Here is a 57671-nt window from a genome sequence, read left to right as displayed (position 1 = left end):
TTGCCGATAATTCAAGTGGCGAGATAGTAAGCCTATAAATTTTTTGAAACCTGCTAGGTTTATAACCACCATTACCTGCTTCTTCAGCGTCGCCTTAAACTGCCCCCTGGGCGTGGTAATGTTGAACCCAGTTGGCTTATCGCCGTTCATTTTTACTCCCTTGCAAGGCATCCAGTTTTTGTCGCGATTCGGGGTTTTCCTTCAGCGACAGGGCTTTTTTTAGCTGAACGATGGCATTGGTCGTGTCTTTCTTCGCAATAAAGTAATCGCCGTAGGAATCATACACATTATAGCTGTCGGGATAATTAGCCACGTTGAGCTTAAAAAATCGTTCGGCTGTTTTGAAATGCTTGCCCGCTAACGCCTGATAACCAAGGCTATTTATTCTATTTTCATCAGGACTCACTTTATAGCCCAATTGCTTCGACACAGTAGCAAAATGCTTTTCGTATTTATCGGCCAGCGCAGTCGTTGTATCGGTGAAGTCTTTTTGGGTTAGTTTCAGATTGTAGTCTTTGAAAATAAAATGCAGGGCATCGTACTCGGTAATGAGTGGAACCGAGCCGTGGGTATCGTTCTCGTAGTATTTGCTTTGGTAGTGCAGGCCGTTTTGATTATTCGCTTTCAGATGACGGTCCAGGTCGAAAATAGAGCGAATATGAAGAGTACTGGCACTTGTATCTTTGGGCAACTTCGAGAGCGTCATGCCTTCATTCATCGTGTTGGCAATACCCACATACAACGGAATTCCGGCGTACTTTTTATTGGTTAACTCTTTCTTTGTTTCAGCCAGAAATCGTCGTTTATCGTACCACATGCTTGGGTCAATCGCAACATACGCATTAAATAGATTCGTGTGCTTCGTGAGCGCCTGCATAACTGTCAAACCACCAAACGAATGGCCGATGAGCATTTTGTATGGTTGCGTCGGGTACAACGAGTCAATGTGTGGCATCAGTTCTTTTTCGATAAACGACAGAAACTTTTCACCCCCGCCCGAATTTTTCGAGAAATTACGATCCATAAAAGGCAGGTCGCTCTCTACGCGTGTTGGCGTCAGATCCCGTGTTCGGTCGGTGTTTGGAATAGCAACCACGATCATTTCGGGGCAGACCGTATTGCCATTCACCGAACTCAGTTGTTCAATCATGCCCACTACCGACGAAAAATGGCCATCACCATCTAACAGGTAAACAACCGGATAGCGCTTTTTGCTATACAAACCATCAGGTCCACTATCAGGAATATGCACCCAGATCTTCCGTTTCTCGTTCAGTATTTTCGACTGAACACTATCTATTTTGCCAATAACAATTCGATTGTCAGGTTGTGCCTGAGCAACTAATGGAAACGCAGCAAGAACAAGGAGCAAGGCAAGGTGTTTCATGAGTTGGCGAAAAAGAGAATGGCAGTTATAAAAGTAACGAAAACCAACACATTTCCTAATTGATCACTGTGGCTACCATTGGTGTGGTTTCGTGTTCTTAAAACCTCTCAGTGTCAGCTATTCATCTCTGGCATAGTCTAATCAGCCCGGTAAGGGCGTCCTGTCAATAGGTATGTCGCTAACTAAAAGCCCCAAGCGCCGTAGGTGCGACCTAATTATTGATATATCGGTCGCACCTACGGCGCTTGGGGTTATGTCGAATCTTCTGTTTTCTATTAACAGGCCACTCCTATCGGAGTTTCGAACATGCGCAAAAGATAAATATATACTGTAGCTATTAGTAGCTGACACCACGGAGATAAACCCGTCCTACTTCTTCTGTTGCGACAGGAAGGTGATCAGCGAGGCAAATTCTTCGTACGACAGCGCATTGGCCAGACCGTCGGGCATCATGGACGTTTCCATCTCTTTGCGTGATAAAATATCACTGGCTTTGATGGTATATACTTCGCCGACAATGTTCCGCAGAACGACTCTGCTTGCCGACTCCTCGGTAATGAAACCGGTGTAGCTCTTGTTGCCTTTGGCCGTAACGAACACCGTAGCGAAACCCTGCGAGATAGACGCGTTGGGTTTCAGAATCGACTCGGCAATCTGCTCACGGTTCATGATCGATCCAATCTGTCCCATAAACGGACCTTTCATGGTTTCGCCTTTCGTGATGCTATGACAGGCAATACAACCCTGTTGGGTGAAGAGCGCTTTTCCTTTTACGGGATCGCCGGGAATTTTGGCCATCGCTAACATGATATCCTCGATAGACGATTTACCAATCTGGCCTTTCTGGTTTCTGATTTTCTCCAGATCAACTTTGGGTTCTTCTTTGGTCGCAACAACTTCCTCAACCCCAAATTCAGGAATATCCATTCGAAGGCGGCTGTTCAGATCAATAAAAAACGGCTTTCCGCTGGCATCGGCTTTCGCCCATTCTGATTTCAATAGTTTTTCGATGGCTGGCGAGGATTCCCAGGTAACGCCTTTATAGTAAGGCCCGTGCGTGTCAGGGCGCGTTCCCCACCACCAGGAGCCGTCGTAATCAGCTTCTTTTTTGTACAGACGTGCCAACGTAACCAATATCTGTTTTTTCAAGGTGGCATCAGTAGTACGCTGATAGGCGGCAATCAAGCCGTCTACTGCTTTCGGGTTGTGCATGTAGCGCAATGCCCAGAGTGCAAGGGTAGAATTTCCCGTTCCGATGGCGCTTAGGCAGGCATCTACAGCGTTCAATTTCACCAAGGTTCGAACAGCAATATGGGCAGGTACAAGAGCCGAATTAGGTGTGGCATGTGGACCTTCTGTCCCTTTAGCGGGTTCAACAAATGAAGCCGGAACTGCAACTTGTAACAGCGCAGGTGCCGCTTCTACCTTACCAAGCCGCCCTAAACCAATCATAGCTGCTAGCCGAACACGATCTGATGGGTCTTTCAACGCCTGCATGAATGGTTCAACCGGAACTGATTTGATGTATGGCATTCGGTCGCTGAGCGCGCGTAAGGCGTATTCTCTGAATTCAGGATCTTCGGTCAGTTTAACTAGGTTAGTAATTCCCGCTTCGCCCACAGCCTGCGCATAGGTGTACATCGCAGCGATTCGGGCATATAACGGAGCACTTTTGTCAGCGGCTAGTTTCCAGACCGCTTTAGTAATTTTATCGGCAGGGCGAGCCAGCAATTCCTGCTGAGCATACTGACGGGCTGCAGCACTCCCCGATTTCAGGTAGTTCGTCAGTTCTTTTACCGACGCCTTTTTGAGTGAAGGAAACGCTTTATAGGTCCAATCGGCCGGAACAGCCCGCATCACATATCCTTTAGATGGACTACCCGAATAGCCCGCGCCATCCCAGGCAGCCAGATACATACGTCCTGACGCATCGAATGTCGACATCCGTAATCTGAGGCAACTTGATAAACTCCTCTTCCTTTTGGGTGTAGCTTGGCCCATCGGGCGTAACCCGGTGAATGTACAACTGACTACGCCCCCAGTCGGCCATCATGGGCACATGGTTGTATTTGTCTGGCCAACTGGCGTCATCCATAAACAACGATCCCGTACCCGAACCGCCACCTACATCGACCAGCGCGGGAATAATTTCGTCGGTAAAGTGCTTAAACAAAACGGGATAGCCGTACTCACCCGATTGAATCTGATGGCTAAACCGAATGTTCCAGCCACCCCCATCGTTGGTGTTATCCCGCGTGAAAATATTCATGTACGGATCAATGGCGACGTCGTAAATGTTGCGCATCCCGTGCGAGAAAATCTCCATTTCGGTACCATCGGGCCGTACCCGAACAATGCCACCACCAAGCATCGTCAATTTTTTACCACTGCGATCAACGGCATCGTGGAAACCAAAATCACCAACGGCAATGTAAATCCACCCGTCAATACCCATCCGAATACCGTTCGTTGCGTGGTCCGTTCCCCGGCTCTGTAGGAAGTTAGGGTTACTTAGGTTTTGAACGAGTGGTTTAGAAGGTCCATCGGCAACACCGTCCTGATTGGCGTCTTCGAATACAACCAGATCCATATTGCTGGCTTTGCCGGTTTCTTTCGAGAACGTCGTGTGCAGAACAAAAACCTGATCACGAAGAGCGATAATACCGCGAGGGTTATCGACCATAGCAAATTTGGTATGCTGATCTACCTTCCCGTCGTTATCCTTGTCAACGAGCTTGATAACGTAGCCCTTACCAGGTTCTTTCCCCAGCGATCCAATCATATCAACACCCACGAAAACCTCGCCGGTTGGAGCAACTGCCAGACAGGCAGGACTTGGGGTAAGATCGGGGCCTGCGAAGTTAGTAAGTCGAATATCGGCAGGGCCATCTGCCAGTAATCTGGGTCGGCGAGTTGCTTGGGGTTCAGAATTACCTAATTTTTCAACAAAGCCAATCAGGGCCAGCACAACATAAACCAGACTCAATGAAATTCTCAACATTAGTGCTATTCGTTTGGGGGCGGAAACAAATCCTATTTATACAGTTTTAACTTCTTTCATCAGGAAAGCAACTAAAGTGAGTAATTTAACTAGTACTTTGGCAAAATAGATCATATCGACCCTCTCGACATCTTACCCACTGATTATCAACACAATAGACCCAAAATAGAACTTCAACTCAGATCTCTGGGGCATAGCCGCTGACGAGGCATCAACGTTCTCACGAAATGTGTCATCGAAAAGGTTTACCCAGTAGAATAAGGGAGCCCAGCCAGTAAAGAGCAAGCCGACATGCCATACCTAGTTGTCGAAATCAAATTTTGAGTGCTATAGCGGGGTACGTGTCAGTCCAGTACACTATAAATCGGTTTTTTTGCCATTTCGCAGGGCTGACTATCCGCATAAGCAGCTCTGCGTAAAATCCGTCATTTGATCGCCATCAATATGTCTCACAAACTCAGTTGATAGATGATGTCATGTCCTAAAATAGGTTTACACCCTTAACTGAGCTGTAAAATGAACAAACGACAAAAAGCAGTACGAGAATACTTGCTGGGTGGGTGTACCTACCTGCAACTGGAGAAAAAGTATGGTATCAGTAAAGCCACGATAAATCGGTGTGTGCTCAAGTGTATTCCTCTGAAATAGCTTGACACTAACCGTGTAAAGTTATGATCGAGAACAAATTGGTGTATTACCCTAGTTTTACTTGACAGATTTTACACTCATTTTAAGCGACAACCTTCGTTTCCTCAGGCTGTACTTTTTCCGACTGGGGGCGCTTTCGAACTCGCCATTTTTTTGTTAACTCACCCTGCATCTGATGGGCTTGTTGAGGGGTGTAATAATTGCAACTACGGTGCGGTCGCAACCGATTGTAGTTATCAATGGCTCGTCGGATTGCCTCCTGAGCGGCTTCGTAATTGACAAAGCTCCGATTCAGCAGCATCTCCTCTTTAATCGTTCGATTCATCCGCTCGGCTAAAGCATTCTCATAAGGGTCGCCCTGCTCAGTCATACTAATGGCAATCTTGGCTTTGCATAATAGACCGGTATACTCACGACAGCAATATTGAACGCCCCGATCCGAGTGATGGATGAGATCATTACTAACTTTATTGGCATTCAAGGCCATTTTTAGAGCAGCCAACGGCCCCTCCATTTCTAAGGAACGATGGAGCTTCCAGCCCACAATCTTTCGAGAGTAGGCATCCGTAATCAAACTCAGATAAGCGAACCCATAATGGAGCGGCACACAAGTAATATCGCTGACCCACAATCGATTCGGCGCCACTATTTTTTTCCCCTTTGTCAGATTTGGATATTTTCGGAAGGGATGATCGGACCAAGTAGTTCTTGCCCGCCGTGTTTTTCTCCTGACCAGTAATGCGTTCTTTTTCAGGAACTTATTAAATTTATCTCGCCCAATTTTAATCCCATGCTGCTGACGAAAGTCCGCCAATTGATGATGCAATATTTCAGTACCAACCGACGGCAAGTTCACTCGTAACCGACGGACTTCAGCCAGCAATATCGCTCCTTGAAGATCTCCCTTATCCTTTCGTTTCTGTCGCTCCGGCGCCCCGGTCATCATACCAAGCCTGGCGGCTCTTCCCAAACAGCCCGCAGAGCGTCTGCATACTCACCAATGGATGGTGCAGATGCAGATAACTCACTGTTTGGAACCGCACGGGCGGCCCCGCAGACTTTTTTCGAATTGGCAAGTTGAACTGCTGCTCGGCCAGCTCAATAACAGTCGTTAAGGCCTGATTCTTTAACCGCTCTTGTTTCAAAGCCGCTTCGGTATCAGCTAGTTTTTGTTTGAGCGCTTGGACTTCATCAGTGATGGGCTTTTTCATGACAAAACAGGGAAAGCGGGCGGGCTTAAACCGCACGGGCGGCCCCGCACCACACAAGTTGATAGCGTTGGTAGGTTCGATTCCATTGATTGAGTAAGGTACGTGAAATGCCAAATTCGGTCAAGACCTGCTGTTCAGTGACCATCTGTAAGCGTAGGCGCTCAATAATTCGCCGTCGAAATAAGGCGGTTTTGTACTTTTGCTGGCTTCGAGCCAATTTGTTCTCGATCATAACTTTACACGGTTAGTGTCAAGCTATTTCAGAGGAATACAGTTAACACTGAACCGGATTCGTTATGTACGAATCCTTGATTCGAGTTTTCTACCGTTTCTATGTCGCTACTCGTTACAAGCATAGGTAACTACGTGTAATGGACTCTTCAGCGCAGTCTACTCAGTAGGCATACGACAGACTTACGTTCCAGACAAAGTCGTCACTTGGGATAGTCGACTGAATTTTTTGATTGATAAGCGATGAGATAGCCAGCGGGAAGCGGTTACGGGTCACCATAAAAGCCGATGCAACGTAGTAGCCTTTTAGCGCATCGATGGTCACCAGATACAGTTGGGGAGCAATTCGTAATTCTACGTCTTTTAGTAACGGAATTTGAGAGAAATTGCCGGTAAGCGATATGAAATTGGTGACTTTGGGTGCGCCAGAAAATCCTCTTGAGTGGAGGTAGTAAATGCCCAGGCTGGCTTTCTTCGACAGGTGATACGTTGGCGTTAATTCACCGACAAAATACCGAACAGCCGTCAGGGCTTCACCCGTGGGACCACCTGGGGGTAGTATCGTATTGGTAAATACCACCGAGGGGTGAACCCCCACGTTCATGCTAAATTTTGGCGTTTCTATCGCTTTGTAGCGTACCCAAAAAATAAAAAACCAGGGCTTGGCATTTTCCAGTGCGAACGTTAGCTGCGGCTCGAAGCTGAAGCGGCCCCGGCGGGCGGTCATATCAAAGATGGCGGCTGGTCGGCCCAGGTTGAACGTTGGGATCAGGGATATGCCATTGTTGGTTACGGTTACTGCTCCGGTAAACGTTTTCTGTTGCTGCTGCAAACTATCGGTTTGTTGCGCAACAGACAGACCGGGAAACCAGCTAAGAAAGCCAAGAAATAAGATAAGTAGTAGTTGTTTTTTCATCGGGTAAACAGATCGGATCGGGCGGGAAAACGGGCGGGCAAACCGCAGCCCGTTGCATCCGGCTCCTGGCTTGCCTTCCCTTTCGTAAAGGGTTTTTAGTTTTTGACGATGTACTGTTTAAGAAAGGCTTCTACCAGATCGAACGTTTCTTTCGTCCAGAATTCCGCGCTTCCATGATCAGCCCCTTTTAGTTGATAAAACTGATACCGGTAGTTATACTTTTCGAGGGCATCAGCTAGCAGCACACTTTGCTGGAAGGGCACTAACCGGTCTTTAGAGCCATGAATAATGAGGATGGGTGGTCCATTTTTGGCGTCTTTGATGTACTTGATTGGATTCGTTGCAGCGGCTAATTCTTTATTTTCCAGCACATTCTTCCCACCCAACAACTGGCCTTCGGGACTCTTGGGACTTATATGATCAAAAATAGACGGCTCTACATTCATCTGGGTGATATCCGTTGGACCGTAGAAATCGACGACGGCATTCACCGTTATGGGATACTTGTCCAGATCCTTGGTATCCAGTTCCGGGTTGTTTTGCGTTAAGCCAGCCAGTAGTGCCGTATGACCACCGGATGAGTCTCCCCAGATAAATAGATTGTCCACATCGACATGATATGCGGCTGCCTGCTGTCTCATAAAACGGATCGCTGTTTTGGCGTCCTGAAGTTGGGCGGGAAACTTGGCGACCGATGAGGGGCGATACTCCACCATGGCGATGACATACCCCCGCCGGGCAAATTCGGCTAGTTGCGGCAAATTCGCATAGACATTTTGCTTCATCCAGGCAGAGCCTTGGACGTAAACGATACAGGGCATTTTACCGTTGGCCCCTGTGGGTTCAATAATCTGCAAGGTCAGATCCAGCCCATCGCGGGTAGTATATTTTATGTTCGGTCGATAGGTTACCAGGGGACTATCCTTACCAATCGAGACGACTTTCATGTTTTTTGACGAAGCCTTCGATTCCGGGAAATCGGCATAGGTATAGGGTTTGGGCGGAATCGTCGGGCTTATTTGCGCCAAGCCCCGAATCGTCAACAGGCAGGCGAATAGGGAAAAAACAGACGTTTTCATGGTCTTACTCGAAACAGATTTACTATAGATTTCATCGAACACGGCTTGTAACTGAGATGCTTTATGTTGCTCCTGAATGCGTAATAGGGTTATACAGAAATGAATACGGTAACCCGTTACCGGTGGAAAATAAATGGAATCCTCCTCCCGGCTGAACACCCTAAAGTAGTTTACCCGGCTCCTGGCATTCGTTTATCCCTGGGTAATGACCATCAATACCCGTCTGGAGAATGGACCAGACAGGCCGTTTGCGGACCAGGAAATCGTTCCGAGGGCTACAGGTGTTTGACAACCTTTGCCGGAACCCCGGCCACCACCGTATTCGGCGGGACATCCCGGCTGACGACCGCCCCGGCCGCTACGACAGCGTTCTCGCCGATGGTTATGCCGGGCAACACAGTAGCTCCCGCTCCAATCCAGGCGTTGCGCTTGACCACGATGGGACGTGGTATCAGCGTTTGACGGTCACTGGGATCAAGCGGATGGTTTTCCGATGTCAGATTGACGCGGGGGCCAATCTGTACGTCATCTTCAATCGTAATACCGCCAATATCCAGAAAAGAACAGGCGTGGTTGATAAAGATGTTTTTGCCCAGCTTGAGAAACTGGCCGAAGTTGGTGTAAAACGGTGGGAAAATCGTCGTTGACTCGTCGATCTCATTCCCAATGATGGCACTCAACTGCTTTCTTACCTGATCTACGTCGGTGGCGGTGGCATTCATCTGGACGCATAACCGGATGGTGCGGGAAACGACTTCACCAAATTCGCCGTAATCTGGATCATCCTTTCGCAAAAATTCCCCCGCTCGTAGCCGCTCAAAAAGGTCTGAGCTGGCTGGTCGTTGTTTCTCAGTCGTTTCACTCATCTTTTCCACAAATCCTATATATCAGTTAGTTTTTGAAAGCTGGCTTATCGCCCTTGGTTCCGGGTTTTTCCATGCCGAGGCTTTCGTTAACATGCAGCCTTGGGTTCTCAATAAGTTTTACCACCAGGTCAGCAACGCTTTTTCTGGCTATTTCTGTCCCAGTGACCGGTTCGCCTTTTTGAGTTAGGGTATAATCAATCTCATCGGTATCGGTGTACCAAGTCGGTCGAAGGATTGTATACACCAGGTCTGATGCTTCAATGAGACGAGCCGCTTTTTTGTAGCGCTCCAAAATCGGGCCGATCATCCGCTGGTTCCACCGGCCAAAAGCGCCGGGCACTTCGTCATAGATACCAAGGGCTGCGATGAAGACCAAGCGCTTAACACCCGCAGCCTGCATGGCCATCACCGTCTGCTCAGCGATAAGATCTTCCTGCCCGTTGATGTTGACGTAAACCAGGTCCTGTCCCTGCATGGCTGTACGGGGCTTCTGCGAATCCAGAATATCGCCTTCAATGAGGTTCATCCGGCTTGTATTGAGGTCGTTCAGGCGGGTGGTGTCACGCAGATACAGCGTGAGACGAATCGAATCGGTATTGACGAGTCGGTCAATCACGTGCCGGGCCACGTGTCCACCGGCACCAAGAATTAATACGTGAGTCATGCTACTTTTGCTTAGATAATGCTTAAGCCGCCATCCACTGAGATGGGCTGGCCGATGACATAGCTGGAGGCTGGGCTAAACAGCCAGAGTACGGCGTCAGCAACTTCGGAGGCTTTCCCCAACCGTTTGGCAGGTGCCCCTTCCGTGGTTGCCTCCCTGGACAGATCGCCATCGGCAAACATTTTATCAACCATCGGGGTCTCGATAGTACCCGGGCAAACGGCATTGATCCGGATGCCTTTGGGGGCGTATTCGATAGCCGCACTTTTGGTAAGGCCCAGTACACCGTGCTTGGCAGCAATGTAAGCCGAACGGCCAGCTCCCCCAACCAGTCCCCCAATCGAGGAGTTGTTGACAATCGCCCCGCTGCCCTGTTTTTGCATGTGCTGGAGCTCGTACTTCATGCACAGCCACACCCCCTTCAGGTTTATAGACACAACTTTGTCAAAATCTTCCTCCGACATCTCCGCCGTGTTGGTATTGGGGAGCATGATACCGGCGTTGTTAAAGGCAGCATCCAGTTTGCCGTATACAGTCACCGTGCGGTCAATGGCCGCTTTCACCTCGTCGGCAGACGTGACGTTGCACTTTAGCGCCATGGCTTCTCCGCCGTTGGCCGTAATTTTGTCCACTACCACCTGAGCCGCTTTTTCATTCATGTCGGTCACGACGATTTTGGCTCCTCTTTCGGCGGCCAGCAGGGCAACGGCTTCTCCCATACCCATGGCACCACCGGTTACAAATACGACTTGTTCGTTCATGTTTTCTTTTAGTAGGGGGCTACTGGTTTTCAGTAGGACCGGTCTTCATCGAACCGCATGCCAGTTAGCGGTTCGATGAAGCGGAGGCCGTCCTCCAGTACCCTGGCCTTTGGCTATTTCTGAGTGCCCTATGCGAGCTTCTGCATGACTTTATCGGGGGTGATGGGCAGGTCTCGTATGCGCTCTCCGGTGGCATTGAAGACCGCATTAGCGACAGCTCCGGCAAACCCGATCAGGGCAATTTCACCCATACCTTTCGCCCCCATCGGGTTGATGATCGGATCAGGCTTATCAATCGTGATGGTCTCAATAGCCGGTACATCGGCATGAACCGCTACGTGATAATCCGCCAGATTGTTATTGACAAACCGCCCGTACCGGTGATCGATGACAGCTTCTTCCGTCAGGGCCATGCCGATGCCACCCGCTACCCCGCCGATCATCTGGCTGGCCGCTGTCTTGGGACTCACGATCCGGCCCGAATCGGCCACGCTAACGGCTTTGGCTACTCGCACCACACCCGTTAGGGGGTTGACCCGTACCTGCACGAAATGCACCGAGAAGGAATACATCGAGTACTTCTGTTGCTCGGGTCCGCCTTTCGAATCTTTCGTTTTATCAATAACTGTCAGGTTGTTGGCCTGCATCAACTGGCTTACGGCTACTTTTTTAGCAGGGTCATTCTCTACCGAAAGTACGCCATCCGCCAGCGTCAGTTCCTCCGCCTGCCGACCCGATAGGGGGCCGCCTTCTTTCGTCGCCAGTTCGACCAGGGCCTGTTTAATCGCGGTGCAGGCATCGAACACCGCCGAGCCTACCGCCGAGACAATCGCCGAGCCACCCTGAGTAGGCGCTTTGGGTAGCGATGTATCGCCGTATTCTACTTTAATCTTCTCAAACGGAATGCCCAGCACGTTATGGGCGACCATCGTCAGGGCCGTTCCCGTCCCTGGCCCGATGTCGGTCACCGCACTTTGCACTGTCAGCGAGCCGTCGGCTTTTAGTAGAGCGCGGGCACTGGCTTCCCACCGGAACGCACTAAACACGCCCGTACTCATGCCATAGCCGATCAGCCATTCCCCCTCGTGAAGACTACCCGGCTCATTTTTACGGCCATTCCAGCCAATCGCTTCCGCTCCCCGCTGATACGCTTCCTTCAGGTGCTTGCTCGAATACGGGCGGTTATGCTCGGGGTCGGTTTCGGAGTAATTACGTAAGCGAAATTCAATGGGGTCCAGGTTGAGCTTATGAGCCATCTCATCCATGGCAGATTCCAGCGCAAAAGCGCCCGTTGCTTCACCCGGCCCGCGCATCCAGATGGGTACGCTCCGGTCGAGCCGAACCAGCCGGTATCGGGTACTGACGTTCGGACAGGCGTACATGAATTTGGTCATGTTGACGGTTGCTTCGGTAAAGTCCTCATAGCTGGCGGTTTCCGCCGTAGCCGCGTGGGCAATACTCACCAGCTTACCGTCTTTGTCCGCCCCCATCTGAATCGTCTGGACGGTGTAGGGTCGGTGGCCCACCAGCGTAAACATCTGGCTACGGTTCACGACCAGTTTCAGCGGTCGGCCAATTTTTTTGGCGATGGCGACGACCGCTGTTTCCTGGGGCCAGGTCCTTAGCCCCATACCGAAACCGCCCCCCATAAATTCGGTATGCACATGGACATTCTTGGGATCGATTTTAAACGCTTGCGCCATCGCCTGCTGGGTAGCGTTCACCCCCTGCGTTTTGGCGTAGATCATTAGCGTATCTGCACCCGTCCAATGCGCCAGAATACCGTGAAGTTCCATCGGGTTATGCACCTGAATGGGGATCGTATAATTGGCTTCCAGTGTTACGGGGGCCGTCTGAAAGGCATCGGCTTTTCCCCGCGAGTAATTACCTCCCTCAGCCCCTTTGGGAGCGACGCTTTCGGCGACGTGTTTTTGTAAATCGGTCCGGGCAGTTTGTTTGTTATACGTCGCTTTGATCAGCGAAGCCGCGTAGGTAGCCCGTTCAAACGTGTCGGCTACGACGATGGCAATGGGCTGTCCGTCGAAGAGAATCTTGGGGCTGCTCAGGATACGGTACGTTTCCTCGGTTTTTGGCTTAGGCGCAGGGCCGTCGGCTTCACCGCCCACGGGCGCATCCCAACCCGGAATGGGCGGCATGTTCTGGTGGGTAAACACGCCCAGCACGCCGGGCGAAGCCTGGGCTTTTTTGGTATCCAGGCTGGTGATGGTGCCCCGGCCGATCTCGCTGCCCACCAGGACGCAATAGGCCATACCCGGCAAGTCGAAATCAGCGAAGTAGTTGGCCCCGCCGGTCACTTTCAGTCGTCCATCAATCCGATCAATGGGCGGGTTCTTCGTGTCTTTGCTCATGATCAGGCGGTTTTCGTGGCGGTCCTCAACGCGTCAACAATTGAGTTGGGAGCCAGCGTTAGTTTAAAATCGTTCTCGCCGTAGCCTTTGGCCCCTTTCATCGCCAGCGCAGCCGCCTGTTTGAAGTTGGCTTCCGTCGCCGGTTTGCCCTTCAGAAACTGCTCAGCCGCCGTCAGCCGCCAGGGTTTGTGCGCGACGCCACCCATCGCCAGCCGGACGTCCTGTATCGTGTTTCCCTGCATTTTTACACCCGCACCGACCGATACCAGCGCGAAGGCGTAGGAAGCCCGGTCGCGAACTTTGAGGTAGTGTGAATTCTCGGCAAACCCGTTCATTGGCAAATCCACCGACATAATCAGTTCGCCGGGTTGCAGCGTATTGTCTTTCTGGGGCATGTCGCCGGGCAGGCGGTGGAACTCGCTAAATGGAATTTTACGATCGCCTTTCGGTCCCGAAATGTTCACGGTTGCATCCAGTGCTACCAGTGCAATGCACATATCACTGGGATGTACGGCAATACACTTGGCCGAACCGCCAAAAATGGCGTGCATGCGATTATGACCACCCAGCGCTCCGCAACCCGTTGGCCCGTTGACCTGCCCTTTGTCGGGTCGGAATGCCGCACCACCCGCCTGCACCGGGCTTCGCTTGTTACAGGGCATCGAGTTGTCATAGAAATACGAGCAACGCGTGCGCTGCATCATGTTCCCACCCACCGTGGCCATGTTGCGCAGTTGGGCCGAAGCCCCCGCGTTAAGCGCCATCGAGAGGAGGGGAAACTGCTTTTTGACTAGCTCATTATCGGCAACGGCTGAATTTTTAGCCAGGGCACCAATGCGCAGACCACTACTCGTTTGCTCAATCGTTGCCAGGGGCAGCTTGTTAATATCAACCAGCCGCTGGGGAATAATGACTTCGCGCTTCATCAGATCGATGAGGTTGGTGCCGCCCGCCAGAAAGTACGTGCCCGACTCTTTGATGATCGCCGAAATGGCCGCTTTGGGGTCGGTAACCCGGGTAAACTGAAACGGATTCATACCTTAGCTCCTCCTTTTTTACGGCCATGATGGCCTCGACAATGTTGGCGTACGCCCCGCACCGGCAGATGTTGCCACTCATGTACTCGCGGATCTCGTCGGGCGAGCCCGCGTGACCTTCCCGGATGCAGGCCACCGCCGACATGATCTGTCCGGGGGTACAGTAGCCGCACTGAAAGCCGTCGTGTTTAATAAAGGCTTCCTGCATCGGGTGAAGCCGGCCCGTCGGTCCATCTTGGGCTAAGCCTTCAATGGTGGTTACCTGACACCCGTCGGTGGTCATGGCCAGGGTTAAACACGAATTAACCCGCTGTCCGTCAATATGGACTGTACAGGCTCCGCATTGGCCGTGGTCACAACCTTTCTTGGTGCCCGTCAGGTGCAGCTGTTCCCGTAGCAAATCCAGCAGCGTGACCCGGGGTTCGATGCTGAGTTGCTGGGCCTTCCCGTTAACGGTCAGCCGAAGCGGCATCTGCTCAATGGCCAGCGCCATTTTCTCATGGAGATCACTGTCCACTGCTTTTACCGCAGCGGGAGGGGTCAGTGCCCAAGCTGCCAGAGCGGAAGACTGCTTTAAGAAATACCGTCGGGATGAGTCAGAACTGCCTGGCTCATTCTCAAAATGTTTGTTAGATTCCATAAGGCAAGGGTTGATTCCATGATTGACTAGCGGCTTTTGCGTTCCTGTACAGATAGATCGGATTGGTCCCGAATCAGGCGTCAGAGTTATCCGGCTGATTCTACTTCTATTGAACAGGGGAAGGCGTTCACTTGTTGGATTCCGTGACCAAGTTGGCTTTTTCGTTCGGCTTCGGAGCTAAATATTGCGAAAAGAAAGCGGTGAGCTTATCGAAGGGAATCATATCGGTTCGGTCGTACAGATCGATGTGCCGGGCGTTGGGAACGATATAAAGCTCTTTAGGCTCAGCTGCCTGCTGGTAAGCCTCTTCACTAAAATAGCGGGAATGGGCTTTTTCCCCTATGATCAATAAAATCGGTCGGGGCGAAATGGTTTCAATATAGTTCAGCAAGGGAAAGTTCATAAAGTCCATATCGCTGGTTTTGGTAAAAGCCCCAATCGAATTCGGATGAAAGCCCCGTTTCATAGCATAGTATTCAAAGAATTCACTGGCGATGGGGTCCATTCCGGCGGGGATGGTAGTCACCGGTTTACTTGGGAAGGAAGCCGTTAATTCAGGCTGTCCCGTGTCCACGTCTTTCCAACGCTGCCGGGCCAGCTCGTTAAGCGACTTAGTACGCTCTTCGGCCGTCATAGCATTCATCCACCCGTTGCGCTTTACCCCGCTGATATCGTACATGCTGGTGGTAGCCACCGCTTTAATGCGGTGATCAACCTGGGCGGCTTTAAGGGCAAAACCACCACTACCGCAGAGGCCAATAGCCCCAATCTGGTTTCGATCCACAAAGGGACGGGTGCCTAAGAAATCCACACCAGCACTGAAATCCTCAGCGAACACATCCGGTGATGAAACGTGCCGGGGTGCTCCGCCACTTTCCCCGTTATAGGATTCATCAAAGGCCAGTGCGACAAATCCGCGTTCGGCCATGTTTTGCGCGTATATACCCGCTCCTTGCTCTTTTACCCCACCATAAGGCGTACCGACGACCAGGGCCGGATACTTTTTAGACGCATCCATATTTTTGGGCGTGTATAGATGGGCGGCAAGGGGGATACCATACCGATTTTTGTACTGAACATTTTGCTTGGTAACCTTGTCACTTAGCGTAAAGGTCAAATACTCTTTCAGCTGAGATTTCGGTTCGTTTTGGCCTAGTAACCCCTGACTATAAGCCTGTCCTATCATCAGCAGAAAGGCGGCTAGGGCTATAGTTAACTGGTTCATATGGTTTCTGATTTGATTCATGGTTAAGTTTATTCCAGAGCAAAGCTGACCGTTACGTTTCCTGATCCCAGGGCAGCCGCCAGTCCTGACGGGTTATCGATGCGGCCAAGCTTGGTATAGCTGTACGAGGTCCGAAATGACTCATAGAAGAGCACCAGCGTGTTAGCCCCGTACAGCGTTAGATCCCCTGCCTGTATCGTACCGGGATTGGTCGCATTTGTAGGTAAGCTATTGGATAGATCGGCAAACTTTTCGTTCCCATTCAGTTCTTTCATAGAAAGGGTTAATGGCAAGCGGGTTTTGAAAGCGGTTACGGTTGGGTTGCTCAGCAGCGTCGCGGTAAAGGTGCTGGAGCCAACCCGAATCCGTAGCCGGTTGGAAGAACTATCGGTCACTGGATTCAGATCGGGGCTGACGGGGTTGGGCATACTGGGTTGATCGGCGGGGATTGGGCTGTCTGTTTTGCAAGCCATACTGCCCATGATAAATACCAGGAAAGGCAGCAGGAATAGCTGGGTCCGTTTCATACGTGTTGAGTTTGATTTACTTCATGGACAGGCGATTAGTGCTAACTTCGCTAATCACACCGCAAAATTACCCGGTAGCCTTAGTCCGGCTTTTATACATTTTACGGTTTTACTTACCACTTTTACTGATACCATCGTGAGGCATGGTTTCGGGCTGTAGATTTGACTAAAAATCGGCTGGCAGGAGTACCAGCAACGGCTGACCGTCGTACTCCGCCCCGAACCGTACGCTATGATAGTCTACGACACGATCAAAAAATATGCGGATGCGTTCAACAACAAAACCCAGCACCCGCTCATTAGCCTGGTTGATTTTAATCAATCAATCCCACTCCCACGAGCGAAGTTTACGATCAGTTTTTATGCCATTATTCTCAAAGAAACCCGCTGTGGTGATTTGCGGTATGGGAACCAGTATTATGATTATGCCGACGGAACGATGGTCTTTTTTGGGCCAGGCCAGGTGATTACCAATGAACCTGAGGGCGAGATGCATCAGCCCTATGGCAAGGCCCTCATCGTTCATCCCGATTTGATCAAAGGCACCAGCCTGGGTAGACAGATTCACGAGTATTCGTTTTTCAGTTACCAATCTCACGAGGCCCTGCATTTATCGGAGAAAGAGCGAGCGGTTGTAACGACCTGTTTTGGCAACATTGCGACTGAAGTGGGCCATACGATTGATCGCCACAGTAAAGAGCTGATTGTGGCCAACCTGGAATTGCTTCTAAAGTATTGTTCCCGCTTTTATGACCGCCAATTCATTACCCGTGAGCATATCAATCATGGTATCCTTGAGCAGTTTGAACAGAAACTGACGGAGTATTTGGTGGGCGAAAAGCTCCGTACCGAGGGGATTCCAACGGTTTCCTACTTTGCTCAGGCGTTACACCTGTCGCCCAATTACTTTGGTGACTTAATCAAGAAGGAAACCGGCAAGACGGCCCTGGAATTTATCCAGCTTAAGCTGATCGATCTGGCCAAGGAACGAATTTTTGATACGGGCAAATCCATCAGTGAAATTGCGTATGAACTAGGGTTCAAGTACCCTCAGCATTTTACTCGTTTCTTCAAACAACAGGTTGGCACCACACCCATTGCCTATCGAAGTGGATTGAATTAGCACGTTTGGAAATGTTCACATCGGTTCCAACATCAAATCGATCCAGTAGGCGTTGGATTAAATCCATTAGCTACCAGGTGCTGTTCAACCAATCGAGGGGAAGAGCACAATACAAACGACTAAACACATGAAAAACCTAGGGGCACGGACAGGCTTTCTCATTACGCTGGGCCTGGTAAGTCTTTGCCTGGCTCCCTGCCAGGCGCAAACGCAGGGAAGCGGGACAAAATCGACAACGGCGAGCGCTATTTTTCCCAACGGGGAAAAGGGGTCCGCCCAAACCTTTACCGGTACGGTATGGGTTCAGAATCTGGTAGCAACCGATTCCATTTATCAATTGGCTAGTGGCAGCGTTACGTTCGAGCCGGGGGCTCGCAGCTTTTGGCATTCACATCCGAGTGGGCAGATTCTACTGGTAACGGATGGGGTTGGCTACCACCAGTTAAAAGGCGAGCCCCGGCAGACCATTCGGAAGGGGGACGTAGTGAAGTGTCCGCCGAAAATTCCTCATTGGCACGGCGCTTCCGCGGACAGCCCCATGACCCACATTCATATTGTACCCAATACCGAAAAAGGGATTGTTAACTGGCTTCAGGCCGTCACGGATGCTGAATACCATGGGGCGAGGTAGCTATTCAAAGCCGTGACCGGTACACGAACTCACGTTTACTGTAAAATAAGAAAAGAGAATGATTTTAGACGAAACCTATACGCTATCGAATGGCGTAGAGATCCCCAAACTAGGTCTGGGAACCTGGTTTATTAGTAATAGCGATGTTGTACAGGCGGTCAAGGATGCGGTACAAATCGGTTACCGCCATATTGATACGGCTCAGGCCTACCAGAATGAAAGCGGAGTTGGCGAAGGCATTCGGGCCTGTGGGGTAAACCGGGAAGCACTGTTTGTGACCACCAAGCTGGCTGCTGAAGTAAAGTCGTATCAGGAAGCCGTGGCGTCCATTGATGGCTCGCTTCACCGGTTAGGGCTTGAGTATATTGATCTAATGATCATTCATAGTCCCAAACCCTGGGCAAAATTCAGTGGGAATGATCCTTATTTTGACGGAAATCAGCAGGCTTGGCGAGCGCTTGAAGAAGCCTATAGGACGGGGAAACTTCGTGCCATTGGCCTGTCAAACTTCGAACAGGCAGACATTGCCAACATCCTGGGCTCATGCTCGGTGAAACCAATGGTCAATCAGATTCTGGCGCATATCAGCAATACCCCTACCGAATTGATTCATTATTCGCAGGAAAACGGCATGCTGGTGGAAGCTTATTCCCCCATTGGCCACGGTGAGTTGTTGAAAAACAAGTCCATAACGGCTACCGCCCAAAACTATGATGTTTCGGTAGCCCAATTAAGTATCCGGTATTGCCTACAGCTTGGTCTATTGCCATTACCGAAGACGGCCAAGCCGGAGCATATGAAAACTAATGCAGCCGTGGAGTTTGTTATCTCGGAAGCGGATATGGCTACCTTAACGACAATGGAACAAATTGAGCATTATGGCGAGGCAAGCCACTTTCCTGTATTCGGCGGAAAATAAGCCTGAAAACCAATCATGCCTATCCCCCTGTTGTGGTCAATCACCAGCTTGTTAGGCACAATTAGCCTTTAGTAGACGAACTAGTTAAACCGTTATGAACATCACAAGAATAGGATCGCAACCCTCGGATAAAGGGCCAGAAGACTGGTTTACGGGATCGGTACGTATCGATCCGTTGTTTGCCGCCAACGAGGCAAGACGTGGGGCAGCCGCCAGCGTTACCTTTGAACCCGGGGCTCGAACCGCCTGGCATACCCATCCGCTCGGTCAGACGCTCATCGTGACGGCTGGTTGTGGTTGGGTACAGCGGGAAGGTGGCCCTGTCGAAGAAATCCATCCGGGCGATGTGGTTTGGTTTGAACCGGACGAGAAGCACTGGCATGGCGCTACGGCAACCACGGGGATGACGCATATCGCCATCCAGGAAAATCTAAATGGGAAACAGGTGGAGTGGCTGGAAAAGGTGACGGATCACCAGTATCAGCCTATTAACTAGAGGAGTTGACAGGAGCCATTACCAAGAAGGTAGTTGCTCCTTTTTAGTAGAAAACCAATCAAGCGAATCTGTCTCAAAATACGCTCCCTCGTGAGACGAAAGGGGCCTCATCTATATGTTCACTCAGCCAAGAGCACGAAGTGATTAGTAACTTTGCGAATGAGCTCGTCCGTTATGCCGGTTACAACCGTGGAGCAGCAGGCTTAGTGGGCTTGTCCCAGGCATTAGCCCCTTGCGCATGCAGCTTCCGTTTGTATACTTTATCACCACAGGCTGCATAGAGGATATCGAAGTTAGCCCCACCAAAACAGATGCTGGATACTTTTCCATTAGGAGTCGGTAGAATTGCATTAACCCGACCCGCCTGATCGCATAGTTGAACGCCCATTCTAGTCGCCACATATAATCGCCCGTCACGATCCGTTCTGAGGCCTTCTGCTCCTGCATCGTCGGCGGTATCAGGCGAATGCAGCCAGTAGTATTTCTGTTTATTAGCCAGCGTTCCGTCGGGCTTAATTGAAAAGCTATATACCCAATGTGAGCGCTTATCGGCTACATAGAGCAGCGTTTGATCAGGCGAAAGCGCGACCCCGCTGGCAGAAATAAGGCCCGCGTCGACCTTAACCTTTTTGCCATCGGGTCGAATGAGCCACACGATACTCTGCTCACTAGCTGCTGTAGACGGACTGGTAGCATACCCATTTCCATTGCTGGCAACTACACTCGTATTCACCTTGCCATCAAACCGACTTAGTTTGTCATCCAGACCTACTTTCCATTGTTTTCCCCCCGACCCCTCTCCAAAAAATACCTCTCCTTTGGCATTGGCACTTAGCCCTTCTGCAAACTTGTATCCTTCTCCAACGAGCTGCCAGCCTTCAGTAGGCAGCAAAATATCGGTAAGCATCTGATTTTTCGAAGTTCCCGTTTTGACTGGCTCGGGCCAACCTTTCCATAGATAGCGCATGGCATCAGGAAAAATCGCGGTTCCATGTTTACCATTATGGCCTCCTTCGCCCCAGACATGCTGCACCTCATAGCCCGAAAACGTCAAGGCTCGTTCCAGGGTTTGGTTGGCCATCCACCAGTCTCCTCCGTAGATGTTAAGGTCGTTGGCACCGTCCTGTAGAAAAATGCGAAGCGGCTTAGGTTCAAACTTCCGGATGAGTGTATGGTCGCGATCGGCCCCGCGTAAACCGACATAGGTGCCAATAGTGCTGAACACCCGGCTAAAGGCTTCAGGACGCTCCCAAGCAGCTGTAAATGCACAAACTGCCCCGCTACTTGATCCACCAATGGCGCGATCATTGCCATTGTGAGAAAGGTGTATGGCTCGCCCGTCCGACGTTTTTCTGGTCTCTACATCGGGCAGAAGTTCTTCCAGCAAAAAACGGGCATAATTATCACCCAATCCATCATACTCAAAACTACGATTGAACCGATCAAGGGCCGTATCGGGGTTATCCGCCTTGACGCGTCCATGCATGACAAATACGCCAATCGTAACGGGCATTTCTTTTTTATGAATCAAATTATCAAAAACTGCCGGAGCCTGCCACTGAATTCCATCCTGATTTATATAAACACAAGCGGATTGAGAAGGCTGATATTGGGCAGGTATGTAAACCCAATACTCACGCCATGTTCCAGGGAAAATTTTGGACGTTTCAAACGTAAATTTGAGGACTTCGCCCTTAGGAACCCCATCCTGTGGCTGAGCATCAGGGTGAACTGGGTAAGAATCGGATGTTTGGGCTAAAAGCAACAACGGGAAAAAGGACAAGAAAACTAAACAAAGGGTTTTCATGTAAGTGAGTTTAGGGGTTAAAGACCACCAAAAGGATTCATTTACAGAGATTTACTGAAAAATAAGTCTAAGCGACTTCAACCAATTATCCAGTAAAAACGATCACTCATCCAGCATGTAAAGAATTCGTTAACTATTGATAATCAGCGACATATCAATGAGGACTACACGTTAGAACAGTATACCAGACAATTCCGATGGCAAATCATTCCGTGTTATGGAACATGCCAAGCGCTATATAAGCCTCTATGCCGAGATCGAATAATACAACTCTATTTATCCATTTGATAGCTCAATCGGCACCGACTTACCAAAGCCTTCTCGTAGCGCAACACGGGCCGCATGGTACCCACACATGCCATGAACGCCCCCACCTGGAGGAGTGGCCGATGAGCAGATAAACATACCGGGTTCTGAGGTTTGGTAAGGCGATAGCGCAATGGTCGGGCGGGTATACAATTGGCCAATATCGATGATTCCTCCGTTAATGTCGCCCCCAACGTAATTCGGATTCCAGGCTTCTATCTGTGCCGTGTTCATGGTATGACGAGCCAGAATTCGGTCGCGAAAACCCGGTGCGAACCGCTCAACCTGCTTTTCAATGGCGTCGGTACGGTCGAGGGTTGAGCCATTGGGTACGTGGCAATATGCCCAGGCGGTTTGCTTATCCGCCGGAGCACGAGTCGGATCGAACAGACTCTGTTGAGCCAACAGAACAAAAGGTCGGTCAGGATGCTGCCCATTATAGGTACGTTGTTCAGCGTCGACAATTTCTTCGAGCGTACCACCCAAATGAATCGTTCCGGCCCGATGGCAATCAGGCGCCGTGAACGGAATAGGGCCATCCAGTGCCCAATCTATTTTGAAGATACCCGGTCCGTAGCGGTAATGTTCGAGCTGTTTTCGGTAAATCTGATTCGTCAGCCCATTCGAAAATCGATCCCCGACAACAGACAAAAGTTGCTTCGGTGTAAGATCGAAGAGCACAACCCGCGATTTAGGCAGATCATTCAGGGAACGAACGGGCCGATCAACCTCAATGCTCCCCCCTATCGATTTAAAATACGAAGCCAGCGCATTGGCAATTGACTGGGCACCACCTTTGGGCATGGGCCAACCGTGAAGGTGCCCCGCCGTCATCAGCACCAGCGCAATGGCTGCCGTAGTCAGATTTGTCAGTGGCTGAATCGAATGAGCCGCCATGCCCGCCCACAATCCTCTTGCCTCTGTCGTTTGAAATCGATTCGCGACAACAGTTGATGGAAGCAACGCATCCAGACCAAACTGAGCCAGATCGAGCGGGTGTTTAGGAAAACGTAGTGGCCCCAGCACATCGGCAGCCATTGTAGGCCAATGCCGCACAACAGAATCGAACAGTTTATGATAGGCTCGTTCGTCAACCCCAAGGGTTTGGGCGGTTTCGGCTACTGAGCCAACCAAGGTGGCTGCATTGCCCGTATCAAACGGATGAGCGGCTGCAACAGGTGGGTAAATAAACTCCAGCCCGTGTTCGGCTAAGGGCAAACTCTGGAATAAAGGCGAACCAGCCGCCAATGGATGAATTGCAGAGCCAATGTCATGCACAAAACCAGGAAGCGTCAGTTCAGCAGAGCGCGCACCTCCGCCAATTGTTGGTCTGGCTTCCAGGACAATTACGGATAGACCAGCTCGCGCCAGCACAATGGCCGCACTTAAACCATTTGGCCCAGAACCTACAACGACTGCATCGTAATCACGCTTCTCCATCAAGTTTACTCCTGTTTATCCCTGTCGATTTGCGGCACTGCACCAAAGATACCGAAACCAACCATGCGCTGTATTGAGTCGAGATTTCAGTTAGCAGTAAACCAGCAATTTATCCTTAAATCAGTGTGGTTACAACGAATGAACTGGGTCTGCCTGCACGCTTACCATTCCCCGAACAGATCGTAATCGGTCGTGTATGGTCGTAAGCCATTGCTGGTGCCGCACCCGGATAATAAGCCAGCCGCGGGCTTGTACGCCATCAGCCTCAAAATCCAGTCGGGCAATTTGGCAGGCATCGTCCTGCGGGATGGCGTTGGTAACGTCGTTAACAAAATTCAGTCGGTCGAACCCAGCGACTCGGTAGCTTATCTGGTGCCAGTTCATAGTGTTGGCTGACCTACTTTCTAAAGAGATCACCTGCTTTTCGATTTTTAATTCGACAATTGGAAACTTTTTATAAATCCCCTATATTTATAGACAAAGGTGGCTATCAATTTTTCTTTTCACAAGAAATGATACAAAAATCTGAAAAACAGACTTTTACCTAATACTCTATCGAGATATACCAGTATACGTTGCAGCCTATAAGATTTACATTTTCCTTTACGTCAAGGGACACAATCCATTAACTACCCACAAAAATGATTTCAAAAAAAGCGAAGTACGCCATCAAGGCGCTGAAAGTGCTAGCCCAGGAATTTGGGAATGGGCCTGTGTTGATTGCCACTGTTTCGGCTCAGGAAAACATCCCAAAAAAATTTCTGGAAAGCATTCTGCTCGAATTACGGAATCATGGTATGCTACAAAGTCAGAAAGGGAAAGGTGGTGGCTATAGTTTGAGAATCGAGCCCGAACGAATCAATCTGGCTCAGGTAATTCGGGTAATTGATGGCCCAATTGCGCCAACACCCTGTGTCTCACTCAACTTCTACGTCCGATGCGATGACTGCGACGATGAAGAAACGTGTGAAATCCGGCCCATCATGGTCCGTGTGCGCGACGCGAATCTGGCCGTCTACGAAAAAACAACCCTCCGAATGCTCATCGAAGGGGCTGTTCCTGTTAGTTTATAAATGAACTAAGCAGCCTGAACTACGCTTGCCTGGTTACAAGCGTAAAAATGAACCGTATAGTATAGTTATGAAAAAACGAATTGGTAATTCAGATATGTTGGTAGCCCCTTTGAATTTGGGCGGGAATGTGTTCGGCTGGACGTTGGACGAAAAGGAATCGTTTGCGATTCTGGATGAGTTTGTAGCGAATGGTTTCAATTTTATCGATACAGCCGATGTGTATTCCGCCTGGAAGCCTGGTAATCAGGGTGGCGAATCAGAAACTATTTTGGGCAAATGGATGCAGCTTCGGAAAAATCGAGATAAGATCGTGCTCGCCACCAAGGTTGGCTGGGATTTCGGAGACGGTCGAAAAGGCATCAATGCTACTTATATCCACTCTGCCATTCAGGATTCATTACGCCGGTTGCAGACGGATTATGTGGATCTGTATTATACCCATATCGATGACGAAGTAACGCCAGTGGCAGAAACCCTGGGTGCCTACGCTGAATTGATTCAGGCGGGTAAGGTCCGCTACATAGCGGCTTCCAATGTAACGGCACCTCGTTTGATCGAATCGCTGGAACTGGCTCAACAATCGGGACTTCCCCAATACCAGGCGCTTCAACCACACTACAATCTTCTGGAACGACAATCGTACGAAGAAGTCTTAGCCCCTATTGCTAAACAATATAATTTGTCGGTGATGCCTTATTGGGCATTAGCCGCTGGTTTCCTGACGGGTAAATACCGATCTGAAGCTGATTTAGGAAAGAGTGTGCGCGGAGGTGGAGCCAAAAAGTATCTGAACGATAAAGGCCTTGGCGTGTTAAACGCGCTTGATCAGGTTGCTGCTAAACACGACTCGCAACCCGGCACGGTTGCTCTGGCCTGGCTACTGGCGCAGGATCAGGTTCTGGCGCCCGTTGCCAGCGCGACATCCAGTGCGCAATTGAAAGGCTTATTTGATGCAACTCAATTGGTACTGGATGCTGATGATCTGCAACGTTTGGATAGCACGAGTAAGTAAGTGAATAGTTTTTGTCATTTCGACGATAGGAGAAATCTCAAAATTCCTCATTAGGCAAGCTTGAGATTTCTCCTATCGTCGAAATGACAAAAACTATCTAGTGTTTTCTATAAATGGAGAGTCAAAACAGATTCAGCCCTAAATCTCGTAATAACCTATAATTCAACCCCATATCACCACCTACATCAGTTAGATATCCGTATCCCCTACTCACTTTTCAAAACGTCTACCGGATTACTCTTAGCCGCCTTCATCGTCTGTGAGCCGATCAGTAGGAAGGCGATTAGCAAGACGACCAACAAGCCAGCTAGCAGCTCGACGACATGCACTGGTGTGTGATACGGGAAACGGGTAAGCACCATGTTTTCGAAGAAAAGGTACGTTATGGGCAGTGCTATAAGGGCCGATATTGACAGTTGTACGAGAAAACCACGGCTCAATAAGTAAATAAGGCTACCAGAACTTGCACCCATCACTTTACGAATACTGATTTCTTTCAGCCGGGTTTCGGTCGTGAACGCCACCATCCCGAACAAGCCCATCGATGCGATCGAAATGGCGAGGAAAGCCAGAAAGCCAATGATCTTGATCATGGTCGAAAATTCGCTGTAAGCTTCTTCAATGGCTTCGTCATAAAATTCAGCCTGAAAAGGATGTACACGATCGATTTTCTTCCAGGCCGACTCAATCTTGGCTCGGGTTGCCAGCATGTCTTTGCTTTGTATTTTGGCATTGATAACGGCTCGATCTTCGGGCGTCCAGAACATGAAGGCTACCGGTCCAATGAGGTTGTCGACTTTGCCATAGTGGAAGTCTTTCATGACCCCAATAATGGTCATCTTGCGTGTTCCATGAAAGCTACTAAAGGTGATCTCCTGCCCAATGGCTTTCTCGGGGTCATTGTTCGCAATGTTAAATCGCTTCAAGATTTGCTGGTTGACGATCACCTCTCTGGCGGCTGCGGTCGTTGTAGGTCGCGCCCTGAAATTTCCTCCGGCAATGAGTTTATAGCCATGCAACGGCAGGTAGTTCTCGTCGACGTGGTTGGTCATCACCAAAACAGAGTCGCGTGAATCAGTATATTTCATATAGCCACCCCAGGCGTTTCCAACACTAGTCACGATCAACGACCGGGATAAGGACGTTACTTCGGGCATTTCGCTCAGTTCTTTCAAAAACGCATCAGGCTTGTTGCCCTGCATATTGATGTTCAGTATGTTTTCGGTATTGAATCCCAGATCGAAGGCCAATATGTTTTTATACTGCACATAGCCGATGGCGGTTGTTGTAATAAAGATCAGCGTGAGCGTGTATTGAACCACTACCAGAGCCCGCCGAAGTGTTAGGTGTTTGAATACTTTTACAGAGGATACATTCCGGAGCGCATTGATCGCACTGACTTTTGAAAAGAACAGGGCAGGCATGAAGCCAGCAATAACCCCTACGGTAATTGAAAAGATGATAAAGGTGATGACCATAGTGGGCGTAAGTTCGAGTTTCACCGTGTGTTGCATTTCCGGGGCCAGATTTATCAGTTGCGGCCGCAAAACAAGAAATAGCACGAATGAAAGAAATAGGGCTGCCAGAGAGATCATGATGGCCTCGGCCAGAAACTGTTGCCACACCTGACTCTTCCCGGCCCCGATCGCCTTACGAATACCGACTTCCTTAAAGCGTCGCATGGCGCGTGCCATCGACAGATTGGTATAATTAAAACAGGCCGACAGAATCACCACGAGTGCCAGCCCGCCCAGTATCCACAGCACAATTGGCGGCATATGAGGGCCCATAGACCCAGGCCCGCCTTCGGAGCGACGGAGATTCTCGCCAACCACGATCTTGTTTAACGGCAGCAGTTCGAGCTGGATTTTCGTGTTTTGGTCAGCTCGGTTTTCCTGCTCAGCAATGGCGTCGAGCTGCGTTTGGATTGAGGCTTTGTCGGCGTTCTCTGGCAGCAGGAGGTACACCGAGTTCGACGACATGCTGGTCCATTTTTCGAAGTTGTGGTTGTTTCGGTTGAGTTGCTCGGCCGTCGACAGTGAGACTAACGCTTCGAAGTTGATGTGCGAAAAGAAAGGAACGTCTTTCATGACGCCAGTCACCTGATAGTCAAGCGTATCGAACCGAATTGCCTTACCCAGTGCCGATTGGGTACCGAATAGCTTTTTCGCTGCCGTCTCTGTCAGAACAATCGAGTAAGGGTCTTTCAGCGCTGTTTCAGGATTGCCTTCCAACATCGGAAAGGTAAAGACTCTGAATACAGACGGATCAGCCCAAAAGCCTTTGACCGGGAGGATATTATCGCCAACCGTCGCGTCCTGCGAAAAGTCGTTACGTAGAATCGCCACCTGGTCAATGCCAGTGACCTTCGCCCGAATAAGCTTTCCGGTCTTTAAGGATGTGGTAGCAAACTTGCCGCCCTGTTCCCGATTTTCGGTCAGTACGCTGGTGATGCGGTAGATTCGCTCCCCATTCTGGTGAAACCTGTCGTACGAACGCAGGTCGAGTACGAACGCGATGAGCAGTAACCCGACGGACATACTGATGGCAAGACCAACAATATTGATGAACGAGAACAGCTTGTTATGCAGTAAGTTGCGTCGTGCTGTTTTGATGTAGCTTCCGATCATGATCCAGTTGATTAACCTACTGCAAGTATACCTGGCAACTATAAATCGAATGAAAAAATGGGTTGAATTGAGCTAAAAATGGGATGAAAAATGGACAATATTTCCAGGCAGTAAAACAATATGGCCTACTTTTCGACTCTTAGCATTCCTGTAAAGCCTAGACTTTTTTTATCATCCCGACGAAAGGAGGGATCTTAAAGCATCCCTGCCAGAGAACTAAAAGACCTTAAGATCCCTCCTTTCGTCGGGATGACAAAAAACCATATAACTCACATTATCTTCTAGTTTTCATTAATTAACGTACTGCCTGTAACGAATCTCTGGAAGCCAAGTTTCCAGCTTTGAAAGCTGTCCTGTATCGTACAGAATATGTCCGTTAATGGACAAGTCTTTCTGCTCTGTTTTAGCCCAAAAGCCTCTAGATTCAATCAGAATGACCTTTTAGGGAGTTGGCAATTTATTTGCTATACAAATGTGGAGCATATAAGTCTATGCCAGAATTTACGCCATCATATAGTTATGAAAGGCACGCAACTCGGTGAATTTGAGGAATTGATTCTGCTAACCATTGCCCTGCTTTACGATGACGCCTACAGCGTGGCCGTTGTGGAAGAACTCGCCCAGCGATTAGAGCGGCCAATGAGTCTAGGGGCCGTCCATCGAACCATGCAGCGGCTGGAAGAAAAAGGACTCGTACAGTCCCGTTTCGGCGAGTCAACAGCTGAGCGGGGAGGTCGGCGCAAACGGCTCTTTACCGTCACCACAGCAGGCGAGCAGATTTTGCAGGAAGCACGTAAAGTCCGTAACGACTTGTGGGCGGGCATTTCTAAAGCCGCTTTTGGAGGAGGTGTCGTATGAACGAAGAACAGTCAACCCCAAAGCGTGATGCAATTCCTCGTCCTCCCCGCTGGGCGCAATACTTGATGGAGCGTATTACGGCTTCACATCTATACGAAGAACTCGCGGGCGATCTGGATGAGCTGTTTCACAAACGAGGTCGGCGTTACGGATACACTAAAGCCCGGCTCCTGTATGTGTGGGATTTTCTGTTGTTGCTGCATCCCCGACTCTGGCGACGAGAGCCCACCCCCTATTTCAAACCTCGACACACCCGATATAATGACATTTCCAAAACCTTTTTTTTTCACCCTACTATGATCCGTAATTATTTAAAAATCGCCTTTCGTAATCTGCTCAAAAACAAGTCGTATTCGGCCATCAACATTGGCGGATTAGCTGTAGGTATGGCTGTGGCAATGCTCATTGGTATCTGGATAACGGATGAGGTGTCGGCCAATAAGCACCACAAAAATTACGAAACCCTTTATCAGGTCAAAATGCACCAGACCTTCGATGGTCGTCGGGGCACGCAGGATGCACTACCCTTTCCAATGGGCGACGAATTGAAGGCTAAATACCCTGATTTTAAAGCAGTAGCCATGTGCGATTGGGGGAGCAATCGATCGCTGGTTGTTGGTAATCAGAAGTTTTTAAAGGATGGTCATTTCATTGGACAAGATGCCATCGATATGTTTTCGCTGAACATCCTCAATGGTGATAAGCAACCCTTAAAAGAGCCTTATTCAATTGTACTGACGGATGAAACGGCTCATGCCATTTTTGGGAATCAGGACCCGATTGGCAAAATGCTCAAGCTCGACAATACAGTCGACTTAAAAGTGACGGCTGTAGTGACCAAGCAACCCAAAAATGCCACCCTCCAATTTGATTATTTACTGCCCTGGCATCTACAGGAAAAAATGTATGACTGGATCGCCAAATTCCATAAAACGAACTGGGGTAATAACTCCTGGGCAACATACGTCCAACTCAAAGATGGCATCAGTCCCGAGCAAACCAATGCTAAAATAAAAAATGTGGTCTTGTCTCATTTATCGGATAATGCCAATACGGTAAAACTCATCAAGCCCGAAGTCTTCATTCATCCGATGGCCAAATGGCGGCTTTATTCTGACTTTGAGGAAGGAAAAAATACGGGGGGCTTCATTAAATACGTTCGACTCTTTGGCATTTTCGGCTTGTTTATTCTAGTGATTGCCTGCATCAATTTTATGAACCTCAGCACGGCCCGTTCCGAAAAACGAGCCAAAGAAGTAGGCGTTCGGAAAGCCGTTGGATCGGGTCGGGAGCAGTTGATTGGACAGTTTTTGAGTGAGTCTATTCTGATTGCTACTATGGCCTTAGTACTGGCGCTGGTTATCGTCCTGATTTCGCTGCCTTACTTTAATACACTCACCGAAAAAACGATGGCCATCCAGTTCGATAGTCCTATTTTCTGGGTGGTTACGCTGGTGTTTACCTTATTCACGGGTCTGCTGGCGGGCAGTTATCCGGCGCTCTATTTGTCGTCGTTCAATCCCGTCAAGATCTTGAAAGGGGGCGTTCATGTCGGGAAAAGTGCCTCCTTACCCCGTAAAGTGCTGGTGGTTGTTCAATTCACCTTTTCCATTGTGCTGATGATTGGTACCATTATCATTTATCAGCAAATACAACACGGTAAGAACCGACCAATTGGCTTTAACAATAGTGGCCTTATTTCGGTGAATTCTTCCAAAGACTTAATTGAGCATTTTGACGCACTTCGTAATGAACTGCTGGCTACCGGAGCGGTAACATCTATTTGCAAATCCAATTCACCACCAACACAAATCTGGAGCAACAACAATGGCTGGGAATGGAAAGGGTCAACGCCCGAAGAGAAATCGGTCGTTTTCAGTACGATTGCCACCAATTTCGATTACATCAACACAATTGGCATTAAACTCAAGGAAGGGCGTGATTTTTCGCGGGATTTCACGACCGATTCTTCTGGCGTCATTTTAAATGAAGCAGCCGTTAAACGGATGAGTTTAAAGCATCCGGTAGGTGAAATACTCAAATGGAATGGGAAAGCCCGAAAGGTAGTGGGTGTTATCCCGGATATCATGATGGAATCGCCTTACCGGGCTATCTCACCGCTGACAATTGTTTTTGAGAAGGATTGGGTAAGTTTTGTTTGTGTACGTATAAACCCAAGCGTAGCGTCTTCAGTCGCTATTAAAAAAATTGCCCCGATTTTCGATAAGTACAATCCAGGGTTTCCATTCGATTATAAATTTTCGGATACCGAATACGCCAAGAAATTCAGCTACGAAGAACTTATTGGTAACCTGTCGGCCATTATTTCGCTGCTAGCGGTCTTTATCTCGTGTCTGGGTTTATTTGGGTTAGCCTCCTTCATGGCCGAGCAACGCACCAAGGAAATTGGTATCCGTAAAGTACTGGGAGCCAGCGTTGCCAATGTCTGGCGATTACTCTCGAAAGACTTTGTTCAGCTCGTTATTATTTCCTGTTTAGTGGCCTCTCCCATTGCCTGGTATGCCATGAGTCAGTGGCTCAAAGACTACACCTACAAAATTGATATTCAGTTTGGTGTGTTTTTGATGGTCCTTATTATGGCCCTGGCAATTACCTTATTAACGGTTAGTTATCAGGCCATCAAAGCCGCTTTGTTAAATCCCGTAAAGAGCCTGAAAAGCGAATAATGTTGTAACGCGGACGGTTCGGAAACCCGCAATTCTTGGCAGATAAGATAGGCGCGGGTTTCCACCCACGTTACAATAAACCCTCGTACTATGCCCCAAAACCCACCCCGCTGGGTGCAACGCCTACTGGCGCGCATCACGGCCCCGCATCTGTACGAAGAACTCGCGGGCGATCTGGATGAGCTGTTTCATAAGCGAGCTCATCGTTATGGCTATGCCAAAGCCCGGCTCCTGTATGTGTGGGATTTCCTGTTGTTGCTGCATCCCCGGCTTTGGCGACAAGAATCCAAGACGGCCTTCTCACCCCGTCACAGTCGATATAATGATGTTTCTAACCCCTCATTTTTTCAACTTGCCATGATCCGTAATTATTTAAAAATTGCTTTTCGCAATCTGTTCAAAAACAAGTCGTATTCGGCCATCAACATTGGCGGATTGGCTGTGGGCATGGCTGTAGCGATGCTGATTGGCATCTGGATCGATGATGAAGCATCGGCCAACCAGCACCACAAAAATTACACGACCTTGTATCAGGTCAAGATGAATCAAACCTTCGATGGTCGTCGGGGCACGCAGGACGCTATACCGTTTCCGCTCGGCGATGAATTAAGGGCAAAATACCCCGACTTTAAGGCGGTAGCGATGTATGAGCGTTCAGATAATAAGCGTTCGCTGATCGTTGGCAATCAGAAGTTCCTCAAACACGGGATTTACATCGGCGAAGATGCCATTGATATGTTTTCGCTGAACATTCTCAATGGCGATAAAAAACCCTTAAAAGAGCCTTATTCGATTGTACTGACAGATGAAACCGCCCATACTCTTTTTGGGAATCAGGACCCCATTGGCAAGGTTGTAAAAATCGATAATTCGGTCGATTTAAAGGTGACTGCCGTGATCGCCAAACAACCCACTAATGCCACACTTCAGTTTGAGTATTTGCTGCCCTGGCAGTTGCAGGAGGCCAGGTATGATTGGGTGCGGGAACATGCAAAAACGGATTGGCGAAATAACGACTGGGGTGTTTTCGCCCAACTCAAAGAGGGTATTGACCCAGCCCAAACCAACGCCAAAATAAAGGATGTGGTGCTGGCTCACCAGAACACGGACCCTAATGCAAAGAGTCTGGTCAAGCCCGAGATTTTCCTGCACCCGATGGCCAAATGGCGGCTTTATTCTGACTTTGAAGAAGGAAAAAATACGGGTGGCTTCATCAAATATGTTCGACTGTTTGGCATTTTCGGCTTGTTTATTCTGGTGATTGCCTGCATCAATTTTATGAACCTCAGCACGGCCCGTTCCGAAAAACGAGCCAAAGAAGTGGGTGTTCGGAAAGCCGTTGGGTCGGGTAGAGAGCAGTTGATTGGGCAGTTTTTGAGTGAGTCTATCCTGATTGCGCTCCTGGCCCTCGTACTGGCGCTAGGCATTGTCCTAGTTTCGCTGCCTTACTTCAACACGCTGACTGTCAAAACAATGCATATCCAGTTCGATAGCCCTATTTTCTGGGTGGTTACACTGGCGTTTACCTTATTTACCGGCTTACTGGCAGGCAGTTATCCGGCGATTTATTTGTCGTCGTTCAATCCCGTCAGAATTCTGAAAGGCGGTATCCATGTCGGAAAAAGTGCTTCGCTGCCCCGTAAAATCCTGGTGGTTGTGCAGTTTACCTTTTCGGTTGTGCTGATGATTGGCACCATTATCATTTATCAGCAGATACAGCATGGCAAAAACCGGCCGCTTGGTTTTACCAAACAGGGCCTCATTTCGGTCAATTCTTCGAAAGACTTACTCGACCATTTTGAAGCGCTTCGGGCCGAGCTATTGGCTACGGGAGCAGTAGCCTCTATTTGTAAGACAAACTCACCGCCCACGCAATGGTGGAGCAGCAACGGCGGCTGGGATTGGAAAGGATCAACGCCCGAAGATAAATCGGTCATTTTCACGACCATTGCCACGAGTTATGACTACACAAAAACGATGGGAATTAAACTCAAGCAGGGTCGGGATTTTTCGAGAGACTTCACTACGGATTCCACCGGCGTCATTTTAAATGAAGCGGCTGTTAAACGCATGGGCTTAAAACATCCGGTAGGCGAACTCGTAAAATGGGCGGGTAAAACCTGGACGGTGGTTGGGGTCATTCCCGATATTGTTCTGGAATGGTCACCCTACCGTTCCGTAGCGCCAATGACGATTATTTTTGCAAAGGATTGGGTCAATTTTATCGACATGCGCATCAATCCGAACATGTCTCCTTCGGTGGCTATTCAGAAAATCAAGCCCATTTTTGATAAATACAATCCTGCTTATCCGTTTGATTATACGTTTTCGGATACTGAATACGCCAAGAAATTCTATTACGAAGAACTCGTTGGTAATCTGTCGGCCATTGTTTCGCTATTGGCTATTTTTATCTCGTGTCTGGGTCTATTCGGTCTGGCCTCGTTTATGGCCGAGCAACGCACCAAAGAGATTGGTATCCGGAAGGTGTTGGGAGCCAGCGTCACCAGCGTTTGGGGATTACTATCCAAAGATTTCATTCAGTTGGTCCTGATTTCCTGTCTGGTTGCTTCGCCCATTGCCTGGTATGCAATGAATCAGTGGCTGGAAAGCTATACCTACAAAATAAATATCGGGGCTGGGGTATTCCTGATGGTCCTTGCGACGGCGCTGGTCATTACGCTATTAACAGTTAGTTATCAAGCCATTAAAGCCGGTTCGCTCAATCCTGTAAAGAGCTTGAAAAGCGAGTAAACGTAGGTTTAAACACAGAGCCACGGCGAACACAGAGGAAATTATATATCTGTGTTCGCCGTGGCTCTGTGTTTAAACCTACACTCAATTATGCATGCTGCCGAGCGTGTTCACCTTCGCGAATTTCCTCAATCATCTTCCGATTGAAGGCCGGAATATCGTCAGGTCTACGGCTGGTTACTAAGCCCTGATCGGTTACCACTTCTTCATCAACCCAGTTTGCTCCGGCATTTTTCAAGTCGGTTTGAATCGACGGGTACGACGTAAGTTTTCGCCCCTTCACCACACCCGCTTCGATGAGCATAATTGGCGCGTGACAAATGGCGGCTACGGGTTTATGGGCTTCAAAGAAATGACGCACAAACTGCACCGCCTTCGGATCTGTCCGTAGTTTATCAGGATTCATCACGCCACCGGGCAGAAGCAGTGCATCATACTGGTTAGGGTCGGCTCCAGCGATGGGTAGATCAACCGGAAAGGTATCGCCCCAATCGGTTTCGTCCCACCCTTTTACTTCGCCCCCTTTTGGCGCAATCAGGTGCGTTGTAGCACCGGCATCCTGTAATGCTTTACGAGGTTCGGTCATTTCGACCTGTTCAAATCCATCGGTTAGCAGAATCGCCACTTTCTTACCCTGCAATCGTTGCTGCGTTTCCATAATACGTTGAGAATTTAGTTACCCTAGTATAACTATGGAAAAAGAAGAAGGTTAACAAAGCAGCTCTTAAAGTATGTTATCTAACCACGGAGGCACAGAGATTATGGAACAGTAAAAGAATACTCTCACCGGGTTTTAACCCGGCGAGAATGAAATTTACTGCCAACCTTTGTTGGGCGTAGTCCATACTACACTCAACGTTAGAGACAGCGAACAAAAAAAGCGATTCACGAAGAATTATCTTCTCCATGAATCGCTTTCCCATAATCGCTACTGTAGGCTTATCGTATCTTGGTGATGACCAAAGGCACACACACGTTTGGCGGACAAGGGCAGGAGGTTGATGCCAGTTGTACGGTCACATCCGTGTAGCAACCCGAACCGCTGTACACGCGAATGGTATAATCCTGAGCCGTTGCCGGATTTGCCAGATTGTTCGCGATTATCCCGTTGGCCGGAATCACCTGAGCGGGTCCCGACAACGAAGTGGTAAAAGTTGCTCCCGCCGAGAATTGATATGTATGACTCGCCGAGAAACCACTTAACACAATCTGCCCATTGTTTTGTGCGGTACTGCCTAAACAGGTAGCAGCTACTGTATTCGCCTGAAAACTGGGCTTAATACAGCAATTTGACGGTTGTACCGTTACTTGCTGTTCGGCATAACAGGTCGGATCAGCCGGATTGAATACCCGAACCGTATAGGTTTTCGGTAATACGCTGTCGTCTAAATTGGCAATAATTACCTGCGAGTTGCCGCTCAGCAACGTGGCAGCAGCAGGCACTTTGGTTCCGGCAGAAAAGTCCGTTCCCTCTACGTACTGATACGTGCTACCAGCCGCATAGTTCGACAACGTGACATTACCTTTCACCGAAGCCCCGGTTCCATTGGTACTACAAACCGGAGACGTAGGCGTTACCACAAAATTCGAGTAAGCCGTAAAGGAAACGCTAACGGGTTTAACAGTCGTACAGAAACTGTCTGCTGACGCCGATTTGATGTAATACGTAGTCGGCAACGATACTGGGTTCGTAACCGGGATGGTAGCGGCTGCGTCGGCATAATAACCGATACTGCCTCCCGTATTCGAAATGACTGCATTCGCCAGATCGAACGTGGCGGTTCCGTCGACTGTCTGACAGGTGGTGTTCAGCGCTTTGACCGTTAGCGTGGGGTTCACCGTCGTTACCTGCACGATCATCTCATCTCCGAACGTACAACCGGTATTGGCGTCATAATAGCTCAACTGATACGTAGTTGTCCCGCTAGGACAAACGACAGGCTGCGATGAGCTAAGGTTCGAAATCTGCCCTACTTTGGTTGCATCGTAAGGTAATGTGGTCCAACTATAACTGAAGCCAGGTAGTGGAGACGCCCCAATCTGAACACAGTTTCCTAAACAAACAGACTGATCGTCGCCAGCCAGATTAAGCTTTTGCTTGCCAATTTTCACCGTTATCGACGCCCAGGTTGTACAGCCACTTCCGTAGGTTACCGTAGCCGTGTAGGTATAGGTTCCAGTAACGGCTGCTGCAATATCCAGCGTTGGCTGGCTGGCCGATGTAGAACTCAGGTAAGCTAGCGCACTAGATGGGCTGGCGGTCCACGCTACTGTACTTCCGGCAGGTGGGTTACTTAAAGGCAATACGGTTGATGCCCCATCGCCTTCGCAGAAGTTGAGTGAACCGGGCAGCGTGGCCACATAGGTGGCTGCTGGCACAGGAAATACAAACGTTTTTACGCAACCCGTTGCATGCGTTGCAGTCAATGTATAAGAGGTGGGTGTTTCGGGATAAACCTGCACCGTAGACAGGTTGCCTGCCGATGCCACAATACCCGTAAAGGGCGCCCACGAATAACTCCATCCGCCATCGGGCGAGTTGTTTACCCCAATGGTAATCGGTCCATTACACGGAGCGGGAATTGGATCATTGGCAAAATTGACGGTCGGTGGTGTAGCGGAGTTAACGTTTATCGTCGTCGTAGCCGAACAGGTACCCTGCCCAACTGTTACGTTATACGGTCCCGTTGCCGATACGCTGATTTGCGCTGTCGTTTCTCCAGTCGACCATCGATAGGTCATATTGGGGTCAGGCACGGGACCTATGGTTACCGAGCCTCCTCCCCCATCGCACAAACTTCCGGGCGCGTGAATAGTCAGCGCCGGGGCCGTGAAGGATGTATACTGAACCGTATCGGCATACGCACAGTTGGCTGCCGTATTTCCGTTAGTAGCATTCCGAATCAAAAGTACGGGACTATCGGCATTCGCAGGAATTGTGACGGACGATGTAGCGCTACCCGGCGAGGTAAACACAATACCCGGCGTTGGCGAAGTCCACGCATAGGTATAACCTGCTTTTGCCGCAGAGCCAACGGTGTAGGTACCACCCGATGTTACACAAAAGGTTCCATCCAATCCTGCATTGTTGTCGACCGGTGTAACCTGAATATTCACCGTATCCCGAATCGAACAGCCGGTCGACGCATCCGTTACTTTTACGTAGAGCGTTTTATCGGTAGTCAACGCGACTGTGGTCGGATTGGCAATGGTAGAATCAGAGACCAGTGTTCCGGCAGACCAGTTGTAGGTATAGCCCGGAATGGCGTTTTGCTGAATCTGCACCGTCCCACCTTTACAAGCGGCTAACGGCGATGTGTAGTTTGTAACGGGTAACGAGGATTGCCCCGGAAATACTTTCACGAAAATCTGGCATGTATCCGGCACGCCCTCTAATACCAGCGAAAGCGTATAGGTGACGGCAACCAGCCCCGATGGATTGGCAATAACTTTAGCTGGGTGGGGTACTCCTTCTACCAAAGGCAATCCGGTGTTCGGGTCTGATAATCCGGCCACTGGCGACCAGGTATAGGTCCCGTTGCTGGCAGCTGTAATGGGCCCAATGGTAGTAGTTTTTCCGCCACATTGCCCATCGGCTCCCCCTTGCTGATCTAATTTACAGAAGTCAGTACCACCGGGGCCGCAGCCTACGATGTATCTGATTTCGGCAGTATCGGCCCGTGCGCAGGATGGATTTATCGCGTTCTGACTAGTCCGAATATATAAAATCGTATACGGTCCATCGGCCAGTCCGCCATTGGGTATGCTGGTACCGGTCATACGCATCGATACCTGCGAAGCCGTCGTACTACTCAGGTATGTAAGGGCTTGTTCGGGCGAGGGTACCCCCTGTGTTGCCGACACGCTGGTAATGACAGCGCGCCAGTTGTAACTGATTCCGCTTTCGTCGGGAGTCCCGAAACTAGTCTTCGCCACAAAACCTGAGGTGGGACAAAAGACATAGGGTTCTTTCTGATTAAATACGTTGTTTGGTGTTTTATAGACCGTAACCTGCTGGGTTGTAGTCTGCACGCAACCCGATATACCATTTGATGCCTGAACGGTAAATGGTAGTATGTTTACCCCTTGTGGCGCATAGGTAGCTGTAAACACGGGTCGTACAACGGTAGGCTGACTAATACCAATGCCCGGAAACCAGCCATAACTAACACCAGCCTGTTCGGTAAGTCCCTGCCCTAACCGGGCGCTATCTCCCTGGCATAACGTCAGGCTGGGCAAGGCAGGTAAAGGCGTTACACTCTGGCCTGTCACGGTTACGGTATCAACTCGGCAACCGTTAAAATCCAGGTAGAAATCTTTCGACGCTCCATTAGCTGGCAAGTCCGATAAGGTAGGATTAACGCCATTGGGCGTATCTAAGCCCGTTGATGGCGTCCAGGTAAATGTGTTTGTCGACACGTTGGCATAAGCTGGGGGCACCGAAACAGGCCCAAGTTTTACCGTCGGGTTGCCACAGGTAAAGACCGTTCTCGAAGGCACTATTACCTTAAACTGAACCGTTTTCAGGGTATCGTAACTCGTACATCCCCGGCTATCCGTCACGCTTAACCGATAAGTCCCCTCGGTGGTCAGGTTTAGCGAAATTGGTGTTGCCGCTGTTGCCACGGTGCCCGAAAGTATAGGGGTTCCTCCCGCTAACGGAACCAGCGTATAGGTATAAGCCCCCCGCTCTCCATCGCCCCCAGGGGTAATGGTAGCGGTTATGGCTAACGTCGTGCCCGCACAAAATCCGTATGGCTTACTGGCCAAATCAGTCGAATGGACTTTACTGGTCGATAGGATGTATTCTACCGTATTACTGTAGTTAACCACATCGCAACTACCCACGACCGAACAAACCGCATCGAAAGGCGACTGACGGACCGCTCGTCGAAAAAACACCGATCCTGCCACAGTTAGGCCATTAGGTGTATAATCTTTAGACGTTGCACTGGCAATATCTATCCAGGGACCAGACGCGGAACCGCTGCGTTGCCACTGATAATAAATTGATGCAGGGGCTGGATTCGCATCGGAAGCACCTCTAACGTTTGGTGTTTTGTATATTGGTTTAGACCCTATTATGGGAAACAAACCGGCTCCTTCGCAATAGTTAGTAATTGTTGCCGCAATTGTGTTGGTATTCTCTACGTACTTCGCATAGTTAAAAGCGGTGAGGTAAACCGTCATCCCGACAGAGTTCGGCACCACGTTATAGCCTGTTAAGGTAGTCGTGCCATCACTAGCCAGACCAGCCGGCGTAACCGGATAATTCACACTAGAGCCTGCCGTAGACAGAATCGTTGCCCGACAACCCTTTAATTCGACATCATAGTTTCCGGTAGTGCTCCCATTCTCCCCCGAATTCAAATAGGTAGCATAGAGTACTTTACTAAAATCGCAGTCAATAATCTGGTAAGTAGCGTTGCTCGAGCCAAATATAGAATACAGGGCACCAGCCGTTGGACTAATACTGGAAGCCGCATTTGCTTTTCCACTGATGTGCACTCTTCCCTGCTCATCGAGTTCCATATCCGATGCTTCTACGCTCCCATTTCCTACCACGGCACTCCGGATTACGGATGTAAGGGTTGAGTTGAATTCGGTTAAGGTTAGCTGCCCTTGCGTCCAGGCCATATTTGGCGATGAACCGACCTGTACAAATTCTGCGGGCGTTGTGATAACGCCCATGACCACGATATTTCCGTTGGGGCGTTTGCGAATGCCCATGACCTGCGTACCCGGCAAGGCCGTTGATTGTAACAATTGCCCCGAAGCGCCATAATGGGCGATGTAACCCACCTGATTTGCCAGCGAAACATTCGCATAAGCGGCTCCTGCTGTTATTGGCAATATGGCTCCGTTGCCATTCCGGTACGTTGCGTAAAAGCTACCATCCGCATCTGGAACAATATCGGTCACGTATTGAACCGGAACCGAAGCGCTTGTCGAATAATAAGATGCGTAACGAAGGGTGCCATCAGCATTAAAAATGGCCATATAGGGATCATCGTTACCCCCTTTTGGCGCTGATTGGTAGGCATTCGATGTAGTCGGTAATACGCCCGAGCCACTGTTCTGTAGCATTAGAATCATCGATCCATCCGGCGTAATAATCAGATTTTGAAAATAAGGAGCTTCATTCCATAATCGAACACGTACGTTAGACGAACCACCAACAGCCCCCAGATAGGAGCCATAGTTAATTGTTTTCCCATCAGCCGATAGTTTCATCAAAATGGCCAGATTACCTCCTGCCGTATTAGGACGACTTGTTTGAAAACCATTGGGGGTGATCAGGGCAGAGGCCGAAGCTCCTCCATTACTTACGCACAAGAGGACGATTTCGCCCGTTGGCGAAAAATCAAAAGCAAGGGGAGTGAAGCTACTATTCTCACCATTGAATAGGCGTACCCATTGCAAGATATTGCCATCCGGCGAATACTTGGATAACACCGCATTGTAGCCATCGTTAGACCCCGACAAAGGGGGACCAAACTCTTTGATATCGGCAACAGAATAACCAGAAGCATTATTTCGGCCTTCGGTTAACACATAAATAGAACCATCCGAACCAATTTTCTGTACCGCTCCCTGATTTGAGGATCTATTCGCGATTGCCATGCTCCACTGTAGCGATTGAGCCTGCGAAATGCCACTCCCAAGGCAAAGCAGACCGAAAATCCCTACTGCTACAGCTCTACAGATTAGCCGAATTTGTATAAATCTACCTAAAAAACTCGTGTAATTTTTTCTTATACAATAGAGATAATAGAGAATTGAATCAGTAAAATTAATCATAGAGGTGGGAGATAAATAGATATAAAAGCGCAAAACAGAAATAGCCTTTGTGCTCCTCAACTGAACACAAAGGCTATGCCAAATGGCCAAACGGCCATATAAGCGCATGACTAATCTATTACTCTATGTCAATTGGTTTATCCCGATTTCTAATCCGTATACTTAGTATTTTAGTTTTCTACTGCTATTACTCACTAACAAATTACGTACCAATTGTTAATTAGCCCCCAATTTGTTACTAAGTCATAATTGTTATTCACATGAAATGTACAAAATCAAATATTCGGGAGTATTTAGCGACCTAGCGCTGCTACCCATTCTGTATTGAACGCACCTTACTAAACCGTTTTTTGTTAGGTTTGTACTATGGATTCTAAATCATGCGAGAAAGCAACGGGCGCTATTGCCGACAAATACCGGCTCTCGATTTTATTGGAATTAGCCCAACGAGAAAGCATGACTCCGTCTGAGATTCAGGAGTTAACGGGCTTGTCGCAGCCTTGTGTATCGCACCATGTTCGCCTGCTGACAGAAAGCGAGTTGGTTGCTGCAACCAAAGAAGGGCGTAATGTTCATCTACGTTTGAACAAAGACACAACCCGGCAATTATCCGATTTCCTGGCGAAGCTGACCTAAGCTTTTCGTTAAAATCATATTCGTATTGGATTGCTAGGTTGTACCCACGGACTTCAGCCCGTGTATGTCTGACTTGAACACGGGCTGAAATCCGTGGGTACAACATAATCAGGTGATTTGCGCAAAATCAGGTGTATTGGTTAACTTTGGATACGAGGTATCCTACTCATAAAACCAAACAACAATCTGAAATGAAAAAGCGCTTTACACTTTTATTTCTCCTGGCTCTTCTGGCGAATTTAAGCCATGCCCAAACAACCTCCATCTCTAAGATGGTAGGCCCCGAAAAAGGTTCGTTGATGATTGTGGGAGGAGGTGCTATGGGCACCGACTTATGGACGCGATTCGTCGAACTGGCGGGCGGCCCAGCTGCTGCCAATATTGTAATTATTCCAACCGCAGGCGAAGATTCGTCGGCTAACAGTGCTCCTCGTGAAAAAGAAAAATTGATCAGTTTAGGTGTCCAAAACATTACAATCCTCCATACCCGCGATCCGAAAGTAGCAAACCAGGAATCCTTTGTTGCTCCCTTGAAGAAAGCGACGGGTATCTGGTTCGTCGGTGGCCGTCACTGGCGGCTGACTGATTCGTATCTCAATACGTTGGCGCACAAAGAATTTAATGCGGTACTCAGTCGGGGTGGGGTTATTGGAGGTACTTCAGCAGGGGCTACGATTCAGGGATCGTTTATGGTTCGTGGCGATACCAAAGGGAATTCAATAATGGTAGGCGATCACACACAAGGGCTGGATTTCATTCATAACGTCACCATCGATCAGCATTTCCTGCGACGAAACCGTCAGTTTGATCTCATCGACGTTATTAAAGCTCGTCCGGAATTACTCGGTATTGCGATTGATGAAGGGACGGCCATTGTTGTGCAGCAAAATACCTTCGAGGTACTGGGCGTCTCTTATGTGGGCATTTACGAAGCGAATCAAATTGCAAATAGCACCAAATATCCGTCTGGTCAGAACAGTACGGGTGGACCTTTTTATTTTTTAGGCAAAGGGCAAAAATTTGATTTGCAAACCCGAAAAGTCATCGACACTCGGCCAGCACGGCCAAACGAACCAGCAAAATAGAACGCAGATGACGCGGATCAAGCTGATTTTCGCAGACATAAATCCGTTAAAATCAGCTTGATCCGCGTCATCTGCGTTCTATTTATTTAAACCAGTACGGCTTTGAGGATTTGATCCATGATGAGCCGTCCATCCATATTGCCAAGAGCTGGATCGGCAGCACGCTCGGGGTGAGGCATCATGCCAAATACATTTTTGCCACTGTTGGTCACACCGGCAATATTTTCCAGACTGCCATTTGGGTTGGCAGCATCAGTAATGGCTCCGGTTTCGTCACAATACCGGAACAGCACCTGGCCATTATCGTTCAGTGATTTTAGCGTATCGGCATCAGCGAAATAACGTCCTTCACCATGCGCCATCGGAATTTTATAAGCGGGGCGATCAAGACCGGCCGTCAACAACGCGTCGGGCGATTGGGGAGTCAGGTAAATATTTTTGCAGACGTATTGCTGGTTCGCATTACGAAGTAGTACACCCGGTACCAATCGGGCTTCGGCCAGCACCTGAAATCCGTTGCAAATGCCCATCAGGTAGCCGCCACGATTGGCATGAGCAATTACTTCATTCATAATGGGCGAAAACCGGGCCACAGCCCCTGTACGAAGGTAGTCACCGTAAGAAAACCCACCTGGTAGGATGATAAAATCACAGCCTTGCAGATCGTGATCTTTATGCCAGAGTTTAATGACCTTCTGGTCCATCAATTCCAGCGTATCCACAGCATCCTGATCGCAGTTAGAGCCGGGAAAAACAACAACGCCAAATTTCATAGAAACTTAAAGTGCGAAAGTGTGAAAGAGCGTAAGGGCAAATTGTGTGGCATCAGCTTTTCGCTCTTCCACTCATTCGCTCTTTCACTCTTTGAATACGCAAAGATACTGACTTTACTTCACTTCAACGGACTTTCCAGCACTCGAAACAGCTTTACCGCGCTCAAATGATAGGTCAATTCGTCCCAGATTGATGCCTGCAAACCCAACCTGATTAATCCAGACAGGCTGCCCATCTAGATTATTGATGGCTACGGGCGCATCCAGGAATGTATGCGTATGTCCACCAATGATCAGATCGATGTTTTTGGTTTTGGCCGCCAGTACATTGTCCGAAACCGTAGGCTCATTGTTATATTTAAACCCTAAGTGCGACAGGCAAATTACGTAGTCGCATTTTTTGTCATTCCGCAACTGAGCAGCGGTATCGCCACCTAACTCAATGGGATCGAGGTATTTGGTTTCTTTATAGGCCTCCTTCGGGATCAAACCTGCCGGCTGAATTCCCAAACCGAACACCCCTATCCGAACGCCATCTTTCTCGAAGATTTTGTACGGCATGGTTCGCCCGTCCATAACCGTGTTTTTGAAGTCGTAATTGGCAATCAGCAAAGGGAACGTAGCCTTCCCGAATTGGGTGACCATGTTGTCAATGCCGCCATCAAAATCGTGATTACCAATGGTTCCGGCATCGTAGCCAAGCTGGTTCATGGCCAGAATTTCGGGCTCACCTTTGTAGAGATTGAAATAAGGCGTTCCCTGAAAAATATCGCCCGCATCGAACAGCAACACATTTGCCTGCTCCTGCCGGATTTTTTTGATCAGTGTAGCTCGTCGGGCAACACCACCTTTACCCGCATTCCGACTTCCATCCATTGGGAATGGGTCCAGCCGACTATGCACATCGTTGGTATGCAGAATCGTCAGCGAGGTTGTTTTATTGGCCCGCCCTGTAGTAGCAAGCACGTCTGGCACCACAGAGCCGACAACGGCAGCCGTGCCCAATAGTTTCAGAAACTGGCGTCTATTCGATGCTAATGCGTCCATCAGAAACGGGATTAATAGGTTGACCGCTTTTGCCCTGTTGTCGGAAATAATCGATCAGGGAATCACGAATTAAGTAATTCATATTTTCGCGTTTGACGGCGTTTTTCAGAAAATTAGCATTGTCGCCCCCATCGGCTATATAGTCGCTCATAGCCACTGTATAGGTCTCATTCGGCTGTAGCGTCCGTCCATTGGTAAAGGTTACGGACTGCACTTTTTTATTCTGAATTTTAACCCGCAAGCCACCAACAACCAGTCCGTGGGAATTGGCAAAATGATTGAGTAACTGCAACAACATATCGCCCTTAACGGTCAGAATAACCAGCTGATTATCAAACGGCATAACGCCAAAAACCGAACCGATAGTGATGTTGCCCTGAGGTAAATTATCGCGAATACCGCCATAATTCAGGTGCGAGCAATCAATAGGTTTGCCATATCGTTGCGATGCTTGCTGGAGCAACGCGTCGGTCAATAAATCGTTGAGTGGACCATCGGGTAAGGCTTTTTCAACAGGCTTGGTTGAACTGGTCAGTACCTCGTTCATGGCCTTATCGAGTTTCTCCCGATAAGGTACCAGGAAACTAGCCACAGCCGGATCGGACGACGCAGCCAGCGAGTCTACTCCAATGCGGTTAGCCGTTCGTTGAGACAGGTGATAGCCCGAGTGGCAGGCCGACAAGCCAGCTAAGGCCAGCAGTAGAAGGTATTTTTTCATACGTATTCGCAAGTTCGGAAACTCTTGGCAAACCTGCGTTAACAAATCGTTAGAATGCATTCGTAGAAGTTGATGAACTGATCTTATATGACCTTACCCGGTACCATAATCACGGTATGCTCTGGTTTGTAGTGTACTTTACGCATTCGCCCAAAGCCGCCCAAGCCAATTTGAATGTTAAAAATCCCCCCCGTAAACGGCTTCTGGTCTAACAGTGGACTGTAGGATACTTTCGTTCGGATAAACCAGAAGCTATGTTCGGAGAGATCCGGCTTAGGTGTGTTATCGCCCAGTTTAACATCGAACACAAGTCCGAGCGTTGGTGAATGAGTTAGCAACGACAATCCCTTGTAGCGTTCATCTTTCTTATCGCGGGGCGATAGGTCGAACAAAAGATAGCCAACATATGGAATTAACCGACTGCGCGGCCCTTCGTAAATAACCCGCCCCAAACCAAGTTCGAACAGCATCGGGCTTATGGGCATATCCTTTTCCCATTGTTGGTTATTGTGCCAGAACCCCGACCGTAATGTTCCGTTGTACAAAGTAGGATGCAGCATGATCATTGTTCGCTGTAGGGCAATATCAATCCCAAAAACAGCCCCTACCGACTTATTAAGCGTCTGTGCCAGCGAACCCGTTGTTAAAACTCCCCCACCCCCAAAAAATACACCATACCCCAATTTTGACATACTAAACGTAGTAACGAGATCGGGCGTATCATAAAGTCGTAGAGCCACCTGCTTCTCCCATCGTTCCAGCGCTTGTAAATCATCGCCCCCGCCGGTTTCTGCGCGAAACCGATTGACCTCGGCCCCTAATTCGGAGTTAGTCAGGTATTCAATTTGTCGGGCTTGCTCCTTAAACCGACGATCGGCGCCCAGCGCAATTAATTTGGCCTTCATCTGACGCGTATGCACTTCCACCAGATCGAAGAGTATCTGATTATAGACCAGGGTTCGCTCGTTTCTGGCGGTTTCAGATACCCACGACAGATTCCGGAACATCAAACAAAATGACTCAATATCTGGCTGACTCCATATCGATGTTGGCCGTACTTCGTAACCAATCTGATAATAAAATTCAGAGCCGCCTAAGCCTGGTTGCGTAGGTGAATGAAAGTCAGAAAGCTGCAAACGTCTAGTTGCACTCCAGTGTAGTGTGTCGATGGTTACCTGTGCTGAACCGAGCAGAGGAGACAGTAACAAGAGCAGAAGCAAACGTTTCATGGCAAGAGTAGCAGTTCCGTCTATCAATACTAGCAAATCTACTATAAAAAAGCGCGACCTCGTTTCCGAAGTCGCGCCAGTTATGTATGATGTATGATGTATGACGACTAATTATACATCATATATCGTACATCATACATCTCTTAGTACCGATACATTTCCGATTTGAACGGACCTGCAACTGGTACTCCAATATAATCGGCTTGTGCCTGCTCCAGTGGTTCCAGTTTAGCGCCTACGTGAGCCAGGTGCAACGCAGCTACTTTCTCGTCAAGGATTTTTGGCAGAACGTACACTTTGTTCTCGTATTTGTCTGAGTTAGCCCACAACTCCAATTGCGCCAACGTCTGGTTCGAGAACGAACAAGACATCACGAACGAAGGGTGACCCATAGCACAACCGAGGTTCACTAAACGGCCTTCGGCCAATACGATGATCTCTTTGCCGTCAACCTCGTACATATCAACCTGTGGTTTGATCTGGCTCTTGGTTTGGCCGTAGTTTTCGTTCAACCACGCCATGTCGATTTCATTGTCGAAGTGGCCAATGTTACAAACAACAGCCTTATCGCGCATCGCTTTGAAATGGCGGCCTTTAATGATGTTAACGTTACCAGTCGCCGTTACGAAAATCTGTGCGCGGGGAACAGCTTCGTCCATTGGAATAACTTCATAACCATCCATAGCCGCTTGCAGCGCACAGATTGGATCGATTTCGGTTACCAGAACCCGGCAACCAGCGCCACGCAGCGACTCAGCCGACCCTTTACCTACATCTCCATAACCAGCAACAACGGCTACTTTACCAGCCAGCATCAAGTCGGTAGCACGACGGATCGCATCAACCAACGACTCACGGCAACCGTATTTGTTATCGAATTTCGACTTCGTTACCGAATCATTTACGTTGATCGAAGGCAAGTGCAACGTGCCATTTTTCATCCGCTCGTACAAACGGTGAACACCCGTTGTGGTTTCTTCCGACAAGCCTTTGATGTTCTGAATCAGTTCAGGATACACATCGAAAACCATGTTGGTCAGGTCGCCACCATCATCAAGAATCATGTTCAATGGCTGACGCTCTTCACCGAAGAACAACGTTTGTTCGATACACCAGTTGAATTCTTCTTCGTTCATGCCTTTCCACGCATAAACCGGAATGCCAGCAGCAGCAATAGCCGCAGCCGCATGATCCTGCGTCGAGAAGATATTGCAGGACGACCAGGTTACCTGAGCACCCAGTTCAACCAACGTTTCAATAAGAACGGCGGTTTGGATGGTCATGTGCAGACAGCCCGCAACACGTGCGCCTTTCAGCGGTTGTGATGGACCGTATTCAGCACGAAGGGCCATCAGACCTGGCATTTCGGCTTCAGCAAGTTTGATTTCCTTGCGGCCCCACTCGGCCAGCGCGATGTCCTTAACCTTGTAGGGGACGTAGGTTGAAGTTTGCATATAGATTTGAATTAGCGAGATAGTCAATACGATCCGTATTGCTTCGCGATCTTTGGTTTCTTAGTAAAGTGCAAAAATAAGAAGCAACCCGTAGAATCCCTATCCGAATCGAAATACTTTAGCGTTCGGTTTAGGGAAGACTAATGATTGTTTTGCAAACTTATTTTAAAGGAGTGCTTCTCAACTCACAAGAGAAAAGCGTCAAATTGTTTTATAGCATCCTCAGAATTATAAAACACGGCATCCGGTTTGGTATCAAATCCAGGATTATCCTCAGTAATCTCTGAAATCCCTACTGATTCAGAATCGATTTGAATAACATAAAAATGACCATCATACCAGATATCAATCATTTTAGCACCTGAAGCAAAGCTATGAACATCATGCCTGATTGATCTTTTGGTAAGTTCATCAATTATATATCGATAAGTAACTTCAGTCATAATGTATATATAGTTTACGAAAACGGAATCTGCTCGTTTTGAAATAGCCAAGCTATAGAGTTAGGCCCTCGCTTGTTAAAGCTTTCTGAAATAGGGGCTATAAGCTCTTTATTAACAGCAAAGGCGCTCATTTTAACGCAACCGTTGCTTCAATTTCGATCAGCACATCTTTGTCATACAAGCCCTGCACCCCAACATAGGTACTGCCCGGTGGATTAGCTCCTGTAAAATACTGACTCCGTACTTCCCGCACGATGCCGATCTTTTCCGGATCTGTATTGACAACATAGGTCGTTGTTTTAATCACGTCGGCAAAGGTGGCACCTATGGAAGCTAAGGCTATTTTGAGATTTTCGAGCACCTGTTTCGTCTGGCCACGGAAATCGCCTTTATAGACAATCTCTCCCTTCGCATTGGCCGAGACCTGCCCTGAAATGTAGGCAACCCGACTGCTTTGTGCAACCACAACCTGCGTGTAATTTTTAGACGTAGGCAGGCCTTGTGGATTATTATATTGAAGCTGCTGGGCAACTACAGCATTAGCGCCTACCAAAAGACTGGCAAAGAGAATGAATGGTCGAAGGGTGTTCATAAGGATACGTTTTTTAGCAAATCTACCGAATGCCATTGGAACATCCTTATGCTGAAATTGCTCAAGTATACTGGCGTTTTTGTAAGCGACCTTCGCCTAAAAAGGCCGATCCAAGCAACGAAAGGAAGTTCCCATTGGTGTTTTTACCCTGTTTTGACAATTGGGCTCAAAAGTGATAGTAATTGACTCATTTGAGCTAATCCGTTTTCCTGAATCACCCGACCTTTGACCTATCCAAAACGGAAAACGAAATCAAACTCTTAAATATAAACTATCATGAAAACGCTCATCAAACCTCTGTTCGTTGCTTTTGCTCTGGTTCTGTCTACTAGCTACGCTTCTTTAGCCAAACCTACTAACGACCCACAACCTGCTACTTTCCAAAGCGGTATCTTTACGAACAAAGCTGGAAAACTTCAGGTTGCCCTTGACAAACAAACAGGCCAACCCCTGCAAATTCGCCTGACTAGTGCCGACGGCCGTATGGTCTTTTCCCAACGAGTAAGCAAAAAACAAACCACTGTCCGTTTAGTATTCGACGTAAGTGAGTTACCCGACGGCGCTTATCAGTTAACCATCACCGATGGTAAGGAAACCAACCAACACACGGTAACCCTGGAAACCCAGAAACCTATGGATGTTAATAGACTGGTAGCCATTAACTAACGTCTGTTTCCGCCAACAATTCTTGAAGCGCTGATCTAACGCCAACAACCTATCAAGGTCTTTACCTGGTTGGTTGTTGGCGTTAGATCAGCGCTTCATTCGTACCTTAGCTTCAGAACCGTTTATAATCGGTCAGAAAGAACAGCTCTGCGAAATGATGACGAAAATACTTTTGGTCGATGATGAAGCCGATTGGGAAGCGCTATTCCGGCAACGTTTCCGCCAACTGATCGTAGCAGGTACCTACCAGATTTTCGTGGCGCAAAATGGTTCGCAAGCACTCCGTTTACTTCAGGAGCAACCAGAAATTGATGTAGTGCTGACCGACATCAATATGCCCGGCATGGATGGGCTTACACTGCTGGAACACATTACAACTGGCTACCCTCAAGTGCCAACAGTGATGGTTACTGCTTATGGCGATATGACCAACATTCGGACCGCCATGAACCGAGGGGCTTTTGATTTCATTACCAAACCGATTGACTTCGCCGACCTTAAAGCCACTATTGATAAAGCTCGACGCTACGCCGAGCAGCTTCGGCAGACTCAGGCGCTTAAAGCGCTTAATGACATGAAAACGCGGTTCTTTGTCAATATGACGCACGAGTTGCGCGCTCCCCTGTCGCTGATCCTTTCTCCCGTTGACCAACTCCTGGAACAGGCAGCGCTGACCCCACCTCAACAGGAACGGTTACTGAGTATTCGCCGAAACGCACAGCAACTATTGCGGCTTATTAATCAGTTAATGGATCTCCACCAACTTGAAGATCAACCGCTTGAGGAAGTCCATGAAGTGGGCGACTTAGCGGGTTTTCTGAGCCAGATTGTTGATCTATTTCGCCCCTCGGCGGAGATTAAACGGCTGGCTCTTAACTTTCACACCGATCTGCCAACGGGCAATTATCGCTTCGATGCGGGAAAGTGGGAAACCATTCTCTATAACCTCCTGACCAATGCCATTCGCTTCACTCCGGCTGGGTCAGTCACTGTAACGTTACATGCGTTACCCCAGGGTGTTCGTTTGGTCGTACAGGATACGGGTATTGGCATTACGGCCCATAAGCTTCCCCATGTATTTGACCCGTTTTATCAGGGTGATAACCAGCGCATTCGGGCAAACGATCCAACAGGCCTCAGTCTGGCCCTGGTCCAGGCCTTAACGCAACGTATGGGCGGGCATATCCAGGTGACGAGTCAGGTCGATGTGGGTACCGAGTTTAGTGTCGAACTGCCTCTTCATCGGATTGGGGGCAATCAATCCGTTCAGTCACTGGCGACTTCCTCTCTGTTGATTGAACTACCCGTCTTACCTCAACCATCAACCGGCCGACCAATAGAATCAGAGTCGGATGCCCCTCCGCTGATTCTGATTGTTGAAGAAAATACCGAGCTACGGGAATACATGGTAGCCGAGCTAACCACCCTGTATCGGGTGCGAACAGCGGCCAATGGCCATCAGGGTTGGGTAGTGGCTAAAGAAGAACTGCCCGATCTCATTATTACCGATTTGATGATGGCTCGCCTGGATGGCTATGGGCTAATTGAACAGCTCAAAGCCGACCCCGTTACCAATCATATTCCTATAGTGCTGCTAACGGCCAGCGCCGATGAAGCGAGTCGGCTTAAAGGTCTGGCGGTGGGAGCCGATGAGTACCTAACCAAGCCCTTTCATCTGGGAGAACTGCAGTTGCGACTTCGAAACCTGTTAGATCGCCAACAACGGTTGCGGGATCATTATCGGAATCAGTTGGCTCAGCCCACCAGTGCGTCTTCGCTCGAGCCAGTGGGCGATCAATTTCTTCGTCGATTCTATGGGCTGATTGACCAGCGACTGGACGACTCGACGTTGAGCGTCGAATGGCTGGCGGAAGAACTTGCGCTAAGCCGCAAAGCGTTGTACCTGAAAATACAAAGCCTGACGCATTTGTCGCCCATTGAACTCATCCGGCAGTATCGACTGCGGAAGGCCATCGATCTGTTGCGGGCGGGTCACGGAGCTTCCGAAACGGCCTATATGGTGGGATTCGACTCGCCCTCCTATTTCACTAAAGTTTTCCGGGAGTTCTATCAGCAAACGCCCTCCGCGTTCGTAAAAGGGTAGCTAACCAGAAATAATTGACGCAATTCTTGACACAGATAAAAGTTTTATCTAATTATGTAAGAACTTACGTAAGTTCTTACATACTATGGATTTTATGGCCGAAATGGCCGAGTTGGCGCTTGCCAGCCGACTCAGGCGATTAAGTGATTTATACTGGCAGGGAGTAACCGCCACTTACCGACAATCGGGAGTGGATTTCGATGTACGCTGGGCCACCATTTTTGTGCTTATCGCGCGTCAGGGACCAGTAGCCGTTATGGAAATAGCCGAACGATTGGGCATTACCCATCCAGCGGTTATTCAGGTTATTAATGAATTGGAAAAACGAGACCTGATTACCTCAGCAAAGTCGGAGCAGGACGGGCGCAAACGCCTGCTTGCACTCAGTGAAACCGGTCAGGCGATGCTCCCTAAACTCCAGCCGCTGTGGGACGCCTTTATCAGCGTGAACCAGGAGATGCTTGGTAATCAAACGCATAACCTATTGACTTCGCTTCAGGAGATGGAAGACCAATTAGCCAAACGTAACTTCTACGACCGAATTCAGGATCAGTTGAACCGAACTAAATAAATGGATAATGTAAGATGAACGAAGTTTCTATCATCCCCTACTCACCCGAATATCAACCGGATTTCAAGCGTCTGAATATTGAGTGGATTTCTCATTATTTCACCGTTGAACCACACGATCTGGAGCAGTTAGATCAACCCGAAACCTATATTCTGCCGAACAATGGGCAGATTTTCCTGGCCAAAATTGGTGATGAAATCGTAGGTTGTGTGGCTATGATCAACATGGGCGAAACCGGTTTCGAGCTGGCGAAAATGGCAGTTTCGCCGAATACACAAGGCAAAGGTATCGGCAAAAAACTATGTGTAGCCGCTATCGACTACGCTCGGCAACTGGGCGTCAAAACTGTTTGGCTTGAGTCAAATCGAATACTTACGCCCGCCCTGACCATGTATGCGCGTGTAGGTTTCCGCGAAGTTCCCAGTGTTCCCACGCCTTACAGCCGTGCCGATATTCGGATGGAGATGACGCTGTAAAACGGGCTTGGTACATTAAGAAGCTGTTTAAATCCGCCCGACTGATTATGAGGCAAAAACAATCCGTGACTGTCAAGGTTAAGCCTAAGCTCAACTATCCAGTTTTCTACGCTGGAACCTGAAAATAGATTAACCATGAAACTGAATCATACGATTGTTTTTTGCCTGGCCGGATTCGTCATTTTCGGCTTTCAAGCGGTTGCCCAGAACACGCCTTCGACCACTTCGACAAATCCAGTTTTAACAACAAGCGGTGTCAAGACAGGAAATACGCTGGCCCTCAGTGCTGCCGAATCCCCTGACCACACGACGCTCTTTCAATTACTAAAAGCATCAGGATTAACCAAACAGGCATCAGGTGCAGGGCCCTATACGGTTTTTGCCCCTAACAACGGCGCTTTTTCCGAATTCTCGAAGGAAGATCTGGATGATTTACTGCTTCCTTCCAGTAAAAATAGACTTATTAAGCTGCTGGCTTATCACGTTGTAAAAGGGCGCATAACCTCCGATCAATTGAAAGACGGCCAGACACTTACGAACCTGGCAGGCCAGATACTAACCGTACATAAGCAGGAAAACTACATTACCATTGAAGATGATCGCGGTACGGTTGCCGATGTTATTCAGGGTAATGTTCGGGCTACCAACGGTGTAGTTTATTCCATCAATAAGGTGCTTCAACCAGCCTCGAACAAAGGGCCAATTGTCCGGTAATCAGACTATTGATAGATCAATTCACGTCTCTTCAACCCCTCTAAATTCTCTAAAAACCCCTAAATCCCCTGAAGGGGACTTTGCTCGTGCTTGAACAAAGTCCCCTTCAGGGGATTTAGGGGTTTTTAGAGCGCATCAGAAATCTCTACCCTACTTCTCAACCAATGCCTCAATAGTTTTCAGGATCATAGGTAGTTTTTCGTGAGCGTTGTTACAAAGCAGAATAATGGTTTTATCAGCGTCGATAAAGCGCATAATCTGGGTTTTGTAGCCAGGATTATCGCCGTCATGCCAGACAACTTTACCCAGCTTAGCATTCTGTTTCAACTCCCAGCCAAAGCCATAGTGTGTCAGTGAACCGTCGTTTAATTTTGCTGGTGTAAATGCTTCTTTAAGGGTTTGTTGGCTCACCAGTTGATTGGTGTAAAGGGCACGATCCCATTTCAACAAATCGCCAACGGTCGAACTAATTCGGCCCGGTCCTTTGCGATTACCCAACCAGATGGCATAGTTGAATTCTGGAAATGAGTCGGCCCGAACGTAGCGCTTTTTTTCGGGCACATACATGTAGCCCCAGGCCATATCAGGGAGTTTGATTTTTTCGGCACGCGTACGAATGTCCGTATGCGTCATGCCAACTGGTTTGAAAATTCGCGTCCGGCAAAATTCGATAAAATCCTGACCAGATGCTTTTTCGGTGATACTCGCCAGGAGCATATAGCCCGTATTGCTGTACTCGTATTTCACGCCCGGCTCAGCCAGTTTAGCTGGATGATACTGAATCAGATAGGCAATATTATCGGCGTTATTGGCCACTTTGCTTTTGTCCCAATACTTATCCATGACATCCTGATAATCAGGCAAACCTGACGTATGGTTGAGCAGATGTCGAATGGTGATACCTGGATACGGCAGGCCAGGAATGTATTTTTCAATCAGGTCATCGTAAGCAAGTTTACCCTGCTGATTCAGCATCATGATCGTCATGGCGGTAAACTGTTTCGACACTGACGCCAATTCGAAAATGGACGACGTTGTTATGGGCGCTTTCGTCTCGAAATTCTTATAACCGAATGCCTGCTGATAAACAGGTTTACCCTTGTCGGCAATGAGAACCACACCGCTAAAATCGGGGACGCTGGCGAAGAGTGTATTCAACTCTTTTGTCAATACAGCAGGCGAACTGGTCTGTGCATACGCAACGAAATTCAGCCATGAAGTTAGAATGAATAAGATCGTAGTAGTTTTGGCTTTCATATAGGAGAGGTTGTATCGTGTTCCCAAATTAAGACCTAGCCGGGATTAATTCGATAACTGCCTACAGAAAAGCCTCGTAAACTCGACAAAAAGCCGAAAAGCGGTGCCACGGTTTGGCTCGAAGTAATGTCCAAACCGTGGTACCGCTTTTCGGCTTTTTGCCGGGTTCGCAAATCATTATAATTATCGTCAACTCATTTCCCAGCGCCTTTCAGCAGAAAATCCTTTACCAGCACATGCTGATCTGTGCTAATAAAATCAACACCAGATTTCCGAAGTTTCGCCCAAACGATGGGGTCTTCGGGGCTTGCCCAGAGTCGTAGCTTTTTACCTTCTTTATGAACTCGCTCAACCAGTTGGCGCAACTTCTCGACCTCATCGGCAGGCATCTCCCCTGCTCCCCGCCATTTAAGCTGATTCGGATACGAATCGCTAATGAATGCCATCACTGCTGAATTGTACCCTTTACCAAGATCACTCGGACGACCATCAACCGACATAAGTCTGGATTTGGCTTTGGCAAGTGTTGGTATAGGTCGATTACCCGAAAGGACAACAGTAACGATACCGGCCTGATTTTTAGTCGGGTTTCCCGTGGTGAGTATGGACCGATATCGTTGTAGTAGTTTTTCTAAAGCCTGATACGTACTATCAGCACTTGTCTTTGCATCGATCATCAGGTAAAATGGCCCTTTGTAACCAGCTAATGCCTGACCACCATGTTGCTTTATCCGCTCAGCCAGCGGCTTTAGATACAGATTTTCGAGGGTTGACGCCGGGTTTCTAAACGAAGGTCGATCATGGGCCACATACAACGTATCGCCAATCAGATGAACATCGGCTTCGACACTTGTAAATCCGTTGTCGAGCGCATCCCAAAGCGGCCTTGATTGCTCATAATCGTTGTGCGCATGGGCATTCGGCAAAGCAACAACTCCGGCTACTGGCTGTGGAACTACTTGTTGGGCAATAGGTTGCGTCCAGGCAGTTTCCACATCGCCCGGCATGAATGGATTGTACTTAGCCTTACTCGAGATAATCTTGGCTCGAAGCACCAATAGATCATCGGTTAGGGCGTAGCTGGCCACGGTATCCGCTACTTCGCGTAGCAATTCAGCCTGTTGACTGCCCTTCCGAATACCGAAAAACTGAATCTTGTATGTTACGTCTGGTTCTGTTTTGATGCGTACGGCAAGCGTGTTGCCAACCTGCGGCAATTGCTTTAGCATCACTCCTGAACTGATGTAGAACCGACCAGCTTCCATAGCCTCGATCAATGCTTTAGGGGTTAACACGGGTGCGTTGACCATGACCCAGCTCCGCCCTGAATTGGCAAACGAAGGGCCGAAAAAGTAATAGTTATGACTATCGTCGGTGCCCATGCCATACATCAAAGGCCGCCCCTGTTGCACGAAATGAAGGTTGATTTTATCCCACATCGACTCGGTACCTTCGTGGGTGCTATCACCGTAATTGTTCACCAGATGATGGCCGTTGAAAACCTCGAAAAATCGCTCATACCGAAGTTGCATCAGGTCTTCGGCTTTAATGGCGTAATAAAAATTGGGGTGGTTGATATGCGTGAACATGGGCTGTCCCGTCAGTCGCCGTTGGGCTACCACCAGATCAATGTTATTCTGCATTACATCGGCCACACTATTACCCGGCAACGGCCGAATGAGGTTCTTTACGTTCGTGACATTAATATGAATCGGTTTACCCTGATATCCCGTCGAAAGTTCTTCGTTTTTCAGGATCAGAAACTTACCCGGCTCTTCAAAATAATTCCGGTATTCGTCCAGTTTTTTTAGCCGAACCTTAAGCGAGTCATTTGCCCCTTTCTGATACACCACCCAATCAGGCCCAAACGTGCGCAGGTATCGGTCAAACGTCCGTCGCCGGTCTTTTTGGTGTGGTACGTTAACCCACTTATCGACGTCCTGCAAAATATTATGATCTGACAGACCCACAAACTGATAGCCATTGGCTTTATACCAGTCCATAATCATCTCCGGGTAGTCGTCGCCATCGCTCCAAAGCGAGTGCGTATGTAGATTCCCTTTGTACCAGTTTTGCGCCTGTGCCATAGTCATCGCAAAGCACAGTATCAGGAGGAGTAAGCCTGTTGTTTTCTTCATTGAATTAAGTGGGTATAGTCGCTCTAAAAGTACAGAAAGGGCCCCAAATACCCGATTTCGTGTCATTAAGGTTGATTGTTACTAAAAGCGCAGGCGGTCATGCTGGGTTAATGCGGACGTTTAATCGGGTAGGAATGATAAGCAATCGAGCAAATCTAAATCGGGTTATGCTTCTGGTATGACCCCATCGGGGTCGCACCACACCATATACCCTTACTCGTTTAACTTACACTCATGCATGTGCGTTGGTTTCTCAAAAGCGACAGTAGGAATTTGAGAAACCAACGCACATGCATGAGAAGGTTTTGAGAAACCTCTCAATGCCAGTTGTAAGCAGCTGGCATCACAAAAAGAGAGCTAGCATCTAAAAAATAGCCCTAAATTTCCCAGACGCTTTCATTGAACGTACATTTACACCAGCAGTCTACAGACGCATTCATTTCGAATCACACATTGTGTCCTATACTCAACCTGAACTCCGAACCGTCAATGTGACCCGCTACGCCAAACCTTTGCGCGAAGGTGGTTCACTCCCTGCTCTTGTCGAAGCCGACGATGAGTTTTTATATGTACTCAAGTTTCGTGGAGCTGGGCAGGGAGCTAAAGCCCTGATTGCCGAACTGGTGGCGGGGGAAATCGCCCGCGCGCTTGGCCTCCGCATCCCCGAAA

At 48.8% G+C, this 57671-nt stretch carries 47 protein-coding genes and 2 pseudogenes (2 of these 49 only partly in view); 19 read left to right on the top strand and 30 right to left on the bottom strand.

Annotation, left to right across the window (positions count from 1 at the left end):
* A protein-coding gene (locus H3H32_RS01220) for a sensor histidine kinase (protein WP_182460874.1) crosses the window boundary here: on the top strand, nucleotides 1–27 show its 3' end. It extends 1656 nt beyond the left edge of the window; only the last 27 of its 1683 coding nucleotides appear in the window; its start codon lies beyond the left edge, outside the window; it ends in the stop codon at nucleotides 25–27.
* A gap of 109 nt (nucleotides 28–136) precedes the next feature.
* Here H3H32_RS01220 and H3H32_RS01215 read toward each other — a convergent pair whose 3' ends face one another.
* Together H3H32_RS01215 and H3H32_RS01210 are read right to left on the bottom strand one after the other, a co-directional pair.
* On the bottom strand, nucleotides 137–1387 hold the full coding sequence (locus H3H32_RS01215) for an alpha/beta hydrolase-fold protein (RefSeq protein ID WP_182460873.1): 1251 nt from the start codon (nucleotides 1385–1387) through the stop codon (nucleotides 137–139).
* 369 nt (nucleotides 1388–1756) lie between these two features.
* Nucleotides 1757–4388, bottom strand: a pseudogene (locus H3H32_RS01210) (DUF7133 domain-containing protein).
* Nucleotides 4389–4904: 516 nt separating this feature from the next.
* On the opposite strand from H3H32_RS01210, the gene H3H32_RS01205 reads away from it, so the two are divergent.
* Nucleotides 4905–5036 carry a helix-turn-helix domain-containing protein gene (locus H3H32_RS01205; RefSeq protein WP_182460872.1) on the top strand — a complete coding sequence of 44 codons (132 nt, stop codon included), beginning with the start codon at nucleotides 4905–4907 and terminating at the stop codon, nucleotides 5034–5036.
* A gap of 82 nt (nucleotides 5037–5118) precedes the next feature.
* Here H3H32_RS01205 and H3H32_RS01200 read toward each other — a convergent pair whose 3' ends face one another.
* From H3H32_RS01200 to H3H32_RS01145, 13 genes and pseudogenes are all read right to left on the bottom strand, one after another.
* Nucleotides 5119–5982 carry an IS3 family transposase gene (locus H3H32_RS01200; protein ID WP_240543622.1) on the bottom strand — a complete coding sequence of 288 codons (864 nt, stop codon included), beginning with the start codon at nucleotides 5980–5982 and terminating at the stop codon, nucleotides 5119–5121.
* Nucleotides 5942–6247 carry a hypothetical protein gene (locus tag H3H32_RS37275; RefSeq protein WP_240543621.1) on the bottom strand — a complete coding sequence of 102 codons (306 nt, stop codon included), beginning with the start codon at nucleotides 6245–6247 and terminating at the stop codon, nucleotides 5942–5944. The genes H3H32_RS01200 and H3H32_RS37275 overlap by 41 nt, the downstream gene beginning before the upstream one ends.
* 25 nt (nucleotides 6248–6272) lie before the next feature.
* A complete protein-coding gene (locus tag H3H32_RS01195; protein WP_182460871.1) occupies nucleotides 6273–6479 on the bottom strand; it encodes a hypothetical protein in 207 nt (68 codons plus the stop codon).
* 162 nt (nucleotides 6480–6641) lie between these two features.
* Nucleotides 6642–7394: a hypothetical protein gene (locus H3H32_RS01190; protein WP_182460870.1), complete on the bottom strand. Its 753-nt coding sequence runs from the start codon at nucleotides 7392–7394 to the stop codon at nucleotides 6642–6644.
* A gap of 95 nt (nucleotides 7395–7489) precedes the next feature.
* Nucleotides 7490–8473 carry an alpha/beta hydrolase gene (locus tag H3H32_RS01185; protein ID WP_182460869.1) on the bottom strand — a complete coding sequence of 328 codons (984 nt, stop codon included), beginning with the start codon at nucleotides 8471–8473 and terminating at the stop codon, nucleotides 7490–7492.
* Between the two features lie 275 nt (nucleotides 8474–8748).
* Nucleotides 8749–9339 carry a DapH/DapD/GlmU-related protein gene (locus H3H32_RS01180; protein ID WP_182460868.1) on the bottom strand — a complete coding sequence of 197 codons (591 nt, stop codon included), beginning with the start codon at nucleotides 9337–9339 and terminating at the stop codon, nucleotides 8749–8751.
* 25 nt (nucleotides 9340–9364) lie between these two features.
* Entirely contained in the window at nucleotides 9365–10003 is a 639-nt protein-coding gene (locus tag H3H32_RS01175; protein ID WP_182460867.1) for an NAD(P)H-binding protein, read from the bottom strand.
* A gap of 11 nt (nucleotides 10004–10014) precedes the next feature.
* A complete protein-coding gene (locus H3H32_RS01170) occupies nucleotides 10015–10764 on the bottom strand; it encodes an SDR family NAD(P)-dependent oxidoreductase (RefSeq protein ID WP_182460866.1) in 750 nt (249 codons plus the stop codon).
* Nucleotides 10765–10892: 128 nt separating this feature from the next.
* Nucleotides 10893–13133 (bottom strand): xanthine dehydrogenase family protein molybdopterin-binding subunit, encoded by a 2241-nt coding sequence (locus H3H32_RS01165; RefSeq protein WP_182460865.1) that lies wholly within the window; start codon nucleotides 13131–13133, stop codon nucleotides 10893–10895.
* A 2-nt stretch (nucleotides 13134–13135) separates the two neighbouring features.
* Nucleotides 13136–14170 carry an FAD binding domain-containing protein gene (locus H3H32_RS01160; RefSeq protein ID WP_182460864.1) on the bottom strand — a complete coding sequence of 345 codons (1035 nt, stop codon included), beginning with the start codon at nucleotides 14168–14170 and terminating at the stop codon, nucleotides 13136–13138.
* A gap of 13 nt (nucleotides 14171–14183) precedes the next feature.
* Nucleotides 14184–14810 (bottom strand): annotated as a pseudogene (locus tag H3H32_RS01155) ((2Fe-2S)-binding protein); the annotation flags it as partial.
* 127 nt (nucleotides 14811–14937) lie between these two features.
* Nucleotides 14938–16056, bottom strand: coding sequence for an alpha/beta hydrolase (locus tag H3H32_RS01150; RefSeq protein ID WP_240543620.1), 1119 nt, complete (start codon nucleotides 16054–16056; stop codon nucleotides 14938–14940).
* Between the two features lie 8 nt (nucleotides 16057–16064).
* On the bottom strand, nucleotides 16065–16562 hold the full coding sequence (locus H3H32_RS01145; RefSeq protein WP_182460863.1) for a cyclophilin-like fold protein: 498 nt from the start codon (nucleotides 16560–16562) through the stop codon (nucleotides 16065–16067).
* Between the two features lie 232 nt (nucleotides 16563–16794).
* On the opposite strand from H3H32_RS01145, the gene H3H32_RS01140 reads away from it, so the two are divergent.
* The 4 genes from H3H32_RS01140 (at nucleotide 16795) to H3H32_RS01125 (ending at nucleotide 19731) form a co-directional block, all read left to right on the top strand.
* Nucleotides 16795–17685 (top strand): helix-turn-helix domain-containing protein, encoded by an 891-nt coding sequence (locus tag H3H32_RS01140; RefSeq protein ID WP_182460862.1) that lies wholly within the window; start codon nucleotides 16795–16797, stop codon nucleotides 17683–17685.
* Nucleotides 17686–17812: 127 nt separating this feature from the next.
* Nucleotides 17813–18316: a (R)-mandelonitrile lyase gene (locus H3H32_RS01135; protein WP_182460861.1), complete on the top strand. Its 504-nt coding sequence runs from the start codon at nucleotides 17813–17815 to the stop codon at nucleotides 18314–18316.
* A gap of 58 nt (nucleotides 18317–18374) precedes the next feature.
* Nucleotides 18375–19235 carry an aldo/keto reductase gene (locus tag H3H32_RS01130; RefSeq protein ID WP_182460860.1) on the top strand — a complete coding sequence of 287 codons (861 nt, stop codon included), beginning with the start codon at nucleotides 18375–18377 and terminating at the stop codon, nucleotides 19233–19235.
* A 94-nt stretch (nucleotides 19236–19329) separates the two neighbouring features.
* Nucleotides 19330–19731, top strand: coding sequence for a (R)-mandelonitrile lyase (locus H3H32_RS01125; RefSeq protein WP_182460859.1), 402 nt, complete (start codon nucleotides 19330–19332; stop codon nucleotides 19729–19731).
* A gap of 181 nt (nucleotides 19732–19912) precedes the next feature.
* On the opposite strand, the gene H3H32_RS01120 is transcribed toward H3H32_RS01125, so the two are convergent.
* From H3H32_RS01120 to H3H32_RS01110, 3 genes are all read right to left on the bottom strand, one after another.
* Nucleotides 19913–21538 (bottom strand): SMP-30/gluconolactonase/LRE family protein, encoded by a 1626-nt coding sequence (locus tag H3H32_RS01120; RefSeq protein WP_182460858.1) that lies wholly within the window; start codon nucleotides 21536–21538, stop codon nucleotides 19913–19915.
* 276 nt (nucleotides 21539–21814) lie between these two features.
* Nucleotides 21815–23284: a phytoene desaturase family protein gene (locus H3H32_RS01115; RefSeq protein ID WP_182460857.1), complete on the bottom strand. Its 1470-nt coding sequence runs from the start codon at nucleotides 23282–23284 to the stop codon at nucleotides 21815–21817.
* Nucleotides 23285–23413: 129 nt separating this feature from the next.
* Entirely contained in the window at nucleotides 23414–23668 is a 255-nt protein-coding gene (locus H3H32_RS01110) for a hypothetical protein (RefSeq protein ID WP_182460856.1), read from the bottom strand.
* Between the two features lie 257 nt (nucleotides 23669–23925).
* Between H3H32_RS01110 and H3H32_RS01105 the strand changes: the two genes are divergently transcribed.
* Together H3H32_RS01105 and H3H32_RS01100 are read left to right on the top strand one after the other, a co-directional pair.
* Entirely contained in the window at nucleotides 23926–24357 is a 432-nt protein-coding gene (locus H3H32_RS01105) for an RrF2 family transcriptional regulator (protein ID WP_182460855.1), read from the top strand.
* 67 nt (nucleotides 24358–24424) lie between these two features.
* Nucleotides 24425–25369 carry an aldo/keto reductase gene (locus H3H32_RS01100; RefSeq protein WP_182460854.1) on the top strand — a complete coding sequence of 315 codons (945 nt, stop codon included), beginning with the start codon at nucleotides 24425–24427 and terminating at the stop codon, nucleotides 25367–25369.
* Nucleotides 25370–25575: 206 nt separating this feature from the next.
* On the opposite strand, the gene H3H32_RS01095 is transcribed toward H3H32_RS01100, so the two are convergent.
* Nucleotides 25576–27999 (bottom strand): ABC transporter permease, encoded by a 2424-nt coding sequence (locus H3H32_RS01095; RefSeq protein ID WP_182460853.1) that lies wholly within the window; start codon nucleotides 27997–27999, stop codon nucleotides 25576–25578.
* A 519-nt stretch (nucleotides 28000–28518) separates the two neighbouring features.
* On the opposite strand from H3H32_RS01095, the gene H3H32_RS01090 reads away from it, so the two are divergent.
* From H3H32_RS01090 to H3H32_RS01080, 3 genes are all read left to right on the top strand, one after another.
* A complete protein-coding gene (locus tag H3H32_RS01090; protein ID WP_182460852.1) occupies nucleotides 28519–28857 on the top strand; it encodes a PadR family transcriptional regulator in 339 nt (112 codons plus the stop codon).
* Nucleotides 28854–31544: an ABC transporter permease gene (locus H3H32_RS01085; protein WP_220472592.1), complete on the top strand. Its 2691-nt coding sequence runs from the start codon at nucleotides 28854–28856 to the stop codon at nucleotides 31542–31544. Before H3H32_RS01090 ends, H3H32_RS01085 begins: the two co-directional genes overlap by 4 nt.
* A 90-nt stretch (nucleotides 31545–31634) precedes the next feature.
* Complete coding sequence (locus tag H3H32_RS01080; protein ID WP_220472591.1) at nucleotides 31635–34298, top strand: ABC transporter permease; 2664 nt, start codon at nucleotides 31635–31637, stop codon at nucleotides 34296–34298.
* An 88-nt stretch (nucleotides 34299–34386) separates the two neighbouring features.
* On the opposite strand, the gene H3H32_RS01075 is transcribed toward H3H32_RS01080, so the two are convergent.
* Both H3H32_RS01075 and H3H32_RS01070 read right to left on the bottom strand, forming a co-directional pair.
* Nucleotides 34387–34956: a type 1 glutamine amidotransferase domain-containing protein gene (locus H3H32_RS01075; protein WP_182460851.1), complete on the bottom strand. Its 570-nt coding sequence runs from the start codon at nucleotides 34954–34956 to the stop codon at nucleotides 34387–34389.
* Nucleotides 34957–35237: 281 nt separating this feature from the next.
* Nucleotides 35238–40922 carry a CVP-CTERM putative sorting domain-containing protein gene (locus tag H3H32_RS01070; RefSeq protein ID WP_182460850.1) on the bottom strand — a complete coding sequence of 1895 codons (5685 nt, stop codon included), beginning with the start codon at nucleotides 40920–40922 and terminating at the stop codon, nucleotides 35238–35240.
* A 543-nt stretch (nucleotides 40923–41465) separates the two neighbouring features.
* Here H3H32_RS01070 and H3H32_RS01065 point away from each other — a divergent pair.
* Together H3H32_RS01065 and H3H32_RS01060 are read left to right on the top strand one after the other, a co-directional pair.
* Nucleotides 41466–41735, top strand: coding sequence for an ArsR/SmtB family transcription factor (locus tag H3H32_RS01065; RefSeq protein WP_182460849.1), 270 nt, complete (start codon nucleotides 41466–41468; stop codon nucleotides 41733–41735).
* Nucleotides 41736–41926: 191 nt separating this feature from the next.
* On the top strand, nucleotides 41927–42820 hold the full coding sequence (locus H3H32_RS01060) for a cyanophycinase (protein WP_182460848.1): 894 nt from the start codon (nucleotides 41927–41929) through the stop codon (nucleotides 42818–42820).
* A gap of 86 nt (nucleotides 42821–42906) precedes the next feature.
* On the opposite strand, the gene purQ is transcribed toward H3H32_RS01060, so the two are convergent.
* The 7 genes from purQ to H3H32_RS01025 form a co-directional block, all read right to left on the bottom strand.
* Nucleotides 42907–43593: a phosphoribosylformylglycinamidine synthase subunit PurQ gene (gene purQ, locus H3H32_RS01055; RefSeq protein WP_182460847.1), complete on the bottom strand. Its 687-nt coding sequence runs from the start codon at nucleotides 43591–43593 to the stop codon at nucleotides 42907–42909.
* 114 nt (nucleotides 43594–43707) lie between these two features.
* The gene (locus tag H3H32_RS01050; RefSeq protein ID WP_182460846.1) at nucleotides 43708–44640 is read right to left on the bottom strand and encodes a bifunctional metallophosphatase/5'-nucleotidase; all 933 of its coding nucleotides are present in this window, start codon (nucleotides 44638–44640) and stop codon (nucleotides 43708–43710) included.
* Nucleotides 44618–45358: a 5'-nucleotidase C-terminal domain-containing protein gene (locus H3H32_RS01045; protein WP_182460845.1), complete on the bottom strand. Its 741-nt coding sequence runs from the start codon at nucleotides 45356–45358 to the stop codon at nucleotides 44618–44620. Before H3H32_RS01045 ends, H3H32_RS01050 begins: the two co-directional genes overlap by 23 nt.
* Before the next feature lie 83 nt (nucleotides 45359–45441).
* A complete protein-coding gene (locus H3H32_RS01040) occupies nucleotides 45442–46587 on the bottom strand; it encodes a hypothetical protein (protein WP_182460844.1) in 1146 nt (381 codons plus the stop codon).
* Between the two features lie 143 nt (nucleotides 46588–46730).
* Nucleotides 46731–48041: an adenosylhomocysteinase gene (ahcY, locus tag H3H32_RS01035; protein ID WP_182460843.1), complete on the bottom strand. Its 1311-nt coding sequence runs from the start codon at nucleotides 48039–48041 to the stop codon at nucleotides 46731–46733.
* Nucleotides 48042–48226: 185 nt separating this feature from the next.
* Nucleotides 48227–48484 (bottom strand): hypothetical protein, encoded by a 258-nt coding sequence (locus tag H3H32_RS01030; protein WP_182460842.1) that lies wholly within the window; start codon nucleotides 48482–48484, stop codon nucleotides 48227–48229.
* Nucleotides 48485–48611: 127 nt separating this feature from the next.
* Nucleotides 48612–49076, bottom strand: coding sequence for a RidA family protein (locus H3H32_RS01025; RefSeq protein WP_182460841.1), 465 nt, complete (start codon nucleotides 49074–49076; stop codon nucleotides 48612–48614).
* Between the two features lie 276 nt (nucleotides 49077–49352).
* Between H3H32_RS01025 and H3H32_RS01020 the strand changes: the two genes are divergently transcribed.
* The 5 genes from H3H32_RS01020 (at nucleotide 49353) to H3H32_RS01000 (ending at nucleotide 53607) form a co-directional block, all read left to right on the top strand.
* Complete coding sequence (locus H3H32_RS01020) at nucleotides 49353–49742, top strand: T9SS type A sorting domain-containing protein (RefSeq protein WP_182460840.1); 390 nt, start codon at nucleotides 49353–49355, stop codon at nucleotides 49740–49742.
* Nucleotides 49743–49896: 154 nt separating this feature from the next.
* A complete protein-coding gene (locus tag H3H32_RS01015; RefSeq protein ID WP_182460839.1) occupies nucleotides 49897–51846 on the top strand; it encodes a response regulator in 1950 nt (649 codons plus the stop codon).
* A gap of 85 nt (nucleotides 51847–51931) precedes the next feature.
* Entirely contained in the window at nucleotides 51932–52417 is a 486-nt protein-coding gene (locus tag H3H32_RS01010; RefSeq protein WP_182460838.1) for a MarR family winged helix-turn-helix transcriptional regulator, read from the top strand.
* 14 nt (nucleotides 52418–52431) lie between these two features.
* On the top strand, nucleotides 52432–52893 hold the full coding sequence (locus H3H32_RS01005) for a GNAT family N-acetyltransferase (protein WP_182460837.1): 462 nt from the start codon (nucleotides 52432–52434) through the stop codon (nucleotides 52891–52893).
* Nucleotides 52894–53028: 135 nt separating this feature from the next.
* Nucleotides 53029–53607: a fasciclin domain-containing protein gene (locus tag H3H32_RS01000; protein ID WP_182460836.1), complete on the top strand. Its 579-nt coding sequence runs from the start codon at nucleotides 53029–53031 to the stop codon at nucleotides 53605–53607.
* A 150-nt stretch (nucleotides 53608–53757) separates the two neighbouring features.
* On the opposite strand, the gene H3H32_RS00995 is transcribed toward H3H32_RS01000, so the two are convergent.
* The gene (locus tag H3H32_RS00995) at nucleotides 53758–54864 is read right to left on the bottom strand and encodes a serine hydrolase domain-containing protein (protein ID WP_182460835.1); all 1107 of its coding nucleotides are present in this window, start codon (nucleotides 54862–54864) and stop codon (nucleotides 53758–53760) included.
* A 194-nt stretch (nucleotides 54865–55058) separates the two neighbouring features.
* Nucleotides 55059–57002 (bottom strand): histidinol-phosphatase, encoded by a 1944-nt coding sequence (locus tag H3H32_RS00990; RefSeq protein WP_182460834.1) that lies wholly within the window; start codon nucleotides 57000–57002, stop codon nucleotides 55059–55061.
* A gap of 455 nt (nucleotides 57003–57457) precedes the next feature.
* Here H3H32_RS00990 and H3H32_RS00985 point away from each other — a divergent pair, with 455 nt between their 5' ends.
* On the top strand, nucleotides 57458–57671 hold the 5' portion of the coding sequence (locus tag H3H32_RS00985; RefSeq protein ID WP_182460833.1) for a HipA family kinase. It continues 584 nt past the right edge of the window; only the first 214 of its 798 coding nucleotides appear in the window; it begins with the start codon at nucleotides 57458–57460; its stop codon lies off the right edge, out of view.

The sequence above is a fragment of the Spirosoma foliorum genome, from assembly GCF_014117325.1.
Taxonomy (GTDB): Bacteria; Bacteroidota; Bacteroidia; order Cytophagales; family Spirosomataceae; genus Spirosoma; species Spirosoma foliorum.
This window is presented reverse-complemented; position numbering and strand designations above follow the sequence as displayed.

Excerpts from the sequence above, each read along its gene's own strand:
- H3H32_RS01130 (WP_182460860.1), top strand. The coding sequence starts at position 18,375 with ATGATTTTAGACGAAACCTATACGCTATCGAATGGCGTAGAGATCCCC.
- H3H32_RS01150 (WP_240543620.1), bottom strand. The coding sequence starts at position 16,056 with ATGAATCAAATCAGAAACCATATGAACCAGTTAACTATAGCCCTAGCC.
- H3H32_RS01125 (WP_182460859.1), top strand. The coding sequence starts at position 19,330 with ATGAACATCACAAGAATAGGATCGCAACCCTCGGATAAAGGGCCAGAA.
- H3H32_RS01205 (WP_182460872.1), top strand. The coding sequence starts at position 4,905 with ATGAACAAACGACAAAAAGCAGTACGAGAATACTTGCTGGGTGGGTGT.
- H3H32_RS01000 (WP_182460836.1), top strand. The coding sequence starts at position 53,029 with ATGAAACTGAATCATACGATTGTTTTTTGCCTGGCCGGATTCGTCATT.
- H3H32_RS01005 (WP_182460837.1), top strand. The coding sequence starts at position 52,432 with ATGAACGAAGTTTCTATCATCCCCTACTCACCCGAATATCAACCGGAT.
- H3H32_RS37275 (WP_240543621.1), bottom strand. The coding sequence starts at position 6,247 with ATGAAAAAGCCCATCACTGATGAAGTCCAAGCGCTCAAACAAAAACTA.
- H3H32_RS01215 (WP_182460873.1), bottom strand. The coding sequence starts at position 1,387 with ATGAAACACCTTGCCTTGCTCCTTGTTCTTGCTGCGTTTCCATTAGTT.
- H3H32_RS01080 (WP_220472591.1), top strand. The coding sequence starts at position 31,635 with ATGCCCCAAAACCCACCCCGCTGGGTGCAACGCCTACTGGCGCGCATC.
- H3H32_RS01195 (WP_182460871.1), bottom strand. The coding sequence starts at position 6,479 with ATGATCGAGAACAAATTGGCTCGAAGCCAGCAAAAGTACAAAACCGCC.
- H3H32_RS01190 (WP_182460870.1), bottom strand. The coding sequence starts at position 7,394 with ATGAAAAAACAACTACTACTTATCTTATTTCTTGGCTTTCTTAGCTGG.
- H3H32_RS01020 (WP_182460840.1), top strand. The coding sequence starts at position 49,353 with ATGAAAACGCTCATCAAACCTCTGTTCGTTGCTTTTGCTCTGGTTCTG.
- H3H32_RS01050 (WP_182460846.1), bottom strand. The coding sequence starts at position 44,640 with ATGGACGCATTAGCATCGAATAGACGCCAGTTTCTGAAACTATTGGGC.
- H3H32_RS01110 (WP_182460856.1), bottom strand. The coding sequence starts at position 23,668 with ATGAACTGGCACCAGATAAGCTACCGAGTCGCTGGGTTCGACCGACTG.
- H3H32_RS01170 (WP_182460866.1), bottom strand. The coding sequence starts at position 10,764 with ATGAACGAACAAGTCGTATTTGTAACCGGTGGTGCCATGGGTATGGGA.
- H3H32_RS00990 (WP_182460834.1), bottom strand. The coding sequence starts at position 57,002 with ATGAAGAAAACAACAGGCTTACTCCTCCTGATACTGTGCTTTGCGATG.
- H3H32_RS01090 (WP_182460852.1), top strand. The coding sequence starts at position 28,519 with ATGAAAGGCACGCAACTCGGTGAATTTGAGGAATTGATTCTGCTAACC.
- H3H32_RS01015 (WP_182460839.1), top strand. The coding sequence starts at position 49,897 with ATGATGACGAAAATACTTTTGGTCGATGATGAAGCCGATTGGGAAGCG.
- H3H32_RS01030 (WP_182460842.1), bottom strand. The coding sequence starts at position 48,484 with ATGACTGAAGTTACTTATCGATATATAATTGATGAACTTACCAAAAGA.
- H3H32_RS01140 (WP_182460862.1), top strand. The coding sequence starts at position 16,795 with ATGATAGTCTACGACACGATCAAAAAATATGCGGATGCGTTCAACAAC.
- H3H32_RS00995 (WP_182460835.1), bottom strand. The coding sequence starts at position 54,864 with ATGAAAGCCAAAACTACTACGATCTTATTCATTCTAACTTCATGGCTG.
- H3H32_RS01145 (WP_182460863.1), bottom strand. The coding sequence starts at position 16,562 with ATGAAACGGACCCAGCTATTCCTGCTGCCTTTCCTGGTATTTATCATG.
- H3H32_RS01095 (WP_182460853.1), bottom strand. The coding sequence starts at position 27,999 with ATGATCGGAAGCTACATCAAAACAGCACGACGCAACTTACTGCATAAC.
- H3H32_RS01040 (WP_182460844.1), bottom strand. The coding sequence starts at position 46,587 with ATGAAACGTTTGCTTCTGCTCTTGTTACTGTCTCCTCTGCTCGGTTCA.
- H3H32_RS01085 (WP_220472592.1), top strand. The coding sequence starts at position 28,854 with ATGAACGAAGAACAGTCAACCCCAAAGCGTGATGCAATTCCTCGTCCT.
- H3H32_RS01065 (WP_182460849.1), top strand. The coding sequence starts at position 41,466 with ATGGATTCTAAATCATGCGAGAAAGCAACGGGCGCTATTGCCGACAAA.
- H3H32_RS01185 (WP_182460869.1), bottom strand. The coding sequence starts at position 8,473 with ATGAAAACGTCTGTTTTTTCCCTATTCGCCTGCCTGTTGACGATTCGG.
- H3H32_RS01045 (WP_182460845.1), bottom strand. The coding sequence starts at position 45,358 with ATGAAAAAATACCTTCTACTGCTGGCCTTAGCTGGCTTGTCGGCCTGC.
- H3H32_RS01160 (WP_182460864.1), bottom strand. The coding sequence starts at position 14,170 with ATGAATCCGTTTCAGTTTACCCGGGTTACCGACCCCAAAGCGGCCATT.
- H3H32_RS01115 (WP_182460857.1), bottom strand. The coding sequence starts at position 23,284 with ATGGAGAAGCGTGATTACGATGCAGTCGTTGTAGGTTCTGGGCCAAAT.
- H3H32_RS01060 (WP_182460848.1), top strand. The coding sequence starts at position 41,927 with ATGAAAAAGCGCTTTACACTTTTATTTCTCCTGGCTCTTCTGGCGAAT.
- H3H32_RS01100 (WP_182460854.1), top strand. The coding sequence starts at position 24,425 with ATGAAAAAACGAATTGGTAATTCAGATATGTTGGTAGCCCCTTTGAAT.
- H3H32_RS01070 (WP_182460850.1), bottom strand. The coding sequence starts at position 40,922 with ATGGCAATCGCGAATAGATCCTCAAATCAGGGAGCGGTACAGAAAATT.
- H3H32_RS01120 (WP_182460858.1), bottom strand. The coding sequence starts at position 21,538 with ATGAAAACCCTTTGTTTAGTTTTCTTGTCCTTTTTCCCGTTGTTGCTT.
- H3H32_RS01105 (WP_182460855.1), top strand. The coding sequence starts at position 23,926 with ATGATTTCAAAAAAAGCGAAGTACGCCATCAAGGCGCTGAAAGTGCTA.
- H3H32_RS01200 (WP_240543622.1), bottom strand. The coding sequence starts at position 5,982 with ATGATGACCGGGGCGCCGGAGCGACAGAAACGAAAGGATAAGGGAGAT.
- H3H32_RS01180 (WP_182460868.1), bottom strand. The coding sequence starts at position 9,339 with ATGAGTGAAACGACTGAGAAACAACGACCAGCCAGCTCAGACCTTTTT.
- H3H32_RS01135 (WP_182460861.1), top strand. The coding sequence starts at position 17,813 with ATGAAAAACCTAGGGGCACGGACAGGCTTTCTCATTACGCTGGGCCTG.
- H3H32_RS01175 (WP_182460867.1), bottom strand. The coding sequence starts at position 10,003 with ATGACTCACGTATTAATTCTTGGTGCCGGTGGACACGTGGCCCGGCAC.
- H3H32_RS01165 (WP_182460865.1), bottom strand. The coding sequence starts at position 13,133 with ATGAGCAAAGACACGAAGAACCCGCCCATTGATCGGATTGATGGACGA.
- H3H32_RS01025 (WP_182460841.1), bottom strand. The coding sequence starts at position 49,076 with ATGAACACCCTTCGACCATTCATTCTCTTTGCCAGTCTTTTGGTAGGC.
- purQ (WP_182460847.1), bottom strand. The coding sequence starts at position 43,593 with ATGAAATTTGGCGTTGTTGTTTTTCCCGGCTCTAACTGCGATCAGGAT.
- H3H32_RS01010 (WP_182460838.1), top strand. The coding sequence starts at position 51,932 with ATGGATTTTATGGCCGAAATGGCCGAGTTGGCGCTTGCCAGCCGACTC.
- ahcY (WP_182460843.1), bottom strand. The coding sequence starts at position 48,041 with ATGCAAACTTCAACCTACGTCCCCTACAAGGTTAAGGACATCGCGCTG.
- H3H32_RS01075 (WP_182460851.1), bottom strand. The coding sequence starts at position 34,956 with ATGGAAACGCAGCAACGATTGCAGGGTAAGAAAGTGGCGATTCTGCTA.